Below are 46,556 nucleotides of genomic sequence, written 5' to 3'. Positions count from 1 at the left end.
CAGCATACTTTTTAGACTACCACCAAAAAATAAAGTTTTTAAATTTGACATGGTTAATGATAGGCTTGCAGAATAAATAACAATTTACCTTATGTTATGATTAATTTTTAAACAATTCATTTACTTCTAATTTTGTCAAATTTACATTTATCTTAAAAATTGTCTTAAAAAATCTAAATATAAACAATGCAATTTTTAAAAACCCAACAGTCATTATAAAATTTTTGTTTTAAACAACAATTAAACCCTAAGTATTTTTTATAAATTTTTATGGTAAAATGGTAACGTTTTGTAATTATCCACACCCACCATTTATCCTTGCCTTGCCCCCACCCCACACACCGACAGCACCAAATCGGTCAGCAGTTGCCACACATCTTTATCGCTCACGCCCTTGATTGCCTTATCAATGGCATAGACATCGGACAACCACCGTCCGCCCTGCCCGTGCAGTCGCCGTGCCGTCTGCTCGTAGATGTATGCCTTGCTTTGCCAAATACTCAGCTCGCTTGGGGCTTTACCTGCCTGAATTTGCAGAATCAGCCGTACATCTTTGGCAATCGCCCACAGTACAATGCTTGGGGCGGTGTCGGTGCGTTTTAGGTGATGTAAAATAGCAAGGCTTTTTTGAGCATCTCCTGCAAGTATGACATCCGACAGATGAAACACGGTAAAATCCGCCCCGTCCACAAGCGACCGTTCTAGCTCGTCCACGCCAATCATCTGTCCATGCGTGTATAAAAAGGACGTCCGCCACAGGGTCTGATATGCCGACAACAGATGATGTTCGGTGTGCGATAGGAGCATTTGCCACGCATCAGGGCTTAGGATTAGCCCCAGCTCTTGGGCTTTGGCGGTCAAAATGTCGGTACGCACTGACTCATTATAGACATTGCCGTCAATCATAAGCCCTTGATTATCAAAGAGTTTTAGGGCTTTGGTGGCAAGTGATTTTTTGTCTTGCTTGGGCAGGCACCAGATGAGATGATTATGGCTATGCCCGCCTGCCACGTCATCAGCAAAGGCAGTAAGGCGAGCGATTGCCTTAGTGTCGGGCTTGTGATTGCCTGTAACTATCAAGGCGGTACTGTCACCAAACAGCGATAAGTCATTTAGCTCAGCGACCACGTCCAGCCATGATTTGGCGGACGAAAGCTCCATGCGTTTGATGAGTTGGTTATTTGCCGACCATTGGGGGCGACAGGCGTCAATGAGCCATTGGTGCAGAAGTGGCTCATCACTGTGCATGACCCACAGCCCCTGTGTGGGCGTGGTGTTGTCGTTTTTGAGATGATGAAAAAGCGGTAAAAATCGCTGTTGCACGGTCTGCTCGCTTAGCGTGCCATGGCTCGGTAACGCTCGGCAATGCGTTCGCCTAGCTGGTCATAGAGCCAGCCCCTACTCTCTTCGCCCTGCTGGTCAAGCGTTACCACACTCGCTTCGTTATATTGATAGCTTTGCTCCACTTGCATGGGGGCGGTGGTGGTTTTTGTGCCAACGGTGATTTTGACGTCCGCACTTAGCGCCAGACGAATCTCGGTCAAAGTGCCGACCAACTCATAACGGCGAAACCGCAAGTTATCTACACGGATTTGGTTGGTGCTAAACCCTGTTTTTAGGTGCATAAGCTCCAAATGCTTGGTCATGGCTCGTTTTAGGTGCAAGTTTTCCTGGCTGTCATCTAGGCTTAACTGCACGGTCTGATAAGCAGGGGCTATCTGCAAGCTCTCGCCTGTCCCACGCAAGGCAAATCCGCACCCCGATAAAGTTAGGGCAGATAAGACGGCTAATGCTAACAATGGAGCGGTTAAAAATTTTGGCATGGTTGTCCTTTTCTAAATTATTTTGTATCAAATCACTTCACAAAATACGCCACACCAAAACCTACCCAATAAATCGCCACCGCCAAAATCACCGCCGTAATCACACTTGCGATATTACGCACGACAGGCGGGGCAATGCTGGTTTGGGTGGTGTTTTCATCACGCACAGTGCTTTCGCTTTCTGCCTTTAAATAGCCCAGTCGAAGCACGGCATGGATGACGATAAAGACGGCAATCACCGCCCAATGAATTTGCAAAAATCCCACGACCAAATTGGCTAAAATGGCGATGTTGGATAATAGGCTAAACAGTTTGGTTTTTGGCATAATAAATCATGTAATGGATAATTTTAATAAAATGGATTGGACGTGTGGAGCGAATTATTTACCCCACACATCTATTTAAACACAATCAAACAACCACACTTACAAGTTTATTTGGCACCACAATCACTTTTTTGGGTTCGCCTGTGATAAATTTGGCAACGCTCTCATGCGATAGAGCCATTTGTTTAATGGTGCCGTTGTCCGTGTCTGTCGGTACGTCAATCTCGCCACGCACTTTGCCATTTACTTGCACCGCCATGACAATGCTGTCGCTCACGAGAGCCGATTTATCAAGCGTTGGGAAGGTAAGTGTGCGACTGTCAAACCCAAACACTTCTAGCAAATGCTCGCCAACGTGCGGAGCGTATAGCGATAGGATTGTCAAAAGCGTAATAATCGCTTCATGACGTACCGCCAAATCGCCACCGTCTGCTACATCAAACGCCCCAATGTCATTGGCAAGCTCCATAAGGGACGATACAGGCGTGTTCAGAGCCAAATGCTCGCCCAAGGCGGTGTCAATCTTGGCAATGGTCTCATGGGTCTTACGGCGTAGGGCTTTAGCGGATTTGGATAGGCTGTGGTTTGCCACGTCTAGGGCGGATTTTTCCACGTTACCAATCGCAGTCAAATGCTCATCGGCAAGTCGCCATACTTTTTTGACAAAATTATAAGGACCTTTTAGGGCAGAGTCTGACCATTCTAGCGTTTGGTCAGCAGGGGCGGTAAACATGGTATACAGTCGTACTGTGTCCGCTCCGTATTCGCCCATGATGGTCTGCGGGTCCACGCCGTTGTTTTTGGACTTTGACATTTTTTCAATTTTGCCAATGGTAACAGGCTCGCCGTCCGCTATCAGCACCGCTTCATTGCCACGCACTTCCACTTCATAAGGGAAATAGTAGGTTTTTGAGCCGTCCGCTTTTTCACGATAAAACGTCCCTGCCAGTACCATGCCCTGAGCCAGCAAGCACTCAAACGGCTCACTACCGCCAACCAAGCCTTCATCACGCATGACTTTATGGAAAAAGCGAGCGTACAATAGGTGCAAAATGGCGTGTTCAATCCCACCCACATATTGATTGACCGACAGCCATTTGTCCGCACCTTGTCTGCCGACCATTTGGGTGTCATCGTGGGGCGTGGTAAAGCGTTGGGCGTACCAACTACTCTCCACAAAGGTGTCAAAGGTATCGGTCTCACGCTCGGCAGGTTGTCCGCATTTTGGGCAGGTGCAGTTCACAAATTCAGGCAGTGATTTTAAAGGATTGCCATGACCGTCAGGCACGACATCGGTAGGTAGCACCACAGGCAAATCGCTCTCAGGTACAGGCACCGTTCCGCAGTACTGACAGTTAATCGTCGGAATCGGACAGCCCCAGTAGCGTTGGCGAGATACGCCCCAATCACGCAGGCGGTATTGAATGGTGGCGTTTGCCTTATCGCCCACGACTTCTAGAATTTTGGCACTCGCGGTGTCTTTATCCATGCCGTCAAGTACGCCTGAATTTACGCACACGCCATTTTTGTCGCTATACCAGTCTTGCCATGCATCTGTACTGTATTCTTTGCCTTTCAATTCAATGACTTGCTTGATTGGCAAGTTGTATTTTTTGGCAAATTCAAAATCACGCTCATCATGAGCAGGCACGCCCATGACCGCCCCCGAGCCGTAGCTCATCAGTACATAGTTGGCAACCCAAATCGCCACATCTTCGCCCGTTACAGGGTGCTTGGCAAATAGCCCTGTATCCATGCCTACTTTTTCAGCTTTGGCAAGTTCGCTTTCGGCAACCGAGCCTTGTTTGCACAACCTGCAAAATTCGGCAATTTTTTCATTTTGGCGAGACGCATATTGGGCAAGCGGATGCTCTGCCGATACCGCAAGATAGCTTACGCCCATGATTGTATCAGGGCGAGTGGTAAAGACGGTGAGTTTGTCCGCTTGACCGTCTAACTCATAGGTAAAATCAAGCTCCATGCCATGACTTTTGCCAATCCAGTTGTGTTGCATGGTTAGGACTTGTTTTGGCCATTTGTTTTCTAACAGTTTTAAATCGTCAAGCAGTTCGTCCGCATAGTCGGTGATTTTAAAATAATACATCGGAATATCACGTTTTTCAACGACCGCCCCCGACCGCCAGCCACGACCGTCTATGACTTGTTCGTTGGCAAGGACGGTGTTGTCCACAGGGTCCCAGTTTACGGTGGATAGCTTCTTATATACCAAGCCTTTTTTGTAAAGCTGTAAAAATAGCCATTGCTCCCATTTATAGTAGTCAGGATTGCAAGTGGCGAACTCACGAGACCAGTCAATGGAAAGACCTAGCGATTTTAGTTGCCCACGCATATGCTCGATATTGGACATCGTCCACGCATGGGGGGCAACCTCGTTGTCAATGGCGGCGTTTTCGGCAGGCAAGCCAAAAGCGTCCCAGCCCATCGGCTGCATGACGTCATAGCCTTTTTGGCGGTAGTAGCGAGACAACACGTCCGTAATGGCGTAGTTGCGAACGTGTCCCATGTGGAGCTTACCGCTTGGATAGGGGAACATGGAGAGCATATAGCGGGTGGGTTTGCCATTGTCGTTATTGTCGGTGTGGTAGCGGTTATCAGCTTGCCATTTGGCTTGCTGGGCTTGTTCAATGGCTTTAAAATCGTAATTGTTTAGGCTCATGATGGGCTAACTCAAAAATAAAAAATTTAACACGCTATTATAGCCGATTTTTGCTATAATTTGCCAATATTTTGTAAAGCGAGACACCCCCATGACGACCATTTACGGCATAAAAAACTGTAACACCATGAAAAAAGCCTTTGATTTTTTAAATCAAAACGGCATAGCACATGAATTTTTTGATTATAAAAAGTCGGTACTAAGCCAAGATGATTTTGCCAAATTTGTGGCAACCTTTGGCGAAAAAGTCATCAACAAACAAGGCACAACCTACCGCAAATTGGACGATGACACCAAAGCCATCTTGACCAGTGGCGACACGAGTGCCATGTATGAGATTGTCAAAGCCAACCAAAGCGTGTTAAAACGCCCAATCGTCATCGGCGATGGCGTGGCACTTATCGGCTTTGATGAGAGTGAGTGGGCGGGGGAATTTAATTAAATCCTGTTGATTGAATGTGGTTTACTCTAATGGTTATTTAGAAAGGCTTGACAGTGAAAACAAATCTTACGAAGTGTTTTGTCTTTGTGGCTGGGTTTTTAGCAGGGATTGTTTTTATCATCCTGAGTAACCGCTCATCTGACACCTTATACCAATGGAAAAATCCATCTGATACTTTGGTGCTGTCAGTAGCGACCAATGGCACTAACTATAACGCTTGGTTATCTAGCCATGATTACCATCGGTTTTTCTTAACGCCTTTTGCTAATGGTAAGGTTTTGCCGAGAGGTGTGATGATGGTGGTTGATGAAAACTTTTGAGATTATCAAAATTTAAAAGTTGAATGGCTGGATAATGGCTGTTTGATTACAGCAAAATACGGTTATCAGATTTATATGCCTTATCCTAGCGAAGAATTTCCTTAGGTAGATAACAGTGGTGTAGGGTGGGCTAAGCCCACCTTTTTTGTATTATGATTGTCATTGGCAAGTTTGTTTTACAAGTTGGATTTTAATTGTAAAATCTAATAAATTGAATGACTTACATTTTAGATGGCAGGTTTTTCCCACCCTACGCCAAATGCAAATTTGCCTGATTTAAACTCAAACTTCCCTTAAAATCTGCGTTCCCACACCTTCTTCGGTAAAGATTTCAAGCAAACAAGCGTGTGGCACTCGCCCGTCCACGATGGTCGCACTTCTAAGCCCTGCTTTGACTGCATCCAATGCCCCTGCGATTTTGGGTATCATGCCCCCGCTGATGGTGCCGTCAGCGATGAGATCATCCACGTCTGTGGGCGATAGACTGGTCAGGATATTGCCACTTTTATCTAGCACGCCTTTGATGTTGGTGAGCAGAAGTAGGCGTTCGGCATTTAAAAACTGGGCCACACGGCTTGCCACTAGATCGGCATTGATGTTATAAGTCTCGCCATTTTCGTCCACACCTAGTGGAGCGATGACGGGGATAAAGTCGCTATGGATTAGCATATTGATGACATCTGTATTGACGTGGGCGACTTCACCGACAAAGCCCAAATCAATGGGACTGCCGTCTTTGTCGGTCATGGCAAGTTTGGCCGCACGGATAAGGTTGGCATCTTTGCCTGTCAAGCCAATCGCCTGTCCGCCGTGCTTGTTGATAAGATTGACGATAGATTTGTTTACGCTACCGCCCAGCACCATCTCTACCACGTTCATCGTGTTTTTGTCGGTAACTCGCATGCCGTCTATGCGGTCAGACTCACGTCCAAGCTCATTCATGAGATTATCCACCTGCGGACCTCCGCCATGCACGACCACAGGATGAATGCCGACCGTTTTTAGTAGGACGATATCTCGGGCAAAAGAACTTTCTAACACAGGGTCGGTCATGGCATTACCGCCATATTTAACGACAATGAGCTTATCTTTATAACGCTGGATATAAGGCAGGGCGGTCGTGATGACCTCGCTTGTGTGTTTGGCTTCGTCTAGGGTTAGGGATTTGTGGTTTGGGGCTTTGTATTGCATGGCATTTTCCTTTCAAATAGTTGTAAAAATTTATCAATTACCAATAAAATCAATCACTTAATCCCAGAGCTACCAAACCCACTTGTCCCACGCTCGCTGTCATCGCTAAATTCATCGACAATCTCAAAACTTGGACGTACCACAGGCACCACCATATATTGAGCCATGCGTTCGGCAGGATTTAGGATAAAATCGCTATCGCCTCTGTTCCACACTGACACCATCAGCTCGCCTTGATAGTCAGCATCAATCAGACCAACAAGATTACCAAGCACAATGCCATGCTTATGCCCAAGTCCTGAACGTGGCAAAATAATCCCTGCAAAATTGGGGTCTTTGATATAAATTGCCATGCCTGTACCGATGAGTTTGGTCTCGCCCGCTTTGATAACCACAGCTTCATCAATGCACGCCCTTAGGTCTATGCCTGCCGAGCCGTCTGTGGCTCGGGTGGGTAGGGGAAAGGCAGGGTCAGTGCCGATTTTGGGGTTTAGGAGTTTGACTTGGACAGATTGCATAAGATTGCCTTTTAAATAACTCAATTTCATCAATGATTGGCTAATTTTAAGCAACTGCCCCCAAAAAAGCAATGCCAAAGCCCCAAAAGCCTTTTATTTTGCTAAATTTTTAAAAATTTCATAAAAAACGCTTGACGTATCAAAATTTACCTGTATAATACGCACCACGTTTAGTGATAAGGGTCGTTAGCTCAGTTGGTAGAGCAGTTGACTTTTAATCAATTGGTCGCAGGTTCGAATCCTGCACGACCCACCATTATCCTAGATGACCGAATAAGCCTTGTGCTTAGCGGGTCGTTAGCTCAGTTGGTAGAGCAGTTGACTTTTAATCAATTGGTCGCAGGTTCGAATCCTGCACGACCCACCATTCCCCAATAGCTCAGTCGGTAGAGCATCGGACTGTTAATCCGTGTGTCCCTGGTTCGAGCCCAGGTTGGGGAGCCATATTTAAAAGCCCTTTTCTATTTTGGAAAAGGGTTTTTTGTTGTTTGAATGTTATTTTACGGCTTGATTTTTTGTTTTTTGAAAGCATATAAGCCTTGATGATTTTTGTTTTGGTGTTGTTAAATTTGGGGTATATCGACAGGCGTGCTCAGCACGCCCCTACAAAAACATGATTTTTAAAATGCAGAATTGGTATATATTAAGGTTAATCAACCGCATTTCCCCAAAATCATATTCCAAAGCATGATTGACAACACCTATTTTATTTTTAAAAAGGAAACCCATTTGAGCCTAACTCACACCCTTAGTTTTGAACTGACCCCCTTTGAGCTTCGCACCCTGCTTGGCGAATACAACACGCACCTAAAATACCTACAAGACCGTCTTGATATTAGCATTGTCAATCGTGGCAATGACTTTATACTCACAGGCGATTTGACCCAAGTGGAGCGCGCCCAATATGTGCTGGGCGAGCTTTATGAGCTTGCCAAAAAATCAGACGACATCGCCCCAGAGGACTTGCACCTACTTATCCAAGCAAGCCTTGCCCGAAATCCAGAGACTACCCAAACGCACACGCCTGTGAGCCTATCGACTCGCAAAGGCAAAATCACGCCAAAAGGACACAACCAAGCCGAATATGTGCGCAATATTCTGCTCTCCGACATCTCGTTTGGTGTAGGTCCTGCTGGCACGGGCAAAACCTACCTTGCCGTGGCGGTGGCGGTGGATATGTTAGAGCGTGGCGAGATTGAGCGGATTTTGCTTGTCCGCCCTGCCGTGGAAGCGGGCGAAAAATTAGGCTTTTTACCGGGCGATTTGACCCAAAAAATTGACCCCTATTTACGCCCTCTGTATGATGCTTTGTATGAAATGCTTGGCTTTGAAAAGGTGGGTAAGCTCATCGAACGCCAAATCATCGAAGTTGCCCCACTTGCCTATATGCGTGGGCGGACTTTAAACAATTCTTTTGTTATCTTAGACGAAGCCCAAAACACCACGCCTGAGCAGATGAAAATGTTTTTAACACGGCTTGGCTTTGGGAGTCGTGCAGTCATCACAGGCGACACTTCACAGGTGGATTTGCCCCGTGGTCATAAGTCAGGACTTGCGGTGGCGTTGCAGATTTTGGCAAATATTGAGGACATTCACATCACTCGCTTTAACTCAAAAGATGTCGTGCGTCATCATTTGGTACAAAAAATCATTGACGCTTATGATGCTTATGATGCGGTGGAAAGCAAAATCGAGAGTGAGCGAGCCGAAATCCGCAAAAAACAACGAGAGGAACAAGAGCTAAACCGTACGTTAAACGCCTTGTCCTTTTTAAATAGCATAAAAGACGACAAAAGCGGTCAAAATGGCAAGGACGGCAATGATGAATGAAATAACGCTCAGTTTTGCCGATGATGTGGCAGGTCTTGCTGAGTTGCCAATTTATAATGAAATAAAAATTACAGAGATTTTTAATCATGCCTTAACGGTGATGAATGACAAAATCACGCACGGTTTGGCGTTGCCCTATTATCCATTTGATGAACTACCTGCTCAAAACTGGATAGATTTGCCAAAATCTTTGGATATTTATGTCTGTGGCACAGATGAGGGGCGTGAGCTCAACCTTGACGCTCGGGGCAAAGACTACGCCACCAACATTTTATCTTATCCGAGCGACATACCGAGCGATGTCTGTCAAATGATGAATAATATACCACTGGGCGAGCTGGTGATTTGCCATGATGTGGCGGTGCGTGAAGCAGATGAGCAAGGCAAAACGGTGGAAAATCATTTAACCCATTTGCTGGTGCATGGCATTTTGCACCTACTTGGGTTTGACCATGAGCTTGGGCAAGCAGAGCAAGATGAAATGGAGGGGTTTGAGATTGAGATTTTAAAGGGGCTTGGGGTTGGCAATCCCTATGAATGACAAAATTTCATCATACCCCAAAACAAAATAAACCAACAACGCCCCCAACCGCCCACGTTTGGGGGGTATTTTTATATCAAAACCACAAACGACATTGGCCCAAAAAACACCACACCTTTATAACAAATTCATAGATCACACGAGTTATTTGTTATTGACAAGTCCCCCCGCCTTATAATGAAACTTTTATTTTTTGGAATGGGTAAAATGATAATAACAGTTCTATTTTGTGTCATCATGACTGTATTGTTTATTAGGTAGTAATCCAAAAAGTATGCTATAACAAAAACTAAAAAGACAACTTGCACAAAAGTTGGTAATTTACGGTTATGAAGACACAAATTACCATTACTTGCCCAAGTTGCCTGTCGGTTAGTATAAAGAAAAATGGCATAGAAAGCTATGGCAAACAGAGCTATTTTTGCAAAGATTGTCATAGACAGTTTGTTCATCATTTACAGCTTACTGACAAAGGTTGTCAATCTTACATCAATGACAAAATACGCTTAATGTCAGCTTGTGGTTGTCGTATTGCTGACATTGTGATACTTGAACAAGTCAGTAAGGGTAAAGTATTTAGCGTGCTTGCAAACAGTAATCACCAAATCAAACCAAGACAAAAGCATTACAATACCTTAAAGATAGATGAGTTTAGGTATGAGTTTTAACAAAATTGCTTGTGATGATTGGGACAGCTTTCTTGTTGCTTTTAAGCACTCTATCAAACAAGTGGGCAAACGCTTTACCGTTGGTATTGAAGGCAACAACACAAGGCTTAGAGCCTTTGTTAGGCGAGCATTTAGAAAAACGTGTTGTTTCTCTAAAAACCTAACCAATCATCTTAAAGCATTTGACTTGGTGTTTCATTATATCAACCATGGGTGGGTGTAGCATACTTTTTGGGCTAGAGCCGATTTTTTCTCCGCCGTGTTTGATCTTATCATTATCATAGCAATCATCGGCATTATTTTAGCCATATTCTTTTAAATATATCAAAAAAACACCCCAAAATCACTTACTTTTAGGGTGTTTTTATACTTTTATGAATGATTAGTGAACTTTTTTCACTTTTTTACCTTTAATCACACGATAAATCGGCAAAATCACCATGATGATGGCAAGCACCCACAAAGTCATGGAAATGCCACTTTGCCATAGGATATCCAAATCGCCTTGTGAAATGGACAACGCACGGCGTAGGTTAGATTCCATCAAATGACCAAGTACATAACCCAAAATAAGGGCTGACAATGGGAAATTGAGCTTACGCAAGAAATAACCAAAAATACCAAGCCCAATCATCAGCATGAGGTCAAAAGTGGTGCTGTGAATTGAATATACACCCACAAAGCTCACCGCCGCAATGGCTGGGATTAGGATGTAGTTTGGAATGTCGAGCAGTTTGGCAAAGAATTTGACAAGCGGTAAGTTTAACGCCAGCAAAATCACATTACCGATAAACAAAGACGCAATCAAGCCCCACACGATGTCAGGTTGCTCAGCAAAAAGCTGAGGACCGGGCGTGATGTTGTACAGGGTCAAAGCACCCATCATCACGGCAGTCGTACCCGAACCTGGCACACCGAGCGTCAGCATGGGAATGAACGAACCACAGGCAGAGGCGTTGTTGGCAGCCTCAGGAGCCGCGATACCTCGTAAGTCGCCCTCGCCAAACTTACCACTCTCGCCTGCGATTTTACGCTCGTTTGAGTAGGTCATCGCTGAGGCGATGGTCGCACCCGCCCCTGGTAGCACACCCACCACAAAGCCCGTCAAGCCACTACGCACAATCGCACCTACTGCCGACATGAATTCTTTGACATTGACCATGCCACGCTTGCCTTGTTCTAGGGCTTTTTGACCCACGCTTGTCTTTTCTAGCATGATGAGAATTTCACTCACACTAAAAAAGCCGATGACGATGGTGGTAAAGGCGATGCCATCAGACAAATTGACCAAACCAAAGGTAAAACGATACACACCCGTTACCGCATCAACACCAACAGTGGCAAGCAGTAGCCCAATGACTGCCGCAATACCTGTTTTTAGGGGAGCATCGCCCACCAAGCCACTAAGACAGGTCAAGGCAAAGACCATGAGGGCAAAATACTCAGCAGGACCAAAGCTAATCGCCCAGTTTGCCAAAAGCGGTGCAAACAACACCACCCCTGTGATGGCAATCATCGAACCGATGAACGAACTTAGGGCGGATAATGACAAGGCAATCCCTGCCTTACCTTGTTTGGCAAGCGGATAACCGTCCAGCGTGGACATGATCGCCGCCGCGTCCCCCGGCACATTTAGTAAAATCGCTGAGATACGACCACCATATTCACAGCCTAAGTAAACAGCAGCAAGCAAAATCAACGCACTCTCAGGTGGCAGACCCATCGCATAAGCAATCGGTAGCAAAATCGCCACGCCGTTAATTGGACCAAGCCCAGGGAGCATACCCACAATCGTACCAATAAATGCCCCAACCAAAGCGATGATTAGGTTTTGGGGTGTGGTCGCAACAGCAAAGCCTTGCATTAAAAAATTTAAAGTATCCATGATTTACCCCAAAATTGGCCTCAAAATACCCGCAGGCAGGCTCACTTCTAGCGGACCATTAAACAAATAATATGTGCCTACCGCCATTACCAAAGAGGCGATGAGTGTCTTGTGCCATTTACCATCAAACAACACACCCACCGCCCATGCCATGAGTGTGGTCGCCACGATGTAGCCAAGCATCTCAAACAGCACAGCATACAAAGTCATGGCAATGGTACAAAACGCTAGGTTTTTGATGATGGGCTTATTGAGACCCAATTCGATTTTTTCGGCAAATTTGGCAGGACGAAACACAATCACTGCACTCAATACCGCCAAAAGAGTCAATAGCATGACAGGATAAGGGCGGGGACCGATGGGGTCATAAGAAATGGGTGCGGTATAGCCCCATGCCATGACAAGCAAAATGAGCGACACCAAAAGCATAAGCCCTGAAAATATACGAACTACCATAAAATTTCCTTTTTAAAAAACCAATCCCAAAACAGGATTGGTTTTGTCATCATAAGATGATGATTATCTTTTTTCTTCAGTAGGTTTAGCTTCTTCGGCAGGAGCATCAGCAGGCTTTTCTTCTGCTTTTGGCGTGGTTACATTACCTTCAACCAAGTTAAACTCAGCCGACAAAGCATGTAGCTCCTCTGTTTGCTCATAGACATACTTAGTAAGTTCATCGCCTGTCATGGCAAATGGCAGAAGTTCACGGTTGGTGCGAAGTTCAGCAAATTTAGGGTCAGCCAGCATTTTGTCAAATTGACCTTTCCACCAGTTATAGGATGCATCAGATGCCTCTGGTGCCATGTAGTAACCACGAATCACAGGCCACTCAATGTCAAAACCCTGCTCTTTGGCAGTAGGAATGTCTTTAAAGCCCTCGCCTTCCAAACGCTCGGCAGAAAACACCGCAAGCACACGCAATTTGCCTGCTTTCACATGAGGCATGACCTCAGCAATACCTGCCGACACCACTTGAATGTGGTTGCCAAGTACCGCTGTTACTGCCTCACCGCCACCCTCCATCGCCACATAGCCCATAGTATTTGGGTCAATGCCAGCCGCTTTGGCAAGTAGAGCTGTTTGCATCCAGTCTTGACCGCCCACACTACCACCTGCCCCAAAGGAGATAGATTTGGGGTCTTTTTTCAAGGCATCAACTAGGTCGTTCAGGGTTTTGTAAGGTGAGCTTGCGTTTACCGCCACCATGCCATAATCTGTACCCACCGCCGCAAGCCATTTCACATCTTTTTCGGTGAATTGACCGAATTTGCCTTGTGATAGGTTTAGGATAGAGCCTGTGGAGAACGCCACAATCGCATCGCCATTTTTGCGGTCGTTGGCAACGATTTTGTTGTATGCCACCGCACCCACGCCACCGGGCATGTAGGTAACACGCATGGGTTTATCAAGCAGACCTAAGTCTTGTAAGCCTGACTGAGCAAGTTTACAAGTTAGGTCAAAACCGCCACCTGGTTTGGCAGGGGCGATACATTCAGGGCGTTTTGGGGCTTCGCCTGCTACGCTTGTATCACCGCCTGTTGTGCCTGATTGAGCTTGTTGTTTATCGCCACCGCATGCAGTCAGTGCCAAGATAGATAGGGCAATCGCTCCGTATTTAAAAGCTTTCATATACCACTCCGATATTTTAAGGTATAAAAACCCAATAAAACCACACCCTTCATACCTAAACTTAGTGGCTTTATTGGGATAAGTCCAATATTCATTTTGCGATAATTTATCATTAATCCAAACGGCTTATCACAAAACTTCACTTATCATATAAAAATAAAAAACATTTTGCAACAAAAAAATATATAAATTTTATAAAAAATAATGGCTTTTTAATCAGCAAACCATCATTAATTCATAACATGTAATAATACACTTTATATACACAGTTGATGGCTTGTTGTACATATAAATTATATCATTACATATTTTATAAAAAAAATGGTGCAATATATAAAATACATGATTGTATTTTATATGAAATATTGCTACATTAATGCCATGTTTATGATACTGATATTGCCATGTCCAATGAGTTTATTTTAGGGATTATCAACTTTTTTACATCTGCTCTTGCTGGCATTACAGGGCTTGGCGGTGGCACGATTTTACTGGGGCTCATGCCAATGTTTCTAACCGCCAGTGCCATCATTCCCGTGCATGGCTCAGCACAGCTTGCCAGCAATGTCAGTCGCATTTGGTTTGGTCGTCATCAAATGGATTTTACCTATGTTCGTCCTTTTGCGGTGGGGGCGGTGGCAGGTATGTTAGTATTTGGTACGGTGGTGCGATTTATCCATTTAGAACTTATTCCGTTATTTATTGCGATTTATATTTTACTTACCCAATGGTCAAAAACCATTAATCACTTATTAAAAAGTTTTGAAAACTTTTATTTAATTGGTTTTTTACAAACGGGCATAGGTTTATTTGTCGGAGCTCCTGGTCCACTTCATATGCCCTTACTCATGAAAAAATATGAGGATAATGATGTCATCGTCACCACAGGCTCGCTCATGATGACGACTGTTCATGTGTTTAAGTTGGCAATTTATGCGATATTGGAATTTCAATTTTTGGCATATTGGCAGGTCATTGTACTGATGGCAATCTCTGCCTCGCTAGGCTCATGGGCTGGGGTCAAACTTCGCCACAAAATCCCAATGGCATGGCTAAAAACTGCCCTACCCTATATTTTGACCATCATCGCCCTAAAAATCATCTATGACAATGCGGTCAAATTTGGGTGGTTGGGAGCGATGTTTTAATAAAATTAAGTCATCATGCCATTATCACTTAAAACCACAGCTTACACATAAAACCACCCACAAAACCCAAACAAATCGCTCCAAATCAAATGTCGCCTTTGGGTGGTGTTTTTGTGCTTTTGGCAAATTAAATACTCCATGATTTCAAAAAACATAATTTTTTATTGACAACTTTTTTTGACTGTATTATCTTGTTAAAATTGTGTCTAAATGATGACAATGGCAACCCTCTTTATTTTAGGAGTAATTCATGAAAGCATTCAACAAACTTGCCCTCGCCTGTATCATCGGTACATCTACCCTACTCACCGCTTGTGGTGGCGACAAATCTGCTGAGCAAAAAACTGACAGTAGCCAAAACACAAGCACTACTGCAAGCGATAAGTTAGAAACCAAATTTGTAACCATCGGCACAGGCGGTGCGTCAGGTCCTTATAACATCATCGGCACCTCACTTGCTGAAGGCTATGCCAGTCAGTTCGGTGCCAACGCCAAAACCCAAACCACAGGGGCATCGGTTGAGAACCTAAACCTACTTGACCAGAAAAAACTAGAAATGGCATTTGTCATGAGTGACGCTCTTAACGAAGCGGTAAGCGGTACAGGCAACTTTAAAGCCCCACTTACCAGCGTGTCACAAATCGCCACGCTATACCCCAACTATGTGCAGATTGTTGCCTCACAAGCCTCAGGCATTAAAAGCATTGAAGATTTGCGTGGCAAACGTATCGCTGTTGGCGCCCAAGGCTCAGGCGTAGAAGTCGCCACTCGTGCTTTGCTTGAGGGCTTTGGTATCACTTATAACGATGTTAAGGTGGATTATTTAGGTTATGCCGAAGCGGCTGACGGTCTAAAATCAGGCAAGTTAGACGCAGCGTTCTTGACCAGTGGCCTGCCTAACTCATCACTTATGGAGCTAGAACAAGGTTTTAAATTACAAATGGTTGCCATCCCTGCTGACAAACTTGCCGAGATTGCCAAAACCAAAACTTACTTTGTCCCCATGAATATTCCCAAAGGTACCTACAGCAATACCGAAGATGTACCAACGGCGGCGATTTTAAACACCCTTGTGGTGCGTAGTGATTTGAGCGAAAATGACGTTTATCTTTTAACCAAATCACTCTTTGAAAACTTGCCTGCCCTGCAAAACGCTCACCAAGCCGCCAAAGACATTGACATTGCTAAGGCTCAGACAGGCTTGGTTGCACCACTACATGCAGGGGCAAAACGTTACTATGATGAAATGGGTGCTGCTACTGCCAACGAACCCATCTCTGGCGACACCGTCCAAACCACAGAGAGCGAAGCAACTACCGAAACTGTTAAAACGACCATCGAAGAGAAGAAGTAAGTCATTATCATCAAGCGCCCAAAAACCATAGTCATCATCAGCATGGCTATGGTTATCCTTTGTCTGATGGGGATATTTACCCCTACCAACAATGCGGTAATATTAACCGCCGACACTCATCACCACACGCTCGCTCGTTGTCGTCTGCCTGATGGCTTTATTTTAAAATGGCGACATTCAGTAGAAAAGCAGTATTGGCAAGAAGTGTATGAGTTAGACAAGGATATACTGGTTTTGACCAAGACTTATATCCAAACATTCGGAGCGGGCGTGCCTAGTACAGGCAAGACCATCAGCGCTCCCGAAGGCTATGTGGGACAACTTATCAATCAGTCCACACCTCAAATCAGCTGGATAGTCTCAACCAACATGCAAGGCGAGATTTTGAGCGACACTCAGACGTTATCGCTTTATAAAATCGTCCCCGAATACAGCCAAATCCATATCAGTCCAGAGCAGCTGAATTTTTGGCAGTTTTATCACATCCCTTCATGTTTAAAACAACAAAGAGAATAATATGACAAATGCAAAAACCCCTGACGATACTGGCATATCAGACAGTAAAGCTCAAGAGATTTTAGAAAAATTTGACCGAGAATCTGTCACTCGAAACCCCAAAAACAACTGGGTGTGTTATCTGATTGCTGGCATTGCCATTTTGTACTCGATTTTTCATTTATACATCACCTTCAACCCCCTGCCCGAACTGGTGCAACGCTCTATCCACGTGGCAGTGGGGGCGGCTCTTATTTTTTTAATCTATCCCCCCGCCAAAAAATCCAGCCGTCAAAAGGTCGTTTGGTATGACTGGATTTGGGTGGCTCTTGCCTTGTCCAGTGCTGGCTATTTGATATGGCAATACCAAGACATCGTTACCGTACGGGGTGGTATCCCCAACCAAATGGACATCGTCTTTGCCATCATCACGGTGGTGGTGGTTATGGAAATGGCACGGCGGATTACAGGGTGGATTTTACCAATTTTTGCCTTAGTTTTTTTGGCGTATCCATTTATCAGCCACATGGATTTTATGCCTGATCGCCTACTGACACGCCCTTATGATTTTGGCGATATTTTTGGACAATTATACCTAAAAACCGAAGGGCTATACTCGACCGCCATCGGTGCGTCTGTTACCTTTATTTTCTTGTTTATCTTATTTGGCTCGTTTTTGGCTCGCTCTGGTATGGGACAGTTGTTCAACGATTTGGCGTTGGCGTTGGCAGGTCATAAACAAGGAGGCCCTGCCAAGGTGGCGGTGATTTCTAGTGGCTTTATGGGTTCTATCAATGGGGCTGCTGTTGCCAACGTGGTTGGCACAGGGGCATTTACCATTCCACTCATGAAACGTGTAGGATATAGCAAAGAATTCTCAGGGGCGGTGGAAGCCAGTGCATCTGTCGGTGGACAAATCCTACCACCCATTATGGGAGCGGCCGCCTTTATCATGGCAGAAACCACAGGGGTCAAATACAGCACCATCGCCCTATCGGCGGTACTGCCTGCCCTACTGTACTATCTGGGCGTGATTGCTCAGGTGCATTTTAGAGCAGGTAAGCTTAACTTGCGTGGCATCCCCAAGGCGGATTTGCCCCGTGCCAAAGAAGTTCTAAAAGCTCGTGGACATATGCTCCTACCCATCGTGTTTTTGGTGGTACTACTTGCCAAAAACGTGCCGATTGGCTATGCTGCTGCCTATACCATTGGGGCAACCATCGTGATTAGCTGGCTACGTCCTGAGACTCGCATGGGCTTTAAGGACATTTTAGGGGCATTTGAAGACGGTGCCAAACAGTCGCTATCAGTCATGGCAGCGTGTGCGGTCGTGGGCGTGGTCATCGGTGTGGTAAACCTGACGAGCTTTGGTACAGTCATGACATCGTCCATCGTAACGCTTGGGGCAGGCTCGCTGTTCTTGACGTTACTTCTCACTATGCTTGCCTCTATGGTGCTTGGCATGGGCTTGCCATCCATTCCTGCCTATATCATTACCGCCACGATGGCAGCCCCTGCCTTGGCAACGTTTGATGTGCCGATTTTGGTGGCTCATATGTTTGTGTTTTATTTTGGGATTTTTGCCAACATCACACCACCTGTGGCATTGGCTGCCTTTGCAGGAGCGGGTATTTCTGGGGGTGACCCCATGAAAACAGGCTGGCAGTCACTCAAACTGGCATTGGCTGGCTTTATCGTGCCATTTATGTTTGTCTATAACCCCAACATGATGATGATTGATGTTACCGACATGGCAGTTACCGCCAAAGAGTTTGCCATGCCAGCATGGCACGTTATTGCTACTGTTGCCACCACATCCATTATTGGCGTGCTTGCTCTATCAGCGTCCGTAGAGGGTTACTTTAAGACCACGCTACCGATATGGGCGAGGGTTGTTACTGCTATTGGGGCGTTTTGCCTTATCGTGCCTGAGACCATGACGGACGTTATTGGTCTTGGGGTGGTCATTGCCATGTTACTATTGAATGTTAAAATGGCAAAAAAACAAACTGCTCTGTCTTAATCCATGCATCGCCTTTGGGCGGTGTTTTTTTCAAACCAAAAAATAGACAGAAACACCCATAAACAAATCCTAGCATGACCCCCAAAATCATGTTAAAATAAAGCGATTTTTATTCATAGTTTTTATTCTCAACAACCTGGAAAAGCATTATGGCTCATCAAGATGTTCCTGCACAGGACAAAACTCACGACACCGCTTTTTTATCCGAAGCGGATGCTCAGCGTTTACAATTTGAACAAAACGCCCTGCATTACCATGAACACCCCCGTCCTGGTAAAATCTCTGTCACTCCCACCAAACAAATCGCCAACCAACGAGACCTAGCTCTTGCCTACTCCCCTGGCGTGGCGGTGCCTTGTCTTGAAATCGAAAAAGACCCCAAACTTGCCGCCAAATACACCGCTCGCTCCAATCTAGTTGGCGTGATTACCAACGGTACTGCTGTGCTTGGGCTTGGCAACATTGGTGCATTGGCGTCCAAGCCTGTCATGGAAGGTAAAGGCGTGCTATTTAAGAAGTTCGCTGGCATTGATGTGTTTGACATTGAGATTAATGAGACCGACCCCGACAAATTCATCGAGACAGTGGCAAGCTTGGAGCCGACCTTTGGCGGGATTAACCTAGAAGACATCAAAGCACCTGAGTGCTTCAAAATCGAGCGTGAACTGCGTGAACGCATGAATATTCCTGTATTCCATGACGACCAGCATGGTACCGCCATCATCTCAGCCGCCGCCCTGCTAAACGCTCTACAACTTAACAGCAAAAACATCGGCGAGATTACGCTTGTCTGCTCAGGGGCAGGGGCGGCAGCGATTAGTTGCCTTGATTTGATTGTGGCACTTGGAGCCAACAAAAACAACATCTATGTGCTTGACTCAAAAGGCGTTATCACGACAAGCCGTGAAAACCTAGACGAATCCAAAGCCCGCTTTGCTCGTGATACCGACAAGACCACCCTTGCCGAAGTCATGAACGGTGCCGACGTATTTTTAGGTCTGTCAGGGCCAGGCGTGGTCAGCCAAGATATGGTACGCTCAATGGCAAAAGACCCGATTATCTTTGCCCTTGCCAACCCAACCCCTGAGATTATGCCCGAGCTTGCCCATGCGGTGCGTTCGGACGTGATTATGGCGACAGGTCGCTCAGACTACCCCAACCAAGTCAATAACGCCCTATGCTTCCCTTATATTTTCCGTGGGGCATTGGACGTTGGGGCAACTGTCGTTAATGAAGAGATGAAGCTTGCGTGCGTACACGCCATCGCAGCGATGGCTCACACCGAATCCACCCCGTCTGTGGACAGTCAAAAAGACGAAACTGGCAAAAGCTTTGGGCGTGAGTACCTTATCCCCGGTCCTTTGGAGCCAAATCTTATCCTAGAGATTGCCCCTGCTGTTGCCAAGGCTGCGATGGACACAGGCGTGGCAACCTTGCCGATTGCAGACTTTGATGTCTATCGCCAAAAATTGTCTGAGTTCATCTATAATACTGCTCTTGCCATGAAGCCCATCTTCAACAAGGCAAAAGCCAACCCCAAACGTATTGTCTATGCCGAAGGTGAAGACATCAATGTGTTGCGTGCGGTGCAAGTGGTGGTGGACGAGCAAATCGCCCAGCCTATCCTTATCGGTCGCCCCGAGATTATCAACCAAGAAATCGACAATCTCGGTCTGCGTTTGGTCGATGGTCAAAACATTACCATCATCAACCCCAACAACAACCCCCACTACGACAGATATGTCGAATATCACTACACAGCCAATCAACGCAATGGCGTCAGCTTAGAGCTGGCTCGTCGTGATGTTCGCCGTAAAACCACGCTTATCGGCTCACTCATGGTCGAGCTTGGCGATGCGGACGGCTTGATTTGTGGTACGTTTGGTTTTTATCACTTGCATTTAAAATACCTAAATCAAGTCATCGGCAAAAAAGATGGCGTATCCAACTTCTACGCCATGAGTGCCGTACTCATGCAAAACCGCAACCTGTTCATCGCTGATACCTACATCAACGAAGACCCAACCGCCGAAGAGCTTGCCGAGATGACCATTTTGGCAGCCGCAGCAGTACGTCGTTTTGGTATCACACCAAAAGTCGCCCTACTGTCACATTCTAACTTTGGGGCATCAGACCGTACTTCTGCTCTCAAAATGCGTCAGGTGCATGACATCTTAACAAAGATGAACGTGGACTTTGAGTTTGATGGCGAAATGCATGGCGACACCGCCCTAGATGAGCGTATGCGTCAGCACAGCTATCCATTTAGCACCTTAAAAGGCTCGGCAAACCTACTTATTATGCCAACGCTTGACAGTGCCAACATCGCCTTTAACCTACTAAAAACCGCCACAGGCTCGGCCGCCCTAGGGCCTATCCTGCTAGGTGCGGACAAGCCGGTGCATATCTTGACACCTTCTGCGACCGCTCGTCGCATCGTCAACATGACCGCCCTATCGGTATCGGACGCTCAGGACATGGCAAAATAAGCCGGTCAAACCCAAAAAGCACTCATCAGGGTGCTTTTTTTATTGGTTAATTTACGCTACAATGAGCCAAATTTATCAAAAAAGATTTACCATGCAAGTATATTTGGTTGGTGGGGCGGTGCGTGATACGCTCTTAGGTCACCCCATCAAAGACAAAGATTTTATGGTGGTGGGGGCAAGTCCTGCCGACCTGCTCACCCAAGGCTTTACCCAAGTGGGGGCGGATTTTCCTGTGTTTTTGCACCCGCACACTCATGCCGAGTACGCCCTTGCCCGCACCGAACGCAAAAACGGCAAAGGTCATCAAGGTTTTGCTGTACAGACGGACGGAGTGAGCTTACAAGACGATTTGGCACGCCGAGATTTGACGATAAACGCCCTTGCCATAGAAGTTGACGGACTGTTTGACGACACGCCACGCACAGGGCAAGTGGTGGACTTTTATGACGGACAAAATGACCTACGCCACAAGCTCTTACGCCATGTATCCCCTGCATTTAGCGAAGACCCGCTTCGTGTATTGCGAGTCGCTCGCTTTTATGCCCGCTTTTATGAGCTGGGTTTTACGGTCGCCCCTGACACCGCTTACCTTATGCAAAGCATTGCCAGTCGGGGGGAGCTTTTGCACCTTAGCCGTGAGCGGATTTGGACGGAATGCGTGAAGGCTTTTGATGAGATGTGTGCGTTTGCGTTTTTTGAACTGTTATTTTATTTAGATATTTTAAAAGAAATTCTACCCGAGCTAAACACCATTTGGCAAAATAACACCATTCGCCAAACCACTTTTGATAAATTAAAAACCGCCCACGATAAGCCATTGCATATCAAATTTGCCATATTAACCTATGGATTTTTGGATAATAAAGCGGATTTATCAAAACTGTGCGAGCGGTTATTAACGCCCAAAGCCATTACGCAATTTGCCCAATTATTCATCACGCTTTTTGATGAATTAACCCATTATCAAGACATTTCTGCCGATAAATTATTAATGTTAATAGAAAATACCAAAGCCCAAAAAGACAAAAGGGTGTTATTTGATTTGATTAATGCGGTAGAAATAGTAAACAATAAAACAATCAATCGTGAATTTTTTCATCACGCCATTAGCCTTTATCAATCGGTAACGATTAACGATATTGATAAGTCATTAAAAGGTAAACAAATTGGCGATGAGCTGGCACAGCTAAGATTATTAAAATTAAGCGAATTTTTAAAAAAAGGCAATTTTATGAAAAAAGTCGCCCTAATCACAGGCGGAGCAAAACGCATTGGCAAGGCAATCGTCGAAGCCTTTCACAGTAACGGCTTTAACGTCATTATCCATTATCATCATAGCCAAACAGATGCTCAATATTTGGCAGATGAATTAAATGCCATTTGTGATAATAGTGCCAAAATCATCAAGGCGGATTTGAGTATTGTTAATGATAAAAATACATTGGCAGATTTTAAAAATCACGCCATAGCTTTATTTGGGCGGATTGATGTTTTGGTGCATAATGCGTCAAGTTTTTATCCAAGTGATGTCAATGATGATTTGGATAAGTGGCAAACGGACTGGGACGATTTGTTTTTGACCAATGCCAAAGCTCCACTATTTTTAAGTCATGTTTTTAAAGATGAGCTTATCACAAATCATGGAGCAATCATTAGCCTGCTTGACATTCACGCACGAGATAAGCCCTTTATCGGCTACCCCATTTATAACATGGCAAAATCGGCACATCTGGGCATGGTGCAGTCCTTGGCGTTGGAGTTTGCTCCAAGCGTGCGGGTCAATGGCGTCTCCCCTGGTGTGAATATTTTTCCAGAAGATAACAAAAATAATGAATTGAACGACAGCACCAAAGACGAACTTGCGAGTTCTGTTCCCTTACAAACAATCGGTACGCCCAATGACATCGCCCAAGCGGTGCTATTTTTGGCGAACGCTCCTTATATCACAGGGCAGATTTTGGCGGTGGACGGTGGACGGAGCTTGACGTTAAGGGGTAGCTAAAAAAGACAAAATATAAAACAGCAAAAACCCACCATCAGGCGGGTTTTTGTAAGAGTGTGATACAAATTAGAATTTGTATTCTAGACCTGCACCGACACCATAAGCATTTGCTTTGTTGCCAGTAGCAGTATTGCTTAGGTTAACACCTTCAGAACGTTGGTAAGCACCATATAGATGACCAGTGGTTGCTTTGTTAAAGGCATATTTGCTACCAACTACGGTACGGAAGATTTCAGCATCTTTATTCCCACGTGCGTTATCAACAAAGTCTAGCTGACCGTAGGCAGTCCAAGGGGTTTGTACTAGCTTGTGTTCAGCAGATACAGTGAAAGCATTCTCTTTTTCACCGCCTTTTACAAGCTTGGTGTTTTGATATAATGCACCAACAGTAGTTGCAGGGCTTAGATCGTAAGCACCACTCACACGAGCTGCTCTTAAGTCACCTGCTTGAATATAACTAACACCGGCACGATATGGGGTATTGGTAGGTTCATATTGAACACCAACACCGAATGCGTCACGAGCCAAAGTATCTGTACCGTTGTTCTCATCAAGAACATACATGCCTAGGAAGTTAACACCGTTATATTTTGGAGAGACATACGCAAGGGCATTGTTAGCACGTGGGCTATCAATAGCGGCTAGCACATTATTACCACCGATAACACCGCCTTCTGTTACATTAGCATAGTCAACCATGCCATCAATGGCACTCAAGCGGCCAGCAAGCAAAGTACCATATTGCTTATTAGATAGACCCAAGAACGTATCACGAGAGTAGAATTGATCTTCATTGGCATCAACATCAATACCATACTCTAATTGATACACAAGGTCAGTATTGACAGTTAGAGCTTCTGAACCTTTAAAACCGATACGAGAGGCGTTAGAGTTTAGTTGGGTACGAGAGTCTTTGCTTGCACTGTTGCTATTACCGTCTTGTACATCAAGAGTCAAGAACGCTTTACCATAAACTTGTGGGGCAGCTTGAGCAACTGTGATAGACAGAGCAGCAACGGCTGACGCTAAAAGTAGTTTTTTCATGGGTTTCTCCACTGACATTTTTAGTGATGGGGCTGCTGTACGCTTGCACCCGATGTGATAAGCTAATAACCACTTAACAACCTATCGCGGTTTTAAGTTATTGCCAATATGGGCATTTCATCATAGTTTCGTGACATATTCGTGACAACTTTTACATTTTTTGATAATCATGTATCAAATTTTGCATAAGTTTAACACAATAGACAAAAACAGTCATCAATCCCATACCGTGTGTATAGAATACCAATTTTGTCATATTTTGCAACACCTTTTATCACAAAAATTCACACTTTTTTAAATAAATTTAAAAAAATACATATTTATCAATGATTTATAATGTTACTGATTTCCAAAAAATTTGTAAACATTGAGAATATTTTTTAATTGGATGATGTTTTTTGACATGACATGAAGTTATATAGCATTAATTTTAGATAAATGTATTAATGTTTTATATGTGTTATATTGCACTATTGTGTGAAAAATAATCAATTTGTGGCTGTACGTGACAACCAAAACGGGTTCACAGATGGTTAAATCATGCTAAAATATATCCATGATTTTAATGTTTAATCAATATTGGAAATATTTATGACCGACATACTGCCCGAAGATGACTTGCACGTCATCGCTAGCCGTACCAAAGCCAAAACCGACATCAGCCATATTCATGCATTTTTGGGGGCAAAAACCAACGATAAATGGCTCGCTGTCGCCAAAGATAATCTCCCCCTACTCATGCAAGACCACGCCAACTGCGAGAAAAAAGCAGCAGGGACGGCGATGAATTTGATTTTTCGTTATGAGTTTCACAAGGATTTGCAAGAAAAACTTGCCCAGCTGGTGCGTGAAGAGATGCTCCACTATGAGCAGGTGTTAGAACTCATGAAAGAACGTGGTATCGCATGGTCGCACCTGCCTGCGGGGCGATACGCCAAGGGGCTATTAAAGCACAAACGCACGTGGGAGCCTGCCGGCATGATAGACGTGCTGATTATCGGGGCGTTTATCGAAGCTCGTTCGTGTGAGCGATTTTCGGCATTGGCGGATGTGATTGATGATGAAAAGTTATCAAAGTATTATAAATACTTACTCAAATCCGAAAGCCGTCATTATGAAGATTATCTGGCTCTTGCCCAGTCGGTATCTGATGAGCCAATAGATGAGCGAGTGGCGTTTTTTCGGGCGGTGGAAGCGGAGCTGATAGATAGCCCTGATGGGGAGCTACGCTTTCATAGTGGCGTGCCTGACTTTGTTTAAAATTTATACAAGCAAGCCATCATCGTATTTATCAATCATCGGATTTTAAATTTTAGCGTGCGTGGTGCTTGCAATTTGGGCGGGCAGACGCATATTATGGCTTTACTTTTTGCCTTGGTTTTAACTTTAAGTGACTGATGGCTTACAGTTAAAAGCATTCATCTTATCATCTTACCTTTTTACCTTTGGAAATATTATGACCACTCATCACAAACTCATCATTCTAGGTTCAGGACCAGCAGGCTACTCAGCAGGGGTGTACGCTGCCCGTGCCAACCTAAACCCCGTCATTATCACAGGGCTACAACTGGGCGGACAGCTTACCACCACCACCGAGATTGACAACTGGACAGGCGGAAAAGAGGGCTTAACGGGGGGTGAACTCATGGATAACATGAAAGAACACGCTGAGCGTTTTGGCACCGAGCTTATCTATGACCATATCCACACCACCGACCTACAAAACCGCCCTTTTACCTTAACAGGCGACAACGGCACTTATACTTGTGATGCTCTTATCATCGCCACAGGAGCAACTGCTCAGTATCTAGGCTTGGAGAGTGAAACGACATTTATGGGGCGTGGCGTGTCAGCGTGTGCCACCTGCGACGGCTTTTTTTACAAAAACCAAAAAGTCGTCGTCATCGGTGGAGGCAACACCGCCGTAGAAGAAGCCTTGTATCTATCCAACATCGCAAGCCATGTTACCCTAATCCACCGCCGTGATAGCCTTAGAGCCGAGAAAATCATGCAAGACCAACTATTTGAAAAAGTCAAAAACGGCAACATCACGATTGAATGGAACAGCGGTGTCAAAGAAGTCGTGGGCGATGACATGGGCGTAACAGGCGTGATTATCCAAAACACAGACGGCACCACCAAACAAATCGATGCCATGGGAATGTTTGTCGCCATCGGACACAAGCCAAACACCGCCATTTTTGACGGTCAGCTTACTATGAAAGACGGCTACATCGTGGTAAAAAGCGGACTGGACGGCAATGCCACCGCCACCAGCATTGACGGCGTGTTTGCTTGTGGGGACGTGGCAGACCATATCTACCGCCAAGCCATCACATCGGCAGGGACAGGCTGTATGGCAGCGTTGGATGCGGAGAAGTACTTGGATGGGATGTGATTTCACCCAAAGCAAACCACGGATTTAGACACACAGCCCATTTAGTATTGTTTTTTAAATGGGCTTTTTATATGCCTTTCAATGGCGACTTTAACTCCAACAACAAAAAGACAAACCGCCTAGGCAATTTGTCTTTTTGTGGTTAAAAACCTACATTGAATATGCTTTATCAGGGCGAATGTGATTCGCCCCTACATATCCAAATTTTAAAAATACCATTTTTGTCTACAAAACAATCATTTATCTCATCGTAACAAACTCTTCAGACCCTGTCGGATGAATGGCAACGGTGTTATCAAAATCACGTTTGGTTGCCCCCATTTTTATGGCGACAGCAAAACCTTGAATCATCTCGTCCACACCAAAGCCCACACCGTGCAAGCCCACCACTTTTTCATCATCGCCCACGCACACGAGTTTCATGCGACACGGCTCACGATGAGCGGTAATGGCAGAGTACATGGGCGTGAAGTTGGATTTATAGACCTTGACCTTATCCGACCCAAACTCGTCAATGGCGTCTTTTTCGCTCATGCCGACCGTACCAATGGGCGGATGGCTAAACACGACCGTGGCGACATTGCTATAATCTAGGTGTTCATCGGGCTTATTGTTAAACAGGCGTTCGGACAGTCTGCGACCGCTCGCCACCGCCACAGGGGTCAGCTCAATGCCGTTTTCAATAATATCACCCACCGCATAAATACCGTCCACCGTGGTGTTTTGGAATTTATCCGCGATGATTTGCCCCTTTTCGTTGGTTGCCACGCCTGTTTTGTGCAAATCAATGACATCAGTCGCTGGCACACGCCCTGTCGCCCAAATCAGGCAGTCTACATTTAGGGTTTCGCCATTGTCAAAATACACCGTCAAGCCGTCATTTTTTTCAATCTTAACAGGATTTACGCCCGTATGGAGCGTAACACCGTCCTTAACCATAACATCAGTCAAGACTTCTACAATATCTTTATCAAAATTCTTTAAAATACCGCTACGCACGCACAAATGCGTATCCACGCCCAAGGCATTCATCACGCCTGCAATCTCAACGCCAATGTAGCCACCGCCAACAATCGCCACCGATTTTGGCAGTTCGTTCAAATCAAAAAAACCGTCCGAGTCAATGCCGTATTCTGCCCCCTGTATGTTTGGACGGTGTGGGCGACCGCCTGTGGCAATCAAAATATGGTCGGCGATAATGGTCTCGGTCTCGCCATTGTCATAGCTGACTTCTACTGAATTTTTGTCAAGAAATTTGGCAAAGCCGTTGATTAAGGTTACGCCGTTTTTTTCAAAGGTGTTTTTATAAGATTGATGAATGCGGTTAATATAAGCGGTGCGGTTTTCGACAAGTTTGGCAAAATCAAAGTTTTTGACATCAAGCTCAAAACCATAATCAGGGGCGTAGTTGTGAATGGCGGTTGCCATGTTCGCTCCGTACCACAGCACTTTTTTGGGTACACAGCCTACGTTGACGCACGTTCCACCAACGTGCTTTGCTTCAATCACGGCAACTTTTTTGCCATACATGGCAGCACGGTTAGCACTGGCAATACCGCCACTACCGCCACCGATGGTAATATAATCAAAATGTCTGGTCATGGGTTTTCTCCAAAAAAGGTTGGGTTATTATAACGCATAATGGGGGCGGTTGATGGATTTTGGGAAGAATGTTTGATAAAATTTTTTGATTGTTGATAGATGATTTTTTAATTGATTAAACCAATAAAATCCTGCTCGCCAATATCGATAGCGGTATGCGTGGCAATGCGATTTTAGATACCATGCTCTCCCCTTAACTCATTGATATAGTCATTGGTAACTGGCTGGGCATTAGCTGATGACGGTAAAGAGCGAATACCCGTTAGCTCAAAAAACTCATCATCACCAATCTCTTCTTGGGGTGCTAAGAAGGGTTGGGGTTGTTGCTCATCAACCAACTTTTCTGCCATTGACACAAGATAATCACTTGCCGACATATTTTGTTGTTTGGCAATTTGTACAATCTGCGTTTCTACTTGTGGGGATAGGTCTAGGATTATCATGGACGACTCCTTTTTAAAGATACACCCAACCAACTTGATATTTACCACGGGTTTGTAGGGGTGTGCTGAGCACAACCTTTGATGATATTACTATACAAGGCGTGCTCAGCACGCCCCTACGTCCACACATCATTGTATTTATAGTAATTTTAAAGTTTCTTGGGTGTAACTCATTGTAGCACAATCGAAAAACAAAAAAACCCAATCTCAGCCACGCTCATCTAGCACGCCCCACCAATCGCTTGACGATACTCATCATCTGACCAACCACCGCTTTATCTGCCCGTCCATCTCGCCCATAGCGGTGTTTGCGATACAAACCCTTTAATTCATCAATATCTTCGGAATTATTTGGCGTTTTTAGACGGTCAAGCCAAGTCAAATAAGGCTCGCTCGCCCCCTTACTCCATGCCTTATCCTGCTTGGCAAGCCCTGCCGAGAGCTTTATAAGTGGCACGTCTAGCCCATGATACTGCCGTCTGTGTCGGTACATCATCACACCCACAAATAAGACAGCAAGCACCCCCACGCCCCCAACCAATATCCAAAACTGCTGAGCAAAACTTGTGATATTAAACCATTTAAAAAGCGAATTTTTTTGCTCATCTTGGTCATAGCCGACCACGTTTTTTTGCCAATAATAGCCCATCTGGTCAGAGTAACGTCTCAATGTTTGTAGCATCTTAAACTGCTGATAACTCCATTGCCCTATCATACCATCGCCAAACATGGACGCACCGCCCATTTCAGTTACCGCATTCATGCCTTGCTCCACACGGTCAGGCGAGACAAAGGCGGTCGGGTCAATACGCACCCAGCCCTGCCCATCAAACCACACTTCTGTCCATGCATGAGCATCCATCTGACGCACTTCCCAGCTCTGCCCATCACGCCCAAGCTCACCGCCTTGATAGCCTGCCACCACCCGAGCAGGAATGCCTGCCGACCGCATTAAAAAGGTAAAACTGGACGCATAATGCTCACAAAAGCCCGCCTTTGTCCCAAACAAAAACTCATCAATGCGGTCATCTCGCAGCACAGGGGGTGAGAGCGTATAGCTAAACCCACCCGTGGTGATAAAGTTTTGCACCGCTTGTGCATAGCGGACAGGGTCGCCCGTCTTAGCGTAGAGTTCACTGGCAAAGGCACGAGCCTGCTCATTGCCATCTTCGGGCAGGCGTAGATTAATGCGTTTTTGGACATCGGTCAGTTCAATATCCACCTTCGGCTGACTAAAATAACTGGCACGATAGCGTTTTTGGGTACTGATCGGGTAATAATGACGCAGGGTAAAATCGCCCGTCATGCCCATGCCACGCTCAGGGTGCAGGCGTGGATAATCAAGAGCGAACAGCCAGTTTTGCTCGGTTGGCTCCAAGATGACCCGATAATGATGTTCCATGCCTTGATAAGCACTCATCGCCCATTCTGGGGGCTTATCGCCATCTCGTGACAACCAAAAATGGGGCGAAAACTCACTTTGTCGCCACGTCACCCCATCAAAATCACTAAACACCAGTCCACGCCAATACATTTCATGACGGCTTGGCATTTGCCCGTCAAATTCAGCACGAAACGCCAGTTCAGTCGATTGACTCAGATTAGAAAAATCCCCCGGTGACATGCTATCCGAAACACCCGTTGTCGCAGATTTGCCCGCCATCGGCAGTGACCACATCGGGGGCAGGCGAGGAAAAAACAAAAACAGCACCACAAGCAGGGGAATGGCAGGCAGGGTTATCATAGCCAGTGCACGCAGTCGCCCCGAACCATCAGCATTATCATCATCACTAATGGCAATAAAACCCAATAATATCATCATGAGTGTCGGCAGTCCCACCACCGCCACGCTCAAATCCTGCCGTATCAAAAACGCCGACGCCAGCGTAAATAACGCAAGGTTTAACGCCACATAAGCGTCCCGCTTCTCATACAGCTCCCACGCCTTTGCTACAAAGCACAGCACCAAAAAGCTGACCGCCACATCCACGCCAAACGCCTGCCCAAAACTCACCCAAATCGCCACCGTGCCAACCAAAAACAGTAGCACCTGCACCACTTGATAGATACGGCGTAGTCGCCCACCACTTAGACGGTGCAGGTGTGCCTTAATACTGGGTTTTTGCATGATGATGCTGATGATGAGTACGACCAGTAGCCATGCAGGAATGCCCATCGCATGGGGAAACACAAGCGATGCCATGGCAAGCAGTAGCCAGTGATAGGCAGGCAGGGCAAGGATTTTTTGCCAAAATTTTTGGGGGCTTGTGGTTAGGGTTTTTCTACCTTGACCAAAATCGTGAAAAGTGCTGTTCATGGTGTCTGTGTCGTGTGGTTTTGCCCGATAAATGATTTGGTAAAATTAGGGTAAATGATTTGGTGAAATTAGGCAAATACCAACCTTTTTATTTATCATCAATTTATTAGGGCGTGCCTGCCTTTTGTATTTGCAATGAAAAATGCCTGTTTAAAAAAAAGCAGGGGAATCGCACGTTTTTCAAGGAAAAAGTGAAGTTTGATGGTCATTCTATCAAACGAGCTTTTATTATGAAAAACCAGATTTAGCCATTTTTCATGCAAAAACATTGTTTTATTTCTAAAACATTTCTATATTTTAAATTGTATTATAAAGATTAGGCACGCCCTAACTATCAAACCAAATCTTTTTTATAAATAGAATAACTCAAAAATGCTTTTTTAAATGATTTTAAACGGCTTTAAAAGAACTTTAAAATGGATAATATAAACCGCCAATTTTGCCAACTGCCAAAACCCATCAAGGCTCTTTGGCAAGTCTTAGCAGACATTGGCGGACAAACTCATCACCCACGCCTATCTGCCCTGCCCCACTGGGCAAAACAAGCATAAAGGGCACACCTTGGCTGGCAATGGCTTGCACCGCATGGATCAGCTCACTTAGGCGGGTCTCATGCACCCCTGACGGCATGTCATCATAGTGCAAGCACCACTCACGCCCGAGCGAGTCGCCAAAGTGCTTGGTGAGCATGCCCGCCCCCCGTGCCACGTGCGACCATGACACCCGTGCCAAACTCTCGCCTTCTTGGTATTCGTCCAACATCTCAAAGTCGCTTTGCCCTGCCACGCTAATGGCACTTCGCTTATCGCTCTCGCTTGCCACCGCTCGCTTGTCGTTTTGCCAGTCAAAAGGGGTAGGCTTAGGGTATACAAAAATCGGACTTGCCAAATACACATACGCCCACGCACGCATGACCCCTAGCGGATAGCGGCTGCTGATGACCAGACGGGGCAGGGTCATCACCCCCCGAGTGGGGGTATAGACAGGCAATCTGACCAGCACCGATTTGCTCAGCGTTGGCGTGATGATGGTGCGAGCATTCATGAAGTCTTCTCGTGCCTGCCCTTTGAGCATTTTTTGGACAATCTCATGCTTATCATCAAACACCGCTTCTATCTGCCGTGACGCCTTGCCACTTCTGGTGGATAACTCCAAAGTCACATAACCTATCGACCCTGCCTCAGACAAACTGGACTCGACAAACCGCACATCAATGCTCGCCACCTGCACAAAGGTATAAAACACCGTCACAAGCCAAATGCCGAACAGATAAAAGCACAGCCCCAGTACCAAGTTATTGCCATAATTAACCCCCGTCACAAAAGTGGCGATGAGTAGTAGAGCAAACAGCAGTCCTTGACGGCTAAAAAAGATATAGACATTACGTAGCCCGAGCGACACCATATCTTTGCGTGGCGAGCGTCTGGCAAAGAACTCGTTGAGCTTGTTCTTTATGGGATTGGTCAGTGGGCGGGTTAGGCGATGAGCAGATGATTTCATGGGCATACGGATAGATTGATTGGGTTAATGACAAATGGCAAATCCGCCATCAATCAATCGCCACTTCGTCCAAAATACGTCTGGCAATGGTCATCTCAGTCAGACCACCCAGATGATGAAACGGCACAAACCGCTGTCCTAGCCTGTGGTCAGCGACCGCCGAGAACACCGCCTGCACGTCATCTATCGCCACATTGTCCTGCCCTGATACATAGGCATAGGCTTGGCAAGCACGCTTTAACGCCAACACGCCACGAGGGGATAAGCCGTGATATTCTTGACTTGAACGGGTTTTGGCGACCAGTTTTTGTAGGTAGTCTAGCACCACAGGGGCGATGTAGATGTCTTTGACTTCTCGCTGAGCTTGTGTCACTTCTTCGCTGGTCAAAATCGGGACAAGCTCGCCCATCATCGCTCTACGGTCTCTCCCCTCTAACAGTTTACGCTCAGCTTTAGGTGACGGATAGCCGAGCGAGACACACATCAAAAAGCGGTCAAGCTGTGACTCAGGCAATGGATACACGCCTGCTTGTTGGGCAGGGTTTTGGGTAGCGATGACAAAAAAGGGCTTGGGTAAAACATACGTTTGTCCATCTTGGGTTACTTGTTTTTCTTCCATCGCTTCTAACAGTGCTGACTGCGTTTTGGGACTTGAACGATTAATCTCATCGGCAAGCAGTAGCTGAGTGAACACCGCTCCTTTTCTAAAAGCAAAACTCTGCTCGCTTTGGTTGTATATCATCATTCCCAAAATATCGGCAGGAAGCATGTCATTGGTAAACTGCACACGGTTAAAATCTAGCCCCAACAGGATGGCAAGACTGTGTGCCAACGTGGTCTTACCCATACCAGGTAAGTCTTGCAGTAGCAAATGCCCATCCGCCAAAATGCAGGACACGGCAAGGGTTACGGCTTCTTCTTTATCAAGGACGATTTGGTTTAGTTTGTCAAGTAGGGTTTGGATTTTGGGCTGGGTGTGTGACATGAAACACTCGAATAAAAAATATTTTGATAAATAATAGGGCGTGCCTGCCTTTTGTATTTGCAATGAAAAATGCCTGTTTAAAAAAGCAGGGGGGAATCGCACGTTTTTCAAGGAAAAAACTTGAGGCTGTGAGTTTTCTATCAGCCAAGTTTTTATTATGAAAAACATCCGACCACTTAATCTGATAAATCTTAAGAGTTTTAACTTGATTTTTTAAATTAAGTGGTCGGATAGCCATTTTTCATGCAAAAACGATTGGTTTTTTCTAAAATATTTCTGTATTGTAAATAGTGACATAAAGGACAGGCACACCCTAATAATTATATCAATTTTTTAAAAATTTTTTGTATGACAAGCGTTATTGTGGCAAACTTTTTACATAAAAAACACCCAACGATGTGTTGGGTGTTCGCTATTATGGCAGTTACGCTTCAGCAGGGGGCGGGAAAGTAATCTCGGTATTGGCAGGTTGCAGATAGTCGCCTTGTAGGTATCTTGCCCCTACCGACCACGCCATAGACATAGTGGATGCCTCTTCGATGTATGGCATGAGCGTGCTTGCCCCTTTTTCGGTTGCTGTATTGACCAGCCCTTGCAAGGCCGTTAAATTCGCCTCTCTGTCTAAGTCCTTGGTATAGCTACGGGCAAGACGCACCATGTTGGGCGACAGATAATCTAGCACCTCGGCGGATTTGGCAGTTACCCCAAAGCCATTCATGCCCACAGGACAATCGATGTTGGCTAGGGCGATAAACTGACGTTTGGCGACCGCCATATAATCCATTAAATCTTGTTCACTAAACTGCAATGTCAGCACCTCACTACCACCGCCAATGGCTCGGGTCAGCTGAGTGATGATGCCTGCCAAATTAGTATCCGCCAGTGATGCAGATGACAACCCTACTAACAGGCGTGCGGTAGGCTCACTTTGGCGAATGCTTGCCAAATGTTTGCTGGCATTGATAAGCATCCAACGGTCAATTTTTTCAAGTAGATTGTGTTTTTTGGCAATGGGGGTTAGTTTATCATAGGTCATTTCTGTACCATCAGCTTGAGGCAATGTTATAAACGCCTCAAACAAGCTACTACTGTCGGTATCAATATCATAAATCGGCTGATATTTTAACACAAATTTATTCTGGGTTAAGGCAGTTTGGATGTACTCCGCCATCACTGTATCATCCTCGCCTGCAATGGCACTAATATCAAAAGCTTTGACCTTCATGCCTTCGTCATCAGGATTGATGTCCTGAACAGTATCCATGGCACGACTTAATACCACGCCTGCCTCAGGAGCATTGATATCCATCATTACCACACCGATGGACAGTGTGGCAGTAACGGTACGACTGCCCACCTCGATGAGCATATTTGCCACACGCTCAGCAAGTTGCTCTGCCAAAGCCATCGCTTGCTCTTTGTTTATCTCATCGACCACCAACGCAAAACTGGTATCACTAAATCTGCTCACGCTGACATCATGTGCTTTTTTGGCGGTCTCATCAAGCACCCAAGCCACTTGTTTGACTGCGGTATCTATTCCCGTTAAGCCTGTGCTTGAATGAATCTTGCCCATGCCGTCCATGCGAATATATAATAAAGCAGCTGACTTAATATCACCACGTGCAACTTCTTGTTGGGTGTTCTGTAATGATTCGGTAAAGGCAAGACGATTGGAGAGTCCTGTTAGAGCATCTTGACGCTCTGCTTCGGCAAGTTTTTTGGCAAGCTCAGCACTGTTATTTTCATTTTGCTGAATAATCATCTGCGTGACAGGCTCACCATCTAAGGTCGCCGCCGCCAGTTGCAATTTGGATGCAAAGGTTGAGCCATCTGTACGTTTGCTCTCGAAGGAAAACTCCACCTGTGAGCGGTCACCCTTGTCAAATTTGCGTAAGAATTGTTTAAAGCCTTTGACATTGTCCCCACCAGCAATCAAATCCACCACTGGCACACCAATAATCTCTTCCATGCTGTTATAGCCAAACATTTCCAAGTATGGGTCGTTGGCAAAGATATGTACGCCTTGATCGATGTATGCCACAGCAGATTTTGAGTTTCTTATCAAAATATTAGCACGTTGTTCGGCTTCTTTTAAGATGGCTTTTAGATGGGCGGTTTGGCGTTTGGCTCGCACATAATCCGTCTGCAGACAAATGGCAGAAACGATAAGTCTGTCATCGCCTTTTGCCAATGATTTAATCATGTCGCCATGAACTACCTCAGGATTACCATGTTCATTGGCGGTCGCCTGCGTATCATCATGCACCAAATGAATGACAGGCAGAGTTATCTGCTCTTCTTGTAGGATGCCCACCACATCTGCAAAATTCATGTCATAGGCACGATGAAAAACAAGCACGTCCCAGTCTTGGCGTAGGGATTTGACAAACTCTGCCTTTTCATCCCAAAAGCCCAAATTGACCTCATCAAAATATTCTGACAAGTGACTGATAAGATGCTCAGCATAGAGTTGCTCTTCATCAATAAACAACAGGTTTAGGATATTTTTTTTCATAGACATACAGTGTATTAAAATCGATGCAGAAAGACTGGCGTTAGATTACCCAAAATATTTGCAATATTTGTACCAATTTGTAATATTTTGAAATATTTTTACAAAACATTACAAACCACAATAAAGACTGATGGTGGGTGCATCAAAAAAGATGCCATATTATAACAGACATTTAATCAATTAGCCATTTAAACGCACGATTTGGTATTGCTCAATCTCATCAGTGGTCAAAAGGTTGCGCTCCAATCTTAGCTCCATCTCCTTGGTATCAGTACGCAAAACAACATAATCTCCCACCTTAAAATGATAACGAGGCATAATGAGAGTACTTTGTTCGTTGAGTTCGTCACCATCCACCAATAAAGCATGAACAAATTCTTGACTTCGACCATCCTGTTTTCGTAGTCGCACACCGACCGCCATCAGTACTCGTCCCAAAAAACGCCCATCCACCGCCACTGAGTTATCCGATTTTTCCACCCAATGTGCCATGCCCAGACGCCAGGGATTTTTATTGGTTGAGACTGCTGATTTTAAGGCAAAAAGCCCGTAAAGATGAATGAGTGGGCGAGATGGTAGCATCTCTTCTTTTTCATCCACACCCTCTTCGCCAAAGCGAAAACGAGCCACCGCCTCATTTTTATAACTTACCTTAACAATCTCTTTGGGGGCGACCATGCCGATGGCGGATGCACTGATTTTGACGTGAAAATCAGCAGGCAACCCCCGTTCTCTTATGACGTTAGATAGATTTTGACCGCCAGAGATTTCATTAAAAATGGATGCAAACCCTACCAGTAGCTCAGCTTTTCTTTCGTGACCACCGCCTTGTCTTTCGTGTGATGCACGCTGTTCAAAGGCAAGTAGCACCATTTTAGCGAAACGCATCTCAAACAACGACTGTGCCGTGCCATCTATGTATTCGCCTGATGACACCTGCTCCATGTGCCGTGTAAAACTCTCTAAATCAAAAAACAAACAGCGATGCTCATCACTGTAAGGATTGACCGATGCGTATGGCGTGATAACCTCAGGTGGCTCGACACCTTGTAGATTGACAAAAACACGAAACTCAGGGTTGGCATCAAAGGTTGTTTTAAAATATTTAACCCACAAAGGCAAAACTCTAAAAGCATTTAAAATATCTCGACGACGATAGGCAAAAAAGTTGCCGAAACTTGCCCCACACGCCTGCATGTATCTGTCATGAATGGACGTTTTAGGATAATTTTTATCAAAATCTTGAATATTTTGATGGCAAACCCCCAGATTAAGCGTGGTCAGATACCAGGTATTTACTTCTCGCCAAATAACCTTAGGGGATCTTTGATAGGTTAACGCATACTCCATCAAAAGCTTGACATACAGCACCATAAATTGATGTACAGCATAAATAAAGATGTCACGCTCGGCAGTAAGCGCGCCTGCTTTTTTGGCAGAAATGATTCTACTAAGCCATTTTTTGCTCCCGCTACTTGCCAAAACAACAGCTTTCTGATGGCGTACGGCAATGTTGCGATACACCAAAATCATCAAAAAGTACAAACTACGCACTTCATGAATTGACGACTGCTGTTCATCGGATAAGCTTTGATGTTCATAGACATAGTCAGTGTGCATTTGTTCAACTACACGCTCAACAACCACCATCAGCTCGTCCATGAGTGTCAATTTTTGACCATCATGCATGTCGCAGACCAACACCTCGCTAAGTGCCACCCTAAGCTCAGTGTACTGCTCATGTTTAGATTTAGCAGAAAGCATGGTTGCCCATGTGCTAAGATTGGCACCTGTCTGGTCAAAATAGGTCAGCGCGATGGATTTTTGTGCCAATGGTGCAGTAATTAGGCGTTCAAATTTTTGCAGGGTAATCATAACATATCTCTTTGCACAAACTGGCTTGACGATGCCATCCATGCTGTGTAGACTCTAACAACTTGACAACACACCTCCAAAACTTAGTCACTTAGCATCAAACAAAATTTGTTTAATTTGTGCAAGTTAAGACGTGGGTTAATAACATAAAGTTTTATATTATAGCAAACTATTAACACTTATCCACGACAATAATCACCCAGAAACAGCATTTGGGGTGGTATTTTTCCCATTTTGATTGTATTATAAAAAATCATAAAAAAGCACAGTCGTCATCGGCTGTGCTTAGAGTCAAGTCGAGAGAAGGCTACTCTTCTGGCTCATCATCCCATTTGGCATAAGTCTTTGATGGGTCAATGCCCTGTGATTTGAGATATGCCACCTGTTCTTCTAAGGTGCGTGATTTTTCTGCATCATGCATGGTGTTGGTGAGCGTGTCTAGCTCTTGCGTTAACTCTTGGGTATTAGTACTTGGGGTGTTGGTGTTTGGATTGTCTGCTTGGTTTGACACAATTTTTCCTTAAAAACAAAAATGGCAAAGTCATCATAACAAGGCTTTATTGCTGTATTATTGCTAAGTATGTACATATCATGACAGAATATGACATTTTGTTAGCCAAGCCTATTTAGTCACACCTGAGGCTTTTTCTGTCGCTTGCCATAATGAGCCTTGCCCCACAGGTTCAATCCATCCTGCCAACTCTAGCTCATCTAATATCCATAGAGCGTCCGCCTTTACCACTTGTATGCGACTGACCGCATGGACATCAGGGTGTTGGCGAGAGACGATTTGGCTTGCTAGGCTCTTATCCACGATTTCATTTAAGGCACGCCCCAATCCTTGCTCGGAAAATGGCATGACGACATTGGCAAGCATGGCAACGATGTGTCGCCAGCGTAGTGGGATAACAAAAGATACTTCAATGAGCGTACCACCCCGAAACGCATGAGCGGTGCAACTTACCAAAAATTCACTATCAAGCACCAAGGCGGGTTTTAAAGCAGAATGTAAATCAGGGTTTTTGGCGTGGTGGGATTCATCAAAATTTATGGCTGGTTTTGCCTTATCTACCCCCACTGTTTTCTCTGTTTTGTCTATATTGGCCGTTTGACTCTCTTGGGGTGGGGTAAGGAGCATACTACGAATACTCGCCCCTGCTGTCTGCCACCCTTTGGATTTGTCAAAATCAAGCGCATTAAAAGCTGTTTCTAAGAGCTTGGGGAAATTGGTATTATCATCAAAATAATGAACAACATCGCCACCTTGGGATTCTAGTGACCCCACAAAATCAATCAGCCGATTGCCCGTTGGCTTGTTTAATACATCAGCATGCACAAAAATGAGTATGGGCTTGTTTTTGGCTTTGGCATTGGTATAGCTAACGTGAAGCTGGCTCACCCCTGACGCATTGGCTTTGCCGTAGCTGTTACCGATGAGTATGAGTACCACATCGGCAGAATTAACACATCGCCAACTATAACTGGCAGATTCGGCACGAGCAATCACCAAGTCTTTGGTTAAAAAAGCCCGACTCTCAAAAAATATCGCCACATCATCTTGGGCAGTAACCAACAGTGGGTCATCAGCCACACAAGCGATATGAACATGATAACGATGATTTGACACAAAAACCCCAAGGTTAATAGTGGATTGGTGTTAGGGAACGTCCGCCCAAAATCAATGATAAAGTATGACAATTTAAAAATAGTAGAGCAAGTGATTTTTATCAAAATAATCTCTTATTATAAAGAATTTTTCTCAAAATAAAAATACCCAAGATGAATAAAAACGCCAAAATTTGCAAAAGTAACACAATCACATATAAATGGTTAAAATTAGCATATCATTTGCCGTGCTTTCGCCTTACAGAGTCATTCATCATAATTAATCAGCTCAATAAATGGCTCACCGCTTAACTTCTCGGCAGTGGCAAGCAGGTCATCATCTAAGCGTGTGGCATACAACTGCATAGGAGCGGTGTTTGGTGTGGGGCTTGCGATATTAAAAAAATCAAGCAAGGATTTGACCCGTTGGGCGATTGCCAGTCCTGAGTCAATCAACTGCACGTCCAGATTTTCTTGTTGTATAAAGGTCTGCAAAAACCCCTTAAAAAACGGATAATGCGTACACCCCAGCACTATCACGTCCACACCCATGTCTGCCCATTGTTTGGTTTGTCTAATCAGTAGATTTGCCACTTGACTGTCAATGGGCATACCGCTCTCCACCCACGGCACCAATGTCGGCTCAAAATGCTTATGCACCATAACCTCTTGTGGCTTGGCAACGTCATTGATGACATCGTTTAATAGATAGCCATTTAAAGTCGCCCGAGTGGCAAGCACGGCAATTTGGCGGGTTTTGGTTAAGCTACACGCAGGTTTGACCGCAGGGACAAGCCCCACAATCGGCACGCTACACCGCTCACGCAACGCTTTTAGGGCATGGGCGGACGCACTGTTACAGGCGATGACGATGAGTTTACAGCCCCGTTTACACAGCCGTGCCACCGCTTGTAAGGTCAAAAGCAAGATCTCATCGCCTGATTTGCCCCCATACGGCACGTTGGCGGTGTCGGCATAGTAGATAAAGCGTTCGTTTGGCATGAGTGTTTTTAGGTGCAAATACACCGACAACCCCCCCATGCCCGAATCAAATACGCCAATCGGGGCGGTAGGGTCATCTTTAAAATCAGGGTGCTGGTTTATCATATTGTTTAATTTTTCTAATTAAAATTTGGGGCAACCACACGATGCGTTTTACCGCCACTTTGCAAGGTCAAAATCGTCTGCCCCTGCTCGTCCGACAGCTCGCCAAGCTCTATTAGATGATAAAACACATTACGCCCAATGCGAGCGGTTAGATTAAAACGGGTGTCTATATACAGCCTATCGTCCGCCACATCATCACGCACCACGGTTTTAAAATACAACGGCTTATCATCAAGCACAATGTTATCGCCATTGGTTGTGCCAAACACTATCCATTCATCGCCATTTTTGACGACTTTATCCACAGTGTTGATAAACAGTGGCGTGTCTATCACGGTGATTTCGTATTTATCGGTGGGCGTTTTTAAAAAGTGGCGTTTTTGCTCACCGTCCACGTCCGCCCACAGCACGCTAGCAAACAAATCCACAAGCGACTGCCGAGCGATTTTAACCCCATCATGATGCCACTCGCCATTATCATCAATCACAATATCAAAAGGCGTTATCGTCTTGGGTGTCCATTTATCTAATGGCGGAATTTTACGCTCATTGCCAAGCGATGAGATGATTTTGGCTAAATCATTGTCTTTATTGGCATTTTTGTCAATATTATCCATCATAATCCTTACCCCATCATTTAAAAAGAGTGTTTAATTTTGCCTAAATTTTTATAAAAAAGCAAATAAATTTTAAGGATTTAAAAAGCACAACAAATCACATTTACCAAATTCTAGCCTTTAAAAGCACAACCCATTCCCCCAGCAACTTTTTACAACCGTACCAGTCATGATTTTATCAAAAATAAGGGCATAATTAACTTGCCTAATTTGACAAGATTGGTAAAATATACCATTTATAATTATTTGATTTATCAAACATTGTATTTGATAATCATTTGTTTTTTAGCCATTACAAGGTTTCACCTTAAACAGCCAAAAAGGAAACACCATGCAAGAGATACAACGTGAGTCAATGGAATTTGACGTGGTCGTGGTCGGCGGTGGCGTATCGGGTCTGTCCTGTGCCATTCGCCTAAAACAGCTTGCCATAGATGCAGGACTTGATGAATTTATGGTCTGTGTCGTGGAAAAAGGCTCGGAGTTTGGAGCTCACATCTTATCGGGGGCGGTCATGGAAACCCGTGCCTTGGACGAGCTGTTCCCTGATTGGCAAAACATGAACGCCCCAATCACGGTAAAAGCAACCGAAGACCGTGTGTATATGCTCCCCAACGCCAAAAAGGCAATCAAACTGCCAAGCTCCATCGTCCCTGCTAGTATGCACAACGAAGGCAACTATATCGTCTCGCTTGGCAACGTGGTACGCTGGCTTGCCGAACAAGCCGAAAGCATGGAGATTATGCTGTTTCCGAACTTTACCGCCAGTGAAATTCTCTACAACGCTGACGGTTCGGTGCGTGGTATCCAAACGGGCGACATGGGGGTCAATGCCAAGGGCGAGCCTAAGCCGTCTTTTGAGGCAGGTTATGAGCTTGTTGCCAAATATACCGTGTTTGCCGAGGGCTGTCGTGGACATTTGGGCAAACGCCTGATTAGCCGTTTTCATCTTGACAAAGACAAAGACCCCCAACATTATGGCATTGGACTAAAAGAGCTGTGGGAGATTGACGCTGATAAGCACGAAGAAGGCGTAATTTTGCACGGCTCGGGCTATCCACTTAATGACACAGGGGCAACTGGCGGTTGGTGGCTGTATTTTGCCGAAAACAATCAAGTGAGCTTTGGCTTGGTGGTGGATTTGTCTTACTCCAATCCGCGCCTATCGCCCTTTGATGAATTACAACGCCTAAAACTACACCCCCTTATTCGCCCTATCTTAGAAGGAGGCAAACGCCTGTCCTATGGGGCAAGGGCGTTGGTCAAAGGCGGTCTAAATAGCCTGCCCAAACTGACCTTTGCAGGGGGTGTGCTGGTGGGCGATGACGCAGGATTTTTGAACCCTGCCAAAATCAAAGGCACGCATACGTCCATGAAGTCGGGAATGCTCGCTGGTGAGGCGATTTTTAAAGCAATCCAAGACGGACGACAACACGATGAAGTCAGCGAGTATCAGACCAATTTTGAAAATTCGTGGCTGTTTGATGATGCCAAATCCGCCCAAAACTTCTCGCCTGCCATGCACCGTATGGGAACGTGGATGGGCGGTGCGTTTATCTTTGTGGAGCAAAACTTATTAAGCGGTAAAATGCCACTTATCATTCATGACAACAGTTATGATTTTGCTCAACTTGACAAAGCCGACCACGCTTATAAGCCTGATTATCCAAAACCTGACGGCAAGCTGACTTTTGACAAATTATCCAGCGTGTTTATCTCAAACACCAACCATGCCGAGGATCAACCTTGTCATCTAAAACTGACCGACCCGACCGTGCCAATCACCAAAAACCTACCGCTCTATGGCGAACCTGCTCGCTTGTACTGTCCTGCGGGGGTCTATGAAGTGGTGGCGGATGAGAATGACCCGAATGGGGCAAGGTTTGTCATCAATAGCCAAAACTGCGTGCATTGCAAAACTTGCGACATCAAAGACCCTGCCCAAAACATCACCTGGGTAACGCCAGAAGGCGGTGGCGGGCCTAATTATCCGAATATGTAATGATGACAAATAAAGGACGTAAATCGTCCTTTATTTTTGGCTTTTTAGATTTTCTAAAAATCTAACTTACAAAATTTGATGGCTATCACTAGAATCATACTCATATTATTAATTTTTCCTAATTAATACATCGTTTTTTATCACTTTTACTTTCCAAAAAATTATATATAATAGTCTTATGGGTTTGTATGATTTTATCCCATGTTGGTAGATTGCATGATGGTTTTTGCAATGATTTTTGGCACACTTTTAAGGATGCGTTAAGCGATGTCAATCCATGATTTTTCAGTTAAAGACATTCATGGCAAAGAAGTTAGATTAAGCGATTTTAAAGGCAAGACCTTGCTCATTGTCAATACTGCCACCAAATGCAGTCTGACACCCCAGTATGATGATTTAGAAGAGCTGTATCAGAAGTATAAAGATAAAGGCTTGGTGGTTTTGGACTTTCCCAGTAACGAATTTGGGCAAGCGGTCGAAGACAATGCAGAAATTACCAAATTTTTAAAAGAAGAATATCAAATCAGCTTTCCCATCTTTGCCAAAATTAACATCAATGGCGAGAACACTCACCCACTTTATGCTTATCTAAAAGAGCAAAAAAGTGAGGAAATAGCCAACAGTAAATATGAAATACTGCTTGAGATCATTGCTCAGATGAATGAGACCCGTACAGGCAATGACATCAAATGGAACTTTACCAAATTTTTGGTCGATAAAGACGGCAAAGTAACCCAGCGTTTCGCCCCAACAGTCAGTACCAAAGAGATGGAATCTGCCATTCAAGAAGAGTTGGCAAATGTGGCTTGATGAGTTGCTTGATTATCAATGACAAAAAGACGTTTGAGGACGTCTTTTTGTTTTTTAAATTACTATTTCTCTCTAAACGTCTTTAATCATCATCCAACGGCTTTTTGGTGGGCAGACCATCATAGTCATCATCGGCTTGATAGACGTCGCCGCGAAAATAAGCACTTTGATGGTCGCCATTGCAAAAGAAATACTCACGCCCATCGCCTGCCACATCCGTCTGCAAAATACCCCGATAGGTGGCAAGTTCATGCCCACAATAATCGCATCGTCTGATACTGACATCATCGCCTGCTTTTGGAAAAAAATGCTTGGGCGGTTTTGGATACATGAATTTAAAGAATATTTTCATCACAATGGCGATGATGATAAGATTGATTAAAAAAGCAAACATGGCAAACATCAAGGTTACAAAATAATGCCTACTATATCACAAAAATAGGCGATAGTGTGCTATACTAAGTTGATTTGTGTAGATTGGTTTTAATTAGTTTTATGCAAACATCAAGCTGATTTGACAAATCAAACTCATCATTGCCTGCCGATAAACACGGATTGACGACAGGCGACAACCATCAATACATTTACTGGATAATTACAAATGTCAATACAAGAAAATTTTAGCGAAATTAGCACCCCAAACGGTACGATTACTTTTGCCATCATGCAGACAAATTTTTGGGTGGGCGACATCAAGGGCAACGTGGGCAAGATGAAAGCCCTTGCCCTAGATGCCAAAGCTCGTGGGGCAGACATCGTCATCTTTCCTGAGCTGGCACTCATCGGCTATCTGCCAGAAGATTTGCTACTGCGTCCTACCTTGGCTGAGCGTGTCAAGATTACCATGAATGAACTTGCCAAGATAGACGGCATTGTCACCATTTTGGGCTATCCGCACGTGGACAATCACGGCACGTTTAACTCGGCGGCGATATTACAAGGCGGTAGCCAAAAAGGCTTTTATCACAAACAATGCCTGCCAAACTATGGCGTGTTTGATGAAAAACGCTACTTTAAAAAAGGTCGCAATCAAGTCTTATTTGACTACAAAGGGCTGACCATCGGACTGCTCATTTGTGAAGACATCTGGCACGAAGCACCCATCAAAGGACTCAAAGATGAAGGGGCAGAAATGGTGGTCGTGCTAAATGCGTCACCCTTTGAAGTCGGCAAGCAAGCCGAACGTAAAGCACTCATCGCCCGTCAATCATCAACGCACAAGCTACCCATCATCTATGTCAATACCGTCGGTGCCCAAGATGACATCGTTTTTGACGGTGGCTCTATCGTCAGTCAAGCGGACGGCGAGATTGCTCACGAAGGGGCAAGATTCTTAAATCAGCTGATTATGGCAACCTTTGATGTATCAAGCAGACGCTTTGATACCCAAGTCAAACCGCCACTTGACTTATCCGAAGAGTCGCAAATCTACCAAGCCTTAGTCGTCGGTTTGCGTGATTATGTCAATCGCTCAGGCTTTAAGGGTGTGATTGTTGGACTCTCGGGGGGCATTGACAGTGCCTTGACCCTTGCCATCGCTGTGGATGCATTGGGTGCTGATAAAGTCTATGCAGTGATGATGCCTTATGAATATACATCGCAGATGAGTCTGGACGATGCCGCCGCCCAAGCCGCCCGTCTCAACGTCTCTTATACCATCTGCCCCATCCATGATGCGGTGGCAGGTCTCAAATCCACGCTCGCCCCACTCTTTGCAGGGGCAGCCCCTGACGTGACCGAAGAGAACCTACAAGCTCGGGCAAGGGGCGTGATACTCATGGCTCTATCCAACAAATTTGGACACATGGTCATCTCAACTGGCAACAAATCAGAAAATGCAGTCGGCTACTCCACCCTATATGGCGACATGGTTGGCGGATTTGATGTGCTAAAAGACATCTACAAGACCGACGTGTACCGCCTAGCCGATTATCGCAATCGCCTAGAAGACAACCCTGTCATTCCTGAGCGTGTCATCACTCGTCCGCCATCGGCTGAGCTACGTCCCGACCAAAAAGACCAAGACAGCTTGCCTGACTATGCCCTACTTGATGCCATCTTAAAGATGTACATTGATGAAGATTTGGGCTACAAAGCCATCTGTGCCGCAGGTTTTGACCCTGCGGTCGTTGAACGTGTACTGACCATGGTAGACAGAGCCGAACACAAACGCCGTCAAGGGGCAATCGGCACTAAGATTACCAAAAAATCCTTTGGACGTGAACGCCGTTATCCGCTAGTCAATGGCTGGTCGGTAACGGGCGAGTTTTAAGGTTTTAATACTTACTTGATTGCAAAACCGTCAAAACATTGACGGTTTTGTTTTATCAAAATAAAAATATTATGTTAAATAAACCCTTTGGAAAAACCCT

General features: G+C 45.1%; 39 protein-coding genes, 3 tRNA genes and 2 pseudogenes. 21 read left to right on the top strand and 23 right to left on the bottom strand.

Translation table 11 applies throughout. The features are described 5' to 3' along the window. Positions 1 to 312: 312 nt before the first annotated feature. The 4 genes from holA to leuS form a co-directional block, all read right to left on the bottom strand. Complete coding sequence (holA, locus tag B0182_RS05865) at positions 313 to 1,323, bottom strand: DNA polymerase III subunit delta (protein ID WP_078274013.1); 1,011 nt, start codon at positions 1,321 to 1,323, stop codon at positions 313 to 315. An 11-nt stretch (positions 1,324 to 1,334) separates the two neighbouring features. Then, positions 1,335 to 1,823 (bottom strand): LPS-assembly lipoprotein LptE, encoded by a 489-nt coding sequence (locus B0182_RS05860; RefSeq protein ID WP_078274012.1) that lies wholly within the window; start codon positions 1,821 to 1,823, stop codon positions 1,335 to 1,337. 32 nt (positions 1,824 to 1,855) lie between these two features. Then, the gene (locus B0182_RS05855; protein ID WP_078274011.1) at positions 1,856 to 2,149 is read right to left on the bottom strand and encodes a hypothetical protein; all 294 of its coding nucleotides are present in this window, start codon (positions 2,147 to 2,149) and stop codon (positions 1,856 to 1,858) included. An 85-nt stretch (positions 2,150 to 2,234) separates the two neighbouring features. Next, positions 2,235 to 4,826: a leucine--tRNA ligase gene (gene leuS / locus B0182_RS05850; RefSeq protein ID WP_078274010.1), complete on the bottom strand. Its 2,592-nt coding sequence runs from the start codon at positions 4,824 to 4,826 to the stop codon at positions 2,235 to 2,237. A 91-nt stretch (positions 4,827 to 4,917) separates the two neighbouring features. Between leuS and B0182_RS05845 the strand changes: the two genes are divergently transcribed. Both B0182_RS05845 and B0182_RS13910 read left to right on the top strand, forming a co-directional pair. After that, positions 4,918 to 5,268, top strand: coding sequence for a Spx/MgsR family RNA polymerase-binding regulatory protein (locus tag B0182_RS05845; RefSeq protein ID WP_078274009.1), 351 nt, complete (start codon positions 4,918 to 4,920; stop codon positions 5,266 to 5,268). 53 nt (positions 5,269 to 5,321) lie between these two features. Continuing rightward, positions 5,322 to 5,588 carry a hypothetical protein gene (locus B0182_RS13910; RefSeq protein ID WP_112742521.1) on the top strand — a complete coding sequence of 89 codons (267 nt, stop codon included), beginning with the start codon at positions 5,322 to 5,324 and terminating at the stop codon, positions 5,586 to 5,588. A gap of 282 nt (positions 5,589 to 5,870) precedes the next feature. Here the strand turns inward: B0182_RS13910 and argB are convergent, their stop codons facing one another. Together argB and dut are read right to left on the bottom strand one after the other, a co-directional pair. Continuing rightward, entirely contained in the window at positions 5,871 to 6,779 is a 909-nt protein-coding gene (gene argB, locus B0182_RS05840) for an acetylglutamate kinase (RefSeq protein ID WP_078274008.1), read from the bottom strand. A 53-nt stretch (positions 6,780 to 6,832) separates the two neighbouring features. Continuing rightward, positions 6,833 to 7,297: a dUTP diphosphatase gene (gene dut / locus B0182_RS05835; RefSeq protein WP_078274031.1), complete on the bottom strand. Its 465-nt coding sequence runs from the start codon at positions 7,295 to 7,297 to the stop codon at positions 6,833 to 6,835. Between the two features lie 180 nt (positions 7,298 to 7,477). Here dut and B0182_RS05830 point away from each other — a divergent pair. From B0182_RS05830 to B0182_RS15395, 7 genes and pseudogenes are all read left to right on the top strand, one after another. Then, positions 7,478 to 7,553 (top strand) — tRNA-Lys (locus B0182_RS05830). Between the two features lie 35 nt (positions 7,554 to 7,588). Beyond that, a tRNA-Lys gene (locus tag B0182_RS05825) sits at positions 7,589 to 7,664 on the top strand. A 1-nt stretch (position 7,665) separates the two neighbouring features. Then, positions 7,666 to 7,741, top strand: a tRNA-Asn gene (locus B0182_RS05820). Between the two features lie 285 nt (positions 7,742 to 8,026). Then, entirely contained in the window at positions 8,027 to 9,127 is a 1,101-nt protein-coding gene (locus tag B0182_RS05815) for a PhoH family protein (RefSeq protein ID WP_115369386.1), read from the top strand. Beyond that, positions 9,117 to 9,668: an rRNA maturation RNase YbeY gene (ybeY, locus tag B0182_RS05810; RefSeq protein WP_078274006.1), complete on the top strand. Its 552-nt coding sequence runs from the start codon at positions 9,117 to 9,119 to the stop codon at positions 9,666 to 9,668. The genes B0182_RS05815 and ybeY overlap by 11 nt, the downstream gene beginning before the upstream one ends. Before the next feature lie 329 nt (positions 9,669 to 9,997). Continuing rightward, complete coding sequence (locus tag B0182_RS15400; protein ID WP_458367883.1) at positions 9,998 to 10,336, top strand: transposase-like zinc-binding domain-containing protein; 339 nt, start codon at positions 9,998 to 10,000, stop codon at positions 10,334 to 10,336. Beyond that, positions 10,317 to 10,559, top strand: a pseudogene (locus B0182_RS15395) (IS1 family transposase); the annotation flags it as partial. The gene B0182_RS15400 and the pseudogene B0182_RS15395, both read left to right, overlap by 20 nt. 159 nt (positions 10,560 to 10,718) lie before the next feature. Here B0182_RS15395 and B0182_RS05800 read toward each other — a convergent pair. From B0182_RS05800 to B0182_RS05790, 3 genes are all read right to left on the bottom strand, one after another. Then, the gene (locus B0182_RS05800) at positions 10,719 to 12,221 is read right to left on the bottom strand and encodes a tripartite tricarboxylate transporter permease (protein ID WP_078274005.1); all 1,503 of its coding nucleotides are present in this window, start codon (positions 12,219 to 12,221) and stop codon (positions 10,719 to 10,721) included. A 3-nt stretch (positions 12,222 to 12,224) separates the two neighbouring features. Beyond that, the gene (locus B0182_RS05795) at positions 12,225 to 12,677 is read right to left on the bottom strand and encodes a tripartite tricarboxylate transporter TctB family protein (protein WP_078274004.1); all 453 of its coding nucleotides are present in this window, start codon (positions 12,675 to 12,677) and stop codon (positions 12,225 to 12,227) included. 63 nt (positions 12,678 to 12,740) lie between these two features. Next, positions 12,741 to 13,850 carry a Bug family tripartite tricarboxylate transporter substrate binding protein gene (locus B0182_RS05790; protein WP_078274003.1) on the bottom strand — a complete coding sequence of 370 codons (1,110 nt, stop codon included), beginning with the start codon at positions 13,848 to 13,850 and terminating at the stop codon, positions 12,741 to 12,743. Between the two features lie 404 nt (positions 13,851 to 14,254). Here B0182_RS05790 and B0182_RS05785 point away from each other — a divergent pair, with 404 nt between their 5' ends. The 7 genes and pseudogenes from B0182_RS05785 (at position 14,255) to B0182_RS13900 (ending at position 23,361) form a co-directional block, all read left to right on the top strand. Further along, positions 14,255 to 14,998, top strand: a complete 744-nt coding sequence (locus tag B0182_RS05785; protein ID WP_078274002.1) for a sulfite exporter TauE/SafE family protein — start codon at positions 14,255 to 14,257, stop codon at positions 14,996 to 14,998. Between the two features lie 250 nt (positions 14,999 to 15,248). Then, positions 15,249 to 16,352: a TAXI family TRAP transporter solute-binding subunit gene (locus B0182_RS05780; RefSeq protein WP_078274001.1), complete on the top strand. Its 1,104-nt coding sequence runs from the start codon at positions 15,249 to 15,251 to the stop codon at positions 16,350 to 16,352. Between the two features lie 42 nt (positions 16,353 to 16,394). Next, positions 16,395 to 16,868: a DUF1850 domain-containing protein gene (locus B0182_RS05775; protein ID WP_078274000.1), complete on the top strand. Its 474-nt coding sequence runs from the start codon at positions 16,395 to 16,397 to the stop codon at positions 16,866 to 16,868. Between the two features lies 1 nt (position 16,869). Further along, positions 16,870 to 18,870, top strand: a complete 2,001-nt coding sequence (locus B0182_RS05770; protein WP_078273999.1) for a TRAP transporter permease — start codon at positions 16,870 to 16,872, stop codon at positions 18,868 to 18,870. Positions 18,871 to 19,019: 149 nt separating this feature from the next. Next, positions 19,020 to 21,359, top strand: a complete 2,340-nt coding sequence (locus B0182_RS05765; protein ID WP_078273998.1) for an NADP-dependent malic enzyme — start codon at positions 19,020 to 19,022, stop codon at positions 21,357 to 21,359. Positions 21,360 to 21,420: 61 nt separating this feature from the next. Then, positions 21,421 to 22,095: pseudogene (locus tag B0182_RS15145) on the top strand (tRNA nucleotidyltransferase/poly(A) polymerase-related protein); the annotation flags it as partial. A 495-nt stretch (positions 22,096 to 22,590) separates the two neighbouring features. Further along, positions 22,591 to 23,361, top strand: a complete 771-nt coding sequence (locus B0182_RS13900; protein ID WP_115369384.1) for a pteridine reductase — start codon at positions 22,591 to 22,593, stop codon at positions 23,359 to 23,361. A gap of 66 nt (positions 23,362 to 23,427) precedes the next feature. Here B0182_RS13900 and B0182_RS05755 read toward each other — a convergent pair whose 3' ends face one another. Next, complete coding sequence (locus tag B0182_RS05755; RefSeq protein ID WP_078273997.1) at positions 23,428 to 24,405, bottom strand: porin; 978 nt, start codon at positions 24,403 to 24,405, stop codon at positions 23,428 to 23,430. A 591-nt stretch (positions 24,406 to 24,996) separates the two neighbouring features. On the opposite strand from B0182_RS05755, the gene B0182_RS05750 reads away from it, so the two are divergent. After that, positions 24,997 to 25,665, top strand: coding sequence for a MiaE family protein (locus tag B0182_RS05750; protein WP_078273996.1), 669 nt, complete (start codon positions 24,997 to 24,999; stop codon positions 25,663 to 25,665). 196 nt (positions 25,666 to 25,861) lie between these two features. Then, the gene (gene trxB, locus B0182_RS05745) at positions 25,862 to 26,803 is read left to right on the top strand and encodes a thioredoxin-disulfide reductase (protein WP_078273995.1); all 942 of its coding nucleotides are present in this window, start codon (positions 25,862 to 25,864) and stop codon (positions 26,801 to 26,803) included. A gap of 240 nt (positions 26,804 to 27,043) precedes the next feature. Here trxB and gorA read toward each other — a convergent pair whose 3' ends face one another. The 12 genes from gorA to B0182_RS05690 all read right to left on the bottom strand — a co-directional run bounded on the left by gorA (position 27,044) and on the right by B0182_RS05690 (position 41,372). Further along, positions 27,044 to 28,405, bottom strand: coding sequence for a glutathione-disulfide reductase (gorA, locus tag B0182_RS05740; protein ID WP_078273994.1), 1,362 nt, complete (start codon positions 28,403 to 28,405; stop codon positions 27,044 to 27,046). 173 nt (positions 28,406 to 28,578) lie between these two features. Beyond that, positions 28,579 to 28,848, bottom strand: a complete 270-nt coding sequence (locus B0182_RS05735; RefSeq protein ID WP_078273993.1) for a hypothetical protein — start codon at positions 28,846 to 28,848, stop codon at positions 28,579 to 28,581. Positions 28,849 to 29,065: 217 nt separating this feature from the next. Continuing rightward, the gene (locus B0182_RS05730; RefSeq protein WP_078273992.1) at positions 29,066 to 31,165 is read right to left on the bottom strand and encodes a transglutaminase TgpA family protein; all 2,100 of its coding nucleotides are present in this window, start codon (positions 31,163 to 31,165) and stop codon (positions 29,066 to 29,068) included. A gap of 459 nt (positions 31,166 to 31,624) precedes the next feature. Beyond that, the gene (locus B0182_RS05725) at positions 31,625 to 32,665 is read right to left on the bottom strand and encodes a DUF58 domain-containing protein (RefSeq protein WP_078273991.1); all 1,041 of its coding nucleotides are present in this window, start codon (positions 32,663 to 32,665) and stop codon (positions 31,625 to 31,627) included. A gap of 49 nt (positions 32,666 to 32,714) precedes the next feature. Further along, on the bottom strand, positions 32,715 to 33,650 hold the full coding sequence (locus tag B0182_RS05720; protein WP_078274029.1) for an AAA family ATPase: 936 nt from the start codon (positions 33,648 to 33,650) through the stop codon (positions 32,715 to 32,717). Continuing rightward, positions 33,613 to 33,888: a hypothetical protein gene (locus tag B0182_RS13895; RefSeq protein ID WP_143821677.1), complete on the bottom strand. Its 276-nt coding sequence runs from the start codon at positions 33,886 to 33,888 to the stop codon at positions 33,613 to 33,615. The genes B0182_RS05720 and B0182_RS13895 overlap by 38 nt, the downstream gene beginning before the upstream one ends. Before the next feature lie 186 nt (positions 33,889 to 34,074). Beyond that, positions 34,075 to 36,168 (bottom strand): EAL domain-containing protein, encoded by a 2,094-nt coding sequence (locus B0182_RS05715; protein WP_078273990.1) that lies wholly within the window; start codon positions 36,166 to 36,168, stop codon positions 34,075 to 34,077. A gap of 180 nt (positions 36,169 to 36,348) precedes the next feature. Beyond that, positions 36,349 to 38,043 carry a hypothetical protein gene (locus B0182_RS05710; RefSeq protein ID WP_078273989.1) on the bottom strand — a complete coding sequence of 565 codons (1,695 nt, stop codon included), beginning with the start codon at positions 38,041 to 38,043 and terminating at the stop codon, positions 36,349 to 36,351. A gap of 307 nt (positions 38,044 to 38,350) precedes the next feature. Then, entirely contained in the window at positions 38,351 to 38,554 is a 204-nt protein-coding gene (locus B0182_RS05705) for a hypothetical protein (protein WP_115369237.1), read from the bottom strand. 111 nt (positions 38,555 to 38,665) lie between these two features. Further along, on the bottom strand, positions 38,666 to 39,670 hold the full coding sequence (locus B0182_RS05700) for a hypothetical protein (protein ID WP_078273987.1): 1,005 nt from the start codon (positions 39,668 to 39,670) through the stop codon (positions 38,666 to 38,668). 245 nt (positions 39,671 to 39,915) lie between these two features. Continuing rightward, the gene (gene murI, locus B0182_RS05695) at positions 39,916 to 40,755 is read right to left on the bottom strand and encodes a glutamate racemase (protein WP_078273986.1); all 840 of its coding nucleotides are present in this window, start codon (positions 40,753 to 40,755) and stop codon (positions 39,916 to 39,918) included. Positions 40,756 to 40,769: 14 nt separating this feature from the next. Further along, positions 40,770 to 41,372: a DUF1285 domain-containing protein gene (locus B0182_RS05690; RefSeq protein ID WP_228157704.1), complete on the bottom strand. Its 603-nt coding sequence runs from the start codon at positions 41,370 to 41,372 to the stop codon at positions 40,770 to 40,772. A 331-nt stretch (positions 41,373 to 41,703) separates the two neighbouring features. Between B0182_RS05690 and B0182_RS05685 the strand changes: the two genes are divergently transcribed. Together B0182_RS05685 and B0182_RS05680 are read left to right on the top strand one after the other, a co-directional pair. Then, positions 41,704 to 43,374, top strand: coding sequence for an electron transfer flavoprotein-ubiquinone oxidoreductase (locus B0182_RS05685; protein ID WP_078273984.1), 1,671 nt, complete (start codon positions 41,704 to 41,706; stop codon positions 43,372 to 43,374). A gap of 267 nt (positions 43,375 to 43,641) precedes the next feature. After that, positions 43,642 to 44,184, top strand: a complete 543-nt coding sequence (locus B0182_RS05680; RefSeq protein WP_078273983.1) for a glutathione peroxidase — start codon at positions 43,642 to 43,644, stop codon at positions 44,182 to 44,184. 82 nt (positions 44,185 to 44,266) lie between these two features. Here the strand turns inward: B0182_RS05680 and B0182_RS05675 are convergent, their stop codons facing one another. After that, complete coding sequence (locus B0182_RS05675; protein ID WP_078274028.1) at positions 44,267 to 44,578, bottom strand: eL24 family ribosomal protein; 312 nt, start codon at positions 44,576 to 44,578, stop codon at positions 44,267 to 44,269. Between the two features lie 207 nt (positions 44,579 to 44,785). On the opposite strand from B0182_RS05675, the gene B0182_RS05670 reads away from it, so the two are divergent. Beyond that, positions 44,786 to 46,456, top strand: a complete 1,671-nt coding sequence (locus B0182_RS05670; protein WP_078273982.1) for an NAD+ synthase — start codon at positions 44,786 to 44,788, stop codon at positions 46,454 to 46,456. Positions 46,457 to 46,556: the final 100 nt, after the last annotated feature.

The sequence above is a fragment of the Moraxella bovis genome (genome assembly GCF_002014975.1).
In the GTDB taxonomy this organism is placed as follows: Bacteria; Pseudomonadota; Gammaproteobacteria; order Pseudomonadales; family Moraxellaceae; genus Moraxella; species Moraxella bovis.
This window is presented reverse-complemented; position numbering and strand designations above follow the sequence as displayed.

Coding starts and splice junctions, on each gene's coding strand:
- B0182_RS05785 (WP_078274002.1), top strand. CDS start 14,255: ATGTCCAATGAGTTTATTTTAGGGATTATCAACTTTTTTACATCTGCT.
- B0182_RS05750 (WP_078273996.1), top strand. CDS start 24,997: ATGACCGACATACTGCCCGAAGATGACTTGCACGTCATCGCTAGCCGT.
- argB (WP_078274008.1), bottom strand. CDS start 6,779: ATGCAATACAAAGCCCCAAACCACAAATCCCTAACCCTAGACGAAGCC.
- B0182_RS05735 (WP_078273993.1), bottom strand. CDS start 28,848: ATGATAATCCTAGACCTATCCCCACAAGTAGAAACGCAGATTGTACAA.
- B0182_RS05710 (WP_078273989.1), bottom strand. CDS start 38,043: ATGATTACCCTGCAAAAATTTGAACGCCTAATTACTGCACCATTGGCA.
- gorA (WP_078273994.1), bottom strand. CDS start 28,405: ATGACCAGACATTTTGATTATATTACCATCGGTGGCGGTAGTGGCGGT.
- B0182_RS13900 (WP_115369384.1), top strand. CDS start 22,591: ATGAAAAAAGTCGCCCTAATCACAGGCGGAGCAAAACGCATTGGCAAG.
- dut (WP_078274031.1), bottom strand. CDS start 7,297: ATGCAATCTGTCCAAGTCAAACTCCTAAACCCCAAAATCGGCACTGAC.
- B0182_RS05765 (WP_078273998.1), top strand. CDS start 19,020: ATGGCTCATCAAGATGTTCCTGCACAGGACAAAACTCACGACACCGCT.
- trxB (WP_078273995.1), top strand. CDS start 25,862: ATGACCACTCATCACAAACTCATCATTCTAGGTTCAGGACCAGCAGGC.
- B0182_RS05855 (WP_078274011.1), bottom strand. CDS start 2,149: ATGCCAAAAACCAAACTGTTTAGCCTATTATCCAACATCGCCATTTTA.
- B0182_RS05680 (WP_078273983.1), top strand. CDS start 43,642: ATGTCAATCCATGATTTTTCAGTTAAAGACATTCATGGCAAAGAAGTT.
- B0182_RS13895 (WP_143821677.1), bottom strand. CDS start 33,888: ATGGCTATCCGACCACTTAATTTAAAAAATCAAGTTAAAACTCTTAAG.
- B0182_RS05780 (WP_078274001.1), top strand. CDS start 15,249: ATGAAAGCATTCAACAAACTTGCCCTCGCCTGTATCATCGGTACATCT.
- B0182_RS05730 (WP_078273992.1), bottom strand. CDS start 31,165: ATGAACAGCACTTTTCACGATTTTGGTCAAGGTAGAAAAACCCTAACC.
- B0182_RS05800 (WP_078274005.1), bottom strand. CDS start 12,221: ATGGATACTTTAAATTTTTTAATGCAAGGCTTTGCTGTTGCGACCACA.
- B0182_RS05675 (WP_078274028.1), bottom strand. CDS start 44,578: ATGTTTGCTTTTTTAATCAATCTTATCATCATCGCCATTGTGATGAAA.
- B0182_RS05770 (WP_078273999.1), top strand. CDS start 16,870: ATGACAAATGCAAAAACCCCTGACGATACTGGCATATCAGACAGTAAA.
- B0182_RS05795 (WP_078274004.1), bottom strand. CDS start 12,677: ATGGTAGTTCGTATATTTTCAGGGCTTATGCTTTTGGTGTCGCTCATT.
- murI (WP_078273986.1), bottom strand. CDS start 40,755: ATGATAAACCAGCACCCTGATTTTAAAGATGACCCTACCGCCCCGATT.
- B0182_RS15400 (WP_458367883.1), top strand. CDS start 9,998: ATGAAGACACAAATTACCATTACTTGCCCAAGTTGCCTGTCGGTTAGT.
- leuS (WP_078274010.1), bottom strand. CDS start 4,826: ATGAGCCTAAACAATTACGATTTTAAAGCCATTGAACAAGCCCAGCAA.
- B0182_RS05775 (WP_078274000.1), top strand. CDS start 16,395: ATGGCTATGGTTATCCTTTGTCTGATGGGGATATTTACCCCTACCAAC.
- B0182_RS05790 (WP_078274003.1), bottom strand. CDS start 13,850: ATGAAAGCTTTTAAATACGGAGCGATTGCCCTATCTATCTTGGCACTG.
- B0182_RS05685 (WP_078273984.1), top strand. CDS start 41,704: ATGCAAGAGATACAACGTGAGTCAATGGAATTTGACGTGGTCGTGGTC.
- B0182_RS05845 (WP_078274009.1), top strand. CDS start 4,918: ATGACGACCATTTACGGCATAAAAAACTGTAACACCATGAAAAAAGCC.
- B0182_RS05725 (WP_078273991.1), bottom strand. CDS start 32,665: ATGAAATCATCTGCTCATCGCCTAACCCGCCCACTGACCAATCCCATA.
- B0182_RS05715 (WP_078273990.1), bottom strand. CDS start 36,168: ATGAAAAAAAATATCCTAAACCTGTTGTTTATTGATGAAGAGCAACTC.
- B0182_RS05860 (WP_078274012.1), bottom strand. CDS start 1,823: ATGCCAAAATTTTTAACCGCTCCATTGTTAGCATTAGCCGTCTTATCT.
- ybeY (WP_078274006.1), top strand. CDS start 9,117: ATGATGAATGAAATAACGCTCAGTTTTGCCGATGATGTGGCAGGTCTT.
- B0182_RS05720 (WP_078274029.1), bottom strand. CDS start 33,650: ATGTCACACACCCAGCCCAAAATCCAAACCCTACTTGACAAACTAAAC.
- B0182_RS05670 (WP_078273982.1), top strand. CDS start 44,786: ATGTCAATACAAGAAAATTTTAGCGAAATTAGCACCCCAAACGGTACG.
- B0182_RS05755 (WP_078273997.1), bottom strand. CDS start 24,405: ATGAAAAAACTACTTTTAGCGTCAGCCGTTGCTGCTCTGTCTATCACA.
- B0182_RS05690 (WP_228157704.1), bottom strand. CDS start 41,372: ATGGATAATATTGACAAAAATGCCAATAAAGACAATGATTTAGCCAAA.